At 71.8% G+C, this 55,881-nt stretch carries 52 protein-coding genes and 1 pseudogene (2 of these 53 cut by a window edge); 21 read left to right on the forward strand and 32 right to left on the reverse strand.

Annotated features, from left to right (window positions below; genetic code table 11):
• From ACSHV8_RS07895 to ACSHV8_RS07915, 5 genes are all read left to right on the forward strand, one after another.
• Positions 1–1,046 carry the 3' portion of an ABC transporter substrate-binding protein gene (locus ACSHV8_RS07895; RefSeq protein ID WP_436530873.1) on the forward strand. 217 nt of this gene lie to the left of the window's left edge, so the window shows 1,046 of its 1,263 coding nt (coding positions 218–1,263); its start codon lies beyond the left edge, outside the window; its stop codon occupies positions 1,044–1,046.
• Complete coding sequence (locus ACSHV8_RS07900; protein ID WP_436530875.1) at positions 1,043–2,134, forward strand: Gfo/Idh/MocA family protein; 1,092 nt, start codon at positions 1,043–1,045, stop codon at positions 2,132–2,134. The genes ACSHV8_RS07895 and ACSHV8_RS07900 overlap by 4 nt, the downstream gene beginning before the upstream one ends.
• The gene (locus ACSHV8_RS07905) at positions 2,092–2,985 is read left to right on the forward strand and encodes a PmoA family protein (protein WP_436530877.1); all 894 of its coding nucleotides are present in this window, start codon (positions 2,092–2,094) and stop codon (positions 2,983–2,985) included. Before ACSHV8_RS07900 ends, ACSHV8_RS07905 begins: the two co-directional genes overlap by 43 nt.
• Complete coding sequence (locus ACSHV8_RS07910) at positions 2,982–3,671, forward strand: cupin domain-containing protein (RefSeq protein WP_436530879.1); 690 nt, start codon at positions 2,982–2,984, stop codon at positions 3,669–3,671. Before ACSHV8_RS07905 ends, ACSHV8_RS07910 begins: the two co-directional genes overlap by 4 nt.
• A 95-nt stretch (positions 3,672–3,766) precedes the next feature.
• Positions 3,767–4,267, forward strand: coding sequence for a hypothetical protein (locus ACSHV8_RS07915; RefSeq protein ID WP_436530880.1), 501 nt, complete (start codon positions 3,767–3,769; stop codon positions 4,265–4,267).
• Here the strand turns inward: ACSHV8_RS07915 and ACSHV8_RS07920 are convergent.
• The gene (locus ACSHV8_RS07920) at positions 4,264–5,424 is read right to left on the reverse strand and encodes an MFS transporter (RefSeq protein WP_436530882.1); all 1,161 of its coding nucleotides are present in this window, start codon (positions 5,422–5,424) and stop codon (positions 4,264–4,266) included. The two genes, ACSHV8_RS07915 and ACSHV8_RS07920, sit on opposite strands and share 4 nt — an antisense overlap.
• A gap of 73 nt (positions 5,425–5,497) precedes the next feature.
• On the opposite strand from ACSHV8_RS07920, the gene ACSHV8_RS07925 reads away from it, so the two are divergent.
• Complete coding sequence (locus ACSHV8_RS07925; RefSeq protein WP_436530884.1) at positions 5,498–6,382, forward strand: LysR family transcriptional regulator; 885 nt, start codon at positions 5,498–5,500, stop codon at positions 6,380–6,382.
• Positions 6,383–6,420: 38 nt separating this feature from the next.
• Here the strand turns inward: ACSHV8_RS07925 and ACSHV8_RS07930 are convergent, their stop codons facing one another.
• Together ACSHV8_RS07930 and ACSHV8_RS07935 are read right to left on the reverse strand one after the other, a co-directional pair.
• On the reverse strand, positions 6,421–7,032 hold the full coding sequence (locus ACSHV8_RS07930; RefSeq protein WP_436530886.1) for a hypothetical protein: 612 nt from the start codon (positions 7,030–7,032) through the stop codon (positions 6,421–6,423).
• 60 nt (positions 7,033–7,092) lie between these two features.
• Positions 7,093–7,782 (reverse strand): hypothetical protein, encoded by a 690-nt coding sequence (locus ACSHV8_RS07935; protein ID WP_436530888.1) that lies wholly within the window; start codon positions 7,780–7,782, stop codon positions 7,093–7,095.
• Between the two features lie 170 nt (positions 7,783–7,952).
• On the opposite strand from ACSHV8_RS07935, the gene ACSHV8_RS07940 reads away from it, so the two are divergent.
• Together ACSHV8_RS07940 and ACSHV8_RS07945 are read left to right on the forward strand one after the other, a co-directional pair.
• On the forward strand, positions 7,953–8,135 hold the full coding sequence (locus ACSHV8_RS07940) for an antitoxin (RefSeq protein WP_436530890.1): 183 nt from the start codon (positions 7,953–7,955) through the stop codon (positions 8,133–8,135).
• Positions 8,136–8,319: 184 nt separating this feature from the next.
• Positions 8,320–8,775 carry an SRPBCC family protein gene (locus ACSHV8_RS07945; protein WP_436530892.1) on the forward strand — a complete coding sequence of 152 codons (456 nt, stop codon included), beginning with the start codon at positions 8,320–8,322 and terminating at the stop codon, positions 8,773–8,775.
• Here the strand turns inward: ACSHV8_RS07945 and ACSHV8_RS07950 are convergent.
• From ACSHV8_RS07950 to ACSHV8_RS07965, 4 genes are all read right to left on the reverse strand, one after another.
• Entirely contained in the window at positions 8,772–9,545 is a 774-nt protein-coding gene (locus ACSHV8_RS07950) for a hypothetical protein (protein ID WP_436530893.1), read from the reverse strand. The two genes, ACSHV8_RS07945 and ACSHV8_RS07950, sit on opposite strands and share 4 nt — an antisense overlap.
• Positions 9,546–9,795: 250 nt before the next feature.
• Complete coding sequence (locus ACSHV8_RS07955) at positions 9,796–10,095, reverse strand: STAS domain-containing protein (protein WP_436530895.1); 300 nt, start codon at positions 10,093–10,095, stop codon at positions 9,796–9,798.
• Positions 10,092–14,108 (reverse strand): SpoIIE family protein phosphatase, encoded by a 4,017-nt coding sequence (locus tag ACSHV8_RS07960; RefSeq protein ID WP_436530897.1) that lies wholly within the window; start codon positions 14,106–14,108, stop codon positions 10,092–10,094. Before ACSHV8_RS07960 ends, ACSHV8_RS07955 begins: the two co-directional genes overlap by 4 nt.
• A gap of 74 nt (positions 14,109–14,182) precedes the next feature.
• Complete coding sequence (locus tag ACSHV8_RS07965; protein ID WP_436530899.1) at positions 14,183–15,169, reverse strand: LacI family DNA-binding transcriptional regulator; 987 nt, start codon at positions 15,167–15,169, stop codon at positions 14,183–14,185.
• Positions 15,170–15,242: 73 nt separating this feature from the next.
• Between ACSHV8_RS07965 and ACSHV8_RS07970 the strand changes: the two genes are divergently transcribed.
• The 4 genes from ACSHV8_RS07970 to ACSHV8_RS07985 all read left to right on the forward strand — a co-directional run bounded on the left by ACSHV8_RS07970 (position 15,243) and on the right by ACSHV8_RS07985 (position 19,473).
• On the forward strand, positions 15,243–16,481 hold the full coding sequence (locus ACSHV8_RS07970) for an MFS transporter (protein ID WP_436530901.1): 1,239 nt from the start codon (positions 15,243–15,245) through the stop codon (positions 16,479–16,481).
• 822 nt (positions 16,482–17,303) lie between these two features.
• On the forward strand, positions 17,304–17,957 hold the full coding sequence (locus tag ACSHV8_RS07975) for a response regulator transcription factor (RefSeq protein WP_436530903.1): 654 nt from the start codon (positions 17,304–17,306) through the stop codon (positions 17,955–17,957).
• 3 nt (positions 17,958–17,960) lie between these two features.
• Positions 17,961–18,926 carry a sensor histidine kinase gene (locus ACSHV8_RS07980; RefSeq protein ID WP_436530905.1) on the forward strand — a complete coding sequence of 322 codons (966 nt, stop codon included), beginning with the start codon at positions 17,961–17,963 and terminating at the stop codon, positions 18,924–18,926.
• A gap of 25 nt (positions 18,927–18,951) precedes the next feature.
• A complete protein-coding gene (locus ACSHV8_RS07985; protein ID WP_436530907.1) occupies positions 18,952–19,473 on the forward strand; it encodes a hypothetical protein in 522 nt (173 codons plus the stop codon).
• Positions 19,474–19,493: 20 nt separating this feature from the next.
• On the opposite strand, the gene ACSHV8_RS07990 is transcribed toward ACSHV8_RS07985, so the two are convergent.
• The 6 genes and pseudogenes from ACSHV8_RS07990 to ACSHV8_RS08015 form a co-directional block, all read right to left on the reverse strand.
• Positions 19,494–20,207 (reverse strand): hypothetical protein, encoded by a 714-nt coding sequence (locus ACSHV8_RS07990; protein WP_436530909.1) that lies wholly within the window; start codon positions 20,205–20,207, stop codon positions 19,494–19,496.
• A 36-nt stretch (positions 20,208–20,243) separates the two neighbouring features.
• Complete coding sequence (locus tag ACSHV8_RS07995; protein ID WP_436530911.1) at positions 20,244–20,882, reverse strand: class I SAM-dependent methyltransferase; 639 nt, start codon at positions 20,880–20,882, stop codon at positions 20,244–20,246.
• Positions 20,869–21,504 (reverse strand): phosphotransferase family protein, encoded by a 636-nt coding sequence (locus tag ACSHV8_RS08000; protein ID WP_436536713.1) that lies wholly within the window; start codon positions 21,502–21,504, stop codon positions 20,869–20,871. The genes ACSHV8_RS07995 and ACSHV8_RS08000 overlap by 14 nt, the downstream gene beginning before the upstream one ends.
• 102 nt (positions 21,505–21,606) lie before the next feature.
• A pseudogene (locus ACSHV8_RS08005) lies at positions 21,607–21,942 on the reverse strand (cyclic-phosphate processing receiver domain-containing protein); the annotation flags it as partial.
• A gap of 54 nt (positions 21,943–21,996) precedes the next feature.
• Positions 21,997–22,950 carry a hypothetical protein gene (locus ACSHV8_RS08010; RefSeq protein WP_436530913.1) on the reverse strand — a complete coding sequence of 318 codons (954 nt, stop codon included), beginning with the start codon at positions 22,948–22,950 and terminating at the stop codon, positions 21,997–21,999.
• A 20-nt stretch (positions 22,951–22,970) separates the two neighbouring features.
• Positions 22,971–23,303, reverse strand: a complete 333-nt coding sequence (locus ACSHV8_RS08015) for a nuclear transport factor 2 family protein (RefSeq protein WP_436530915.1) — start codon at positions 23,301–23,303, stop codon at positions 22,971–22,973.
• Between the two features lie 103 nt (positions 23,304–23,406).
• On the opposite strand from ACSHV8_RS08015, the gene ACSHV8_RS08020 reads away from it, so the two are divergent.
• Both ACSHV8_RS08020 and ACSHV8_RS08025 read left to right on the forward strand, forming a co-directional pair.
• The gene (locus tag ACSHV8_RS08020) at positions 23,407–23,838 is read left to right on the forward strand and encodes a PPOX class F420-dependent oxidoreductase (RefSeq protein WP_436530917.1); all 432 of its coding nucleotides are present in this window, start codon (positions 23,407–23,409) and stop codon (positions 23,836–23,838) included.
• 43 nt (positions 23,839–23,881) lie between these two features.
• Entirely contained in the window at positions 23,882–24,769 is an 888-nt protein-coding gene (locus ACSHV8_RS08025) for a MerR family transcriptional regulator (RefSeq protein WP_436530919.1), read from the forward strand.
• On the opposite strand, the gene ACSHV8_RS08030 is transcribed toward ACSHV8_RS08025, so the two are convergent.
• Positions 24,759–25,796, reverse strand: a complete 1,038-nt coding sequence (locus ACSHV8_RS08030) for an MFS transporter (protein WP_436530921.1) — start codon at positions 25,794–25,796, stop codon at positions 24,759–24,761. The genes ACSHV8_RS08025 and ACSHV8_RS08030 overlap by 11 nt on opposite strands.
• Before the next feature lie 242 nt (positions 25,797–26,038).
• Between ACSHV8_RS08030 and ACSHV8_RS08035 the strand changes: the two genes are divergently transcribed.
• A complete protein-coding gene (locus ACSHV8_RS08035; protein WP_436530922.1) occupies positions 26,039–27,028 on the forward strand; it encodes a DUF5937 family protein in 990 nt (329 codons plus the stop codon).
• 44 nt (positions 27,029–27,072) lie between these two features.
• On the opposite strand, the gene ACSHV8_RS08040 is transcribed toward ACSHV8_RS08035, so the two are convergent.
• The 12 genes from ACSHV8_RS08040 to ACSHV8_RS08095 form a co-directional block, all read right to left on the reverse strand.
• Positions 27,073–27,765 carry an HAD family hydrolase gene (locus ACSHV8_RS08040; RefSeq protein WP_436530924.1) on the reverse strand — a complete coding sequence of 231 codons (693 nt, stop codon included), beginning with the start codon at positions 27,763–27,765 and terminating at the stop codon, positions 27,073–27,075.
• A gap of 83 nt (positions 27,766–27,848) precedes the next feature.
• On the reverse strand, positions 27,849–28,994 hold the full coding sequence (wecB, locus tag ACSHV8_RS08045) for a non-hydrolyzing UDP-N-acetylglucosamine 2-epimerase (protein WP_436530927.1): 1,146 nt from the start codon (positions 28,992–28,994) through the stop codon (positions 27,849–27,851).
• Positions 28,991–31,018, reverse strand: a complete 2,028-nt coding sequence (locus tag ACSHV8_RS08050) for an ATP-grasp domain-containing protein (protein ID WP_436530929.1) — start codon at positions 31,016–31,018, stop codon at positions 28,991–28,993. Before ACSHV8_RS08050 ends, wecB begins: the two co-directional genes overlap by 4 nt.
• Positions 31,015–32,343 (reverse strand): glycosyltransferase family 2 protein, encoded by a 1,329-nt coding sequence (locus ACSHV8_RS08055; protein WP_436530931.1) that lies wholly within the window; start codon positions 32,341–32,343, stop codon positions 31,015–31,017. The genes ACSHV8_RS08050 and ACSHV8_RS08055 overlap by 4 nt, the downstream gene beginning before the upstream one ends.
• Positions 32,340–33,029 carry a PIG-L deacetylase family protein gene (locus ACSHV8_RS08060; protein WP_436536715.1) on the reverse strand — a complete coding sequence of 230 codons (690 nt, stop codon included), beginning with the start codon at positions 33,027–33,029 and terminating at the stop codon, positions 32,340–32,342. Before ACSHV8_RS08060 ends, ACSHV8_RS08055 begins: the two co-directional genes overlap by 4 nt.
• Positions 33,030–33,038: 9 nt before the next feature.
• Positions 33,039–33,578, reverse strand: coding sequence for a hypothetical protein (locus tag ACSHV8_RS08065; protein ID WP_436530932.1), 540 nt, complete (start codon positions 33,576–33,578; stop codon positions 33,039–33,041).
• A 105-nt stretch (positions 33,579–33,683) separates the two neighbouring features.
• On the reverse strand, positions 33,684–35,561 hold the full coding sequence (locus ACSHV8_RS08070) for a M3 family metallopeptidase (protein ID WP_436530934.1): 1,878 nt from the start codon (positions 35,559–35,561) through the stop codon (positions 33,684–33,686).
• Positions 35,562–35,576: 15 nt separating this feature from the next.
• Positions 35,577–36,623 (reverse strand): acyltransferase family protein, encoded by a 1,047-nt coding sequence (locus ACSHV8_RS08075; protein ID WP_436530936.1) that lies wholly within the window; start codon positions 36,621–36,623, stop codon positions 35,577–35,579.
• Positions 36,620–37,135 carry a SigE family RNA polymerase sigma factor gene (locus ACSHV8_RS08080; protein ID WP_436530938.1) on the reverse strand — a complete coding sequence of 172 codons (516 nt, stop codon included), beginning with the start codon at positions 37,133–37,135 and terminating at the stop codon, positions 36,620–36,622. The genes ACSHV8_RS08075 and ACSHV8_RS08080 overlap by 4 nt, the downstream gene beginning before the upstream one ends.
• On the reverse strand, positions 37,132–38,199 hold the full coding sequence (locus tag ACSHV8_RS08085; protein ID WP_436530940.1) for a hypothetical protein: 1,068 nt from the start codon (positions 38,197–38,199) through the stop codon (positions 37,132–37,134). The genes ACSHV8_RS08080 and ACSHV8_RS08085 overlap by 4 nt, the downstream gene beginning before the upstream one ends.
• Before the next feature lie 130 nt (positions 38,200–38,329).
• On the reverse strand, positions 38,330–39,163 hold the full coding sequence (locus tag ACSHV8_RS08090; protein ID WP_436530942.1) for an alpha/beta fold hydrolase: 834 nt from the start codon (positions 39,161–39,163) through the stop codon (positions 38,330–38,332).
• A 94-nt stretch (positions 39,164–39,257) separates the two neighbouring features.
• Positions 39,258–40,139 (reverse strand): DUF2199 domain-containing protein, encoded by an 882-nt coding sequence (locus tag ACSHV8_RS08095; protein ID WP_436530944.1) that lies wholly within the window; start codon positions 40,137–40,139, stop codon positions 39,258–39,260.
• Between the two features lie 42 nt (positions 40,140–40,181).
• On the opposite strand from ACSHV8_RS08095, the gene ACSHV8_RS08100 reads away from it, so the two are divergent.
• Complete coding sequence (locus ACSHV8_RS08100; protein WP_436530946.1) at positions 40,182–40,370, forward strand: hypothetical protein; 189 nt, start codon at positions 40,182–40,184, stop codon at positions 40,368–40,370.
• Here ACSHV8_RS08100 and ACSHV8_RS08105 read toward each other — a convergent pair.
• The 3 genes from ACSHV8_RS08105 to ACSHV8_RS08115 form a co-directional block, all read right to left on the reverse strand.
• On the reverse strand, positions 40,367–41,386 hold the full coding sequence (locus ACSHV8_RS08105) for a 5'-3' exonuclease (protein ID WP_436530948.1): 1,020 nt from the start codon (positions 41,384–41,386) through the stop codon (positions 40,367–40,369). The two genes, ACSHV8_RS08100 and ACSHV8_RS08105, sit on opposite strands and share 4 nt — an antisense overlap.
• Positions 41,387–41,395: 9 nt before the next feature.
• Positions 41,396–42,193 carry an SDR family oxidoreductase gene (locus tag ACSHV8_RS08110; protein WP_436530950.1) on the reverse strand — a complete coding sequence of 266 codons (798 nt, stop codon included), beginning with the start codon at positions 42,191–42,193 and terminating at the stop codon, positions 41,396–41,398.
• Between the two features lie 104 nt (positions 42,194–42,297).
• Positions 42,298–44,100, reverse strand: a complete 1,803-nt coding sequence (locus ACSHV8_RS08115; RefSeq protein WP_436530952.1) for a right-handed parallel beta-helix repeat-containing protein — start codon at positions 44,098–44,100, stop codon at positions 42,298–42,300.
• A gap of 373 nt (positions 44,101–44,473) precedes the next feature.
• Between ACSHV8_RS08115 and ACSHV8_RS08120 the strand changes: the two genes are divergently transcribed.
• Positions 44,474–46,417, forward strand: a complete 1,944-nt coding sequence (locus ACSHV8_RS08120; RefSeq protein WP_436530954.1) for a LysM peptidoglycan-binding domain-containing protein — start codon at positions 44,474–44,476, stop codon at positions 46,415–46,417.
• Here ACSHV8_RS08120 and ACSHV8_RS08125 read toward each other — a convergent pair.
• Positions 46,380–50,537 carry a PAS domain S-box protein gene (locus ACSHV8_RS08125; RefSeq protein WP_436530956.1) on the reverse strand — a complete coding sequence of 1,386 codons (4,158 nt, stop codon included), beginning with the start codon at positions 50,535–50,537 and terminating at the stop codon, positions 46,380–46,382. The two genes, ACSHV8_RS08120 and ACSHV8_RS08125, sit on opposite strands and share 38 nt — an antisense overlap.
• Positions 50,538–50,555: 18 nt before the next feature.
• Positions 50,556–51,170 carry a PH domain-containing protein gene (locus ACSHV8_RS08130; RefSeq protein WP_436530958.1) on the reverse strand — a complete coding sequence of 205 codons (615 nt, stop codon included), beginning with the start codon at positions 51,168–51,170 and terminating at the stop codon, positions 50,556–50,558.
• A 64-nt stretch (positions 51,171–51,234) separates the two neighbouring features.
• On the opposite strand from ACSHV8_RS08130, the gene ACSHV8_RS08135 reads away from it, so the two are divergent.
• The 4 genes from ACSHV8_RS08135 (at position 51,235) to ACSHV8_RS08150 (ending at position 55,665) form a co-directional block, all read left to right on the forward strand.
• Positions 51,235–52,461, forward strand: a complete 1,227-nt coding sequence (locus ACSHV8_RS08135) for an aminotransferase class I/II-fold pyridoxal phosphate-dependent enzyme (RefSeq protein ID WP_436530960.1) — start codon at positions 51,235–51,237, stop codon at positions 52,459–52,461.
• A gap of 10 nt (positions 52,462–52,471) precedes the next feature.
• Complete coding sequence (locus ACSHV8_RS08140; protein ID WP_436530962.1) at positions 52,472–53,326, forward strand: dihydrodipicolinate synthase family protein; 855 nt, start codon at positions 52,472–52,474, stop codon at positions 53,324–53,326.
• Between the two features lie 180 nt (positions 53,327–53,506).
• On the forward strand, positions 53,507–54,736 hold the full coding sequence (locus ACSHV8_RS08145; protein WP_436530964.1) for an MFS transporter: 1,230 nt from the start codon (positions 53,507–53,509) through the stop codon (positions 54,734–54,736).
• Positions 54,737–54,834: 98 nt separating this feature from the next.
• Positions 54,835–55,665, forward strand: a complete 831-nt coding sequence (locus ACSHV8_RS08150; RefSeq protein ID WP_436530966.1) for an SMP-30/gluconolactonase/LRE family protein — start codon at positions 54,835–54,837, stop codon at positions 55,663–55,665.
• Positions 55,666–55,703: 38 nt separating this feature from the next.
• Here ACSHV8_RS08150 and ACSHV8_RS08155 read toward each other — a convergent pair whose 3' ends face one another.
• Positions 55,704–55,881: the 3' portion of a hypothetical protein gene (locus tag ACSHV8_RS08155; protein ID WP_436530968.1), read on the reverse strand. Its footprint extends 158 nt past the window's final position; only the last 178 of its 336 coding nucleotides appear in the window; its start codon lies off the right edge, out of view; its stop codon occupies positions 55,704–55,706.

Genomic DNA, 55,881 nt, shown 5'->3' on the forward strand with positions numbered 1-55,881 from the left:
CGCTGGCCACCACGGTCGCCGCCAACGACGCCCCGGACATCATCCAGATGGACGAGATGTACCTCGCCTCCTACGCCGAACGCGGCGCCCTGCTCGACCTGAAGACCGCCGACAAGCACCTCACGACCGCCGACTTCGACGCGAAAGCGCTGGCCACCGGCGCGATCGACGGCAAACAGTACGGCGTGCCGACCGGGCTCACCGCGTACTCGTTCGTGGCCAACACCGACCTGCTCGACAAGTACAAGGTCGCCCGGCCCGACGACGCGACCTGGACCTGGGACGACCTGAAGACGATCGCCGCCCGGATCTCCCAGGCCTCCGGCGGCAAGGTCACCGGGACGCAGTCGATGGGCTTCGACATCGGCGGCGTCAACATCTGGGCCCGTCAGCACGGCGCCGCGCTCTACTCGCCCGAGGGTAAGGTCGCCATCCCGCCGGACGTGCTCGCCTCCTTCTGGCAGTACCAGGTCGACCTGGCCAAGGACGGTGCCGCCCCGCCCGCCTCGGTCACCGTCGAACGCGCCACCGCCGCCCTCGATCAATCCGGCACCGCGACCAACTCGTCGGCGTTCGGCACCTGGTGGAACACCCAGCTGACCTCCCTGGCCGCGGCCAGCGGGCAGAAGCTGACGCTGCTCAAGCTGCCCGGCGAGTCGGCCACGCCGGGCTCGTACTACAAACCGTCGATGTTCTGGTCGATCTCGTCGCGCTCGAAGCAGCCGGCCGAGGCCGCGCTGTTCGTGGACTTCCTGGCCAACAGCCAGGAGGCGGCCGACATCATGCTCACCGATCGGGGCGTGCCGGCCAACACCAGGATCCGGGCCGGGGTGCTGCCCAAGTTGACCGAAACCGACAAGACGGCGGCCGCGTACCTGGACTCGATCAAGGTGGGGGAGGCGCCGCGCGTCACGCCCAACGGGGCCAGCGACGTGGAGGCCATTCTCAAGCGGTACACCGAGGACGTGCTGTTCGCGCGGAAGACTCCGGCGGACGCGGCGGCCGGGTTCATCAAGGAGTTGCAGGCCGCCATCGATGCCGCATGAGGTATCGGGCCGCCATCGTGGGGACCGGGGCCATCGCCGCCGCTCATGCCTCGGCCCTGCGGAAACACGCATCGCGGGTCGACCTGGTGGCCGTTGCGGATCTGGTTCCCGAGCGGGCTGCGGCTTTCGCCGAGACGTGGGGCCCGTTGGCAACATATCGAGATCTGTCGGAATTGCTGCGAGTGCCGCTCGACCTTGTACATCTGTGCACGCCACCGGCGACTCATGCGACGTTGATTGCGGAATGCCTCCGGGCCGGGGTGGGCGTGCTGGTCGAGAAGCCACCGGTGCTGTCGTTGCAGGAAATAGACGCGATATCCGATAGATCGGGCCGAGTGGGCACGATTTTTCAACACCGATTCGGTACGGGCGCAGCCCGCCTCCGTGAGTTGATCAAACGCGGCGACCTCGGCCGCCCGCTGCTCGCCACCTGCCACACCCTCTGGTACCGCGACGACGAGTACTACGAGGTCCCGTGGCGCGGCCGGTGGGCGACCGAGGGCGGCGGCCCGACCATGGGCCACGGCATCCACCAGTTCGACCTGCTGCTCTCCGTCCTCGGCCCGTGGCAGCGGATCTCCGCCGTCGCCGCCCGCCGCTCCCGCCCCATCGAGACCGAAGACGTCTCGATGGCCCTCGTCGAATTCGCCGACGGAACGATCGCCTCGGTGGTCAATTCGGTCGTCTCCCCGCGCCAGACGTCCACGCTGCGTTTCGATTTCGAGCACGCCACCGTCGAACTCGAACACCTTTACGGATACAGCGACCTCGATTGGAAGATAACCCCGGCTCCGGGGTACGGCGATCTGACCGGCCTGTTTCCCGGCACCGGCACCGAGAAGAGCAGTCACGCCGATCAGCTGGCCGCCGTGCTCGACGCGCTCGACGCCGGTGAACCCTTGCCCGTCACGCTTCCCGAAACCCGGCTGACCATGGAGTTCATCGCCGCGCTGTACGCCTCGGCGGCCACCGGGAAACCGGTCGGCCGGGGCGAGATCGGCCCGGATCATCCTTTCGCCGCCCGCATGAACGGAACCGGATTCGCATGGCAGAACTACGCGTCGACCACACCCTCGAACGGTCGGTGACGGTCTCCACCCCCGGGACAAGGCTTTTCACGTACGTCTATCGGCCGGACACCGTCCAGCTGGAATCGCCCAAGCCCTATCTGCACCCGATCCGGACGCTCGCCGGGGACCTCGTCTCCCTCTTCCGGCCGCACGACCACGTGTGGCACAAAGGAATCGCCTGGTCCCTCCCGCACGTCGGCGAGCACAATTTCTGGGGCGGCCCGACCTACGTCCACGGCCGGTTCTACGTGCAGCAACCGAACAACGGCAGCGCCGTCCACCGACACGTCCTCGACGTGGGCCGCGACCGTTTCGTCCACGAACTGGACTGGTTCTCCCAGGCCGGGGCGCCGGTCCTCTCCGAACGGCGGGCGCTCACGTTCGCGCTGGTCGACGACGTGAGCTGGGTGCTGACGTTCGCCACGGCGATGACCAACGTTTCCGGCGCGACCCTGGCGTTCGGTTCTCCGACCACCAAAGGGCGCGACAACGCCGGATACGGCGGCCTGTTCTGGCGCGGCCCGCGCTCGTTCACCGGCGGCGCCGTCCAATCGCCGTCGGCGAGCGGCGGTGACGAACTGCGCGGCGAACGCGCCGCATGGTTCGCGTTCCGCGGCGTCCACGACGGCAGCGGCCGGAACTCGACCGTACTGATCGTCGACGACACCGAGAATCCGCGGCACCCGCCGCAATGGTTCGCCCGCAGCGAACAGTTCGCCTGCCTCAACCCGGCCCCGTTCTTCAGCACCGAACTGGACCTGCCGGACCGGGAGACCATCAATTTCCGGTACGCCGTCGTCATCGCCACCGGCGACGGCGACGCCGAGAAACTGGCCGGCCACGGACGCGCCGCCCTGGCCACGTCATGACCACCTTCCCCGGCGGCACGTCACTGACCAGGGTCTCCGTGTACGACGGCGGCGGCACCCCGCACCTGCACACCACCTCCACCGAGGCGTACGTGGTGATCGGCGGCACCGGCGCGGTCCAGACCCTCGACCCGACCGGCTTCCGCGAGACACCCCTGGAACCGGGCAGCACGGTCTGGTTCACGCCCGGCGTGATCCACCGCGCGATCAACCACGGCGGCCTCGAACTGATCGTGATCATGTCCAACGCCGGCCTGCCCGAATCCGGCGACGCCGTGATGACCTTCCCGCCCGCGGTGGTCGGCGACCCCGACCGTTATCGGTCGGCGGCGACGCTGACCTCGCTCTCCGAGGAGTCGGTCCGGGCCCGCCGGGAACTGGCCGTGGCCGGGTTCGAACGGCTGCGCAAGGGCGGGCTGGAGGATTTCTACGACCTGGCGGCGGCCCTCGTGCGGCCCCGGGTCGAGCAGTGGCGGGAGATCGTGCGGGCCCAGCCGCCGCGCGCCGATGCCCGACTCGACGCGCTGGCCGCCGGGGACGCCCGCCACCTGCGGGAAGCCGCCGTGTTCAGCGCCCCGGAGAGCGACCCCCGCGGATGGGGGATGTGCGGGCGGCTGGGAACCCACGACGTAAGTGTCCTCACCGGCGTCGCCGCCGACCGCTCGACCCGGACGGCACGACCCTGATCGGACCGGACCTCGGGTGACGGCCGGGCCGCCCGGACGGCGGCGGGCATCTATGATCACGGCTTTGCCGAACGTCGTGACGGGGGAGAGCCGCAGTGGGTGTGCCCAGGTGGATACGGGTCGGGGCCGGGCCGGCGCTGGTGAGCGCCCTGATCCTGGGCGGCCTGCTCGGCGCGCGGTATCTGCCGGAGAAGAAGCCCTCCGGGCCGGAGGCGATCGGGGAGTGCCGGATCAAGCCGGACAGCGTCCGGGACATCCGGGCCGAGAAGGTCCTGCTGGAGGCGCCGCGGCCGGACCGGTTCGGCGACGTGGACGACAGCGCGCTGCAGTGTGCCGGGGAGGTGGCGATGGCCGCGGTCAGCCGGCCGCTGACCGGGTCGGTGGCCGAGCAGGACGTGCGGGAGTTCTACGCCAAGCTGGCCGAGGGGTCGGGCTGGCACGCGCGGGACGACAAGAACGGGATCTACGCGGCGACCAAGGACGTGGACGGCGGCTGCCCGTGGTTGTTCACCGTGATCCCCGCGCAGTACGGCTACCAGCTGCAGGTCGTCTACCTGCCGAGCGGTGTCGACGACGGCAAGTGTTCCTGGGACTAGCCGGCCGGGGCGAGGATCGGCACGCGGCGCAGGGCGCCGGCCAGGATGCCGCTGACGGCGACGAAGACGGCGGCCAGGGTGACCACTCCCGGCCAGGCGGCCGCGGTCCAGGCCGTACCGGAAATGCTTCCGAAGATTGACGACCCGGCGTAGTAGGCGAAGAGATAGAGGGATGCCGCCTGGGCGGCCGGGACGCCGCCCGCGTGGGCCCGGACCGGGACCCAGCCGCTGGCCAGGCCGTGGACGCAGAAGAAACCGGCGGTGAGCACGGCCAGGCCGGTGATCAGCAGCGGCAGGTTGTCGGGCAGGGTGAGCAGCAGGCCGAGGATCATCAGCAGGCAGCCGAACGGCATGACCGCGCGCCGTCCGAAACGGTCGGCCAGGCGGCCGGCCAGGGTGGAGCTGAGGGTGCCGACCGGGTAGACGAGGAAGACCGCGCCGGCCGCCGCCGCGCCGAGGCCGAACGGGGCGCCGGTCAGGCGGAAGCCGATCGTGTTGTAGACGGCCACGAACGCGCCCATCGCGCACGCGCCGACCGCGTACAGGCTGATCAGGGCCGGGTCGGTGAGGGCCCGCCAGGTCATCGCCGCGGTCGGGCGGCGCACGAAGTTGCGGGACGGCGGCAGCGTCAGCCGGACCAGGACGGCGCAGATCAGGCCGAGGACGGCGACCGCGGCCAGCGCCCACCGCCAGCCGTAGGCCTGCGCGACCGTGCCGGTGACCAGGCGTCCGGCCATGCCGCCGAGCGCGGTGCCGCCGATGTAGAGGCCGGCAACGCGCGCCTGGACCTGGGCCGGCAGTTCCTCGCGCAGGTAGGCGGTGGCGACCGCGGGCAGCCCGGCCAGGGTGACGCCCTGCAGCAGTCGCAGCCCGAGCAGCACGTGCCAGCCGGGCGCGACCGCGCACCCGATGCCGACCAGCGCGGACAGGAACAGTGACAGGTGGATCAGCGGGGTGCGGCCGACTTTCTCGGACAGCGGTCCGGTGATCAGCAGCGCCACCCCGAGCCCGATGGTGGCCATGGACAGGGACCATGCGCTCTGGGCCGGGGTCACGCCGTACGCGCCGGCCAGCTCGGGCAGGACGGCCTGGGTGCTGTAGAGCAGGGCGAACGTCGCGACTCCGGCGGCGAACAGGGCGAACGAGGTGCGTCTCACCAGGCCAGTCTCAAGAGCCGGAAAGCATACGTCCAATGCATGGAAATCATAGAAGTCATGCCTGAGACGTATTATGAGCGTCGTGCAGATCGAGGATCTCCGCGGACTCCTGGCCCTGGGTGAGCATCGCCACGTCACCGAGGCCGCGGCCGCGCTCGGCACCAGCCAGCCGACCCTGTCGCGGCTGCTCTCCCGGGTCGAGGCCGAGCTCGGCGCCCGCTTGTTCGAACGGGACGCCAAGGGCGTCCATCCCAACCCGCTCGGTGACCTCACGCTGCTCGCGGCCAAAGAACTGGTCGAGAGGTACGACCGTCTGCGGCGGGACCTGGCCGGAACGCTCGACCCGGATTCGGGCACGGTCCGGCTCGCGTTCCTGGACTCGATGGCCACGTCGCTGGTGCCGCGGATCCTGCACGACGTCCGGGAACGCTTCCCGCGGCTGCGGGTTGAGCTGCGTCAGGAGCCCGGTCACGAGATGATGGCCGACCTGGACGCGGGCGTCGCCGAGCTCGCGTTGAACTGGGGGCCGCAGCGGCCGCCGTACGGCTGGATCGCTCTTCAGACGCAGGCCCTGGCGCTGATCGTGCCGCCGGGGCACCGTCTGGCCGGTCGGCCGCGGGCCCGCCTGGCCGACGTGGCCGGGGAGGATTTCGTGACCATCCCGCGCGGCTACGGTTTCCGCACCCTGGTCGACGACCTGTTCGCCGCGGCCGGGGTCACCCCGCGGGTCACCCTGGAGATCGGCGACCTGGCCACCGTGGAGAGCCTGGTCGGGGCCGGTCTGGGCGTGGGGCTGGTGCCGGAGCGGTTCGTCGGCGCGTCCGGCACGGTCGGGTTGCCGCTGAACGCGCCCGGCGCCGAGCGGGTCGTCGGCCTGACCTGGCGGGCCGACCGGCGGCTGACCCCGGCCGCCGACCGTTTCCGCGAGTTCGTCGCCGGGGCGGCGCCCTACCGCTAGGCGGCGAGGCCCGATGACCGAGCCTCGCCGGAACTACCTCAGGCGGCGGCGTTCAACATGGGTGCCGGCGCGAGCCGGGCCCATTCGAGCGTCGCCCGGTGCGCGAAGCGGTACACGTCCGCGTCGGTGACCGGTTTGCCGAACGCGTGCTCGTGCGCGTGCACCTCCGCGGTCATCACCAGCCTGATCAGGTCGGCCACCGATCCGGGGTGCTCCCGGCACAGCCGTGCGGCCACGGCGAGCTGCCGGTCGCTGACCTTGGCCAGGAATTCCGGCATGCCGGCCCGCCAGGCCGCCGCGTACACCAGGTAGCCGGCCGGCAGGTTGCCCGGTCCGCCGAGCACGTCGAGGATCCGGATCGGGTCGACCTGCGGCGCCGGGGCGTTGAACCCGGCGTACAGCAGACCGCCGGCGGCCATCAGGACCACCACGACCATCGCGAGCATCGGGTTGCCGGTGCCGATCGACAGGATCACGCCGAGCAGCATCAGGACGATGCCGCCGCCGAAGAACGCGGTCATGGTGCCGGTCTCGGCGTTCTTGCGCTGGGACTGCTCGATGCTCTTGTGGATCAGGTTGTTGAGAATCGGGTCGTCGGGTCGCCAGCCGTCGGCGCGAGCCGGCACACGACGTGGGGCGTCCTGCTCCATGTCTCCTCCATCCGTGGACTGCCGCGCCAATCGGTACGCGGCGGCACGGGTTGAGGAAAGTCAGGCGAGAAGGCACTCCCGCATCTGCTTGCCCGGGTTCCACTGCCCGACGATCCGGCTCACCGCCGGGTCCAGCACGTTCACGCTCTTGTTGCTGCGCATCTGGGTGCGGGCGGGCAGCGGCAGCGGCGGCGGGTCGGACATCTCGCCGCGCAGCGCGGTCGCCGCGGTGATCAGGTTGACGGCCAGGGTGGCGCCGTCGACGTCGACCAGGACGCGCCCGTACTCCCACCCGGCCAGGGTCAGGTCGAGGATCTCGAACATGTGCGAGAGCAGCGGCAGCGGGTCGACGATCCGCACGGTCGCGGGGGCCTGAGCGCCGATCACGGTGACCGCGGCGGCGACGTGCACGTACGGGTGCAGGCCGCGCGGCCGGGCGAACAGCGGCGACTTCAGGCGCTTGCCCGCGCTCTCCCACAGCTCGCGGTAGTTGCGCCGGTCGGCGGTCATGCCCAGGGCCGCGCTCTGGGTCGCGAAATCGGCGAACGCCGCGTCGGCGAACTCGCGCAGGATGCTCGCCGCGACCGCGACCCCGTCGATCCCTTCGAGCACGGCCGAGGCACGGACGGCCTGATCGCCGAGCTTGCCGTTGCCGTGTGGCCCGAACTGTCGTAGTTCGCGCAGGAGTTCCTGCTGCCGGGCCGGATCCAGCTGAATCCGTCGTTTACCGAGCCCTCGCAGCCAGCGCATGTCCCGCCTCGTCTCCAACCCGCGTGCCGAACCGTGGCAAATGCTAGAGGGCGGCGGCACGGCCCTTTCTGTCACCCTTCTTATTGCGTACGCCATCAACGGCGTGTCCGCTGGCCGCCACGCGGCGTAGGTTTTCGAGAGCAAACGGATCTTCGAGAGGGTGGTGAGCGATGAGCTTCCTGGACAAGGCCAAGGATTTCATCGACAAGCACGACGAGCAGGTCGACCAGGCGCTGGAGAAGGTGGGTGAGCAGATCGACGACCGGACCGGCGGAAAGTACACGTCACACATCGACAAGGCGGTCGACGAGGCCCAGCGCCGCACCGGCGACGGCGACACCCACACCCCATAAGATCAACCCCATTCGCGCGTACGTCGGGTGAGGGCCGCCCCGCGCAGCCCCCGCCCGCGACGCCCGGGGCGGGCCAGGGACCGGCCCGGGGGAGACCAGGGTCCGGCACGGGCTCGACGGGGCGGGCTCACCGGGCAATCTCTGTGGTGTCAGCGAGAGCACGACACCAACCAGGGAGCCGGCCATGTCCACGATTCACTTCACCGAGATCAGCACCGCCACCCCCGAGCAGCTTCTGGCCGGCATCACCGACTTCGGCCCGGGCCGCCAGGAGCTGTTCGCGAACAGCTCGGACGCCGGCCTGCAGGTGCACGCGACCGGCCCGGACTGGGCCGACGTCACCGAGGGCGGAGGCGGCGTCTGGGAGCGGCTGCGCTACGACTGGTCGAACCCGCGCCGGATCGTCATGACCACCACCGACTCGAACCTGTGGGGCGGCGCGTCGGGCCACACCTACACGCTCACCCCGCAGCCCGACGGCACGACCCGCCTGGACGCGGTCGTGGTCCGCGAAGGCAAGAACGCCAAGGGCCGGTTCACCGGTTTCCTGCTGGGCTCGGTGGCCAAGGGCGCGCTGGGCAAGGCCCTGCACAACACCGTGAAGGCGATCGAGACCCGGCACGCCGTGAAGAGCAGCTAGGGCAGCGGCGGTGTGGTGCCGATGCACTGGCGGGTGAGCACGCGCGTCCGGGTCCGGTGGATCGGGCCGCGGCGGGTGTGCTCACCGGGGCAGACGTGACCGCGGGGGGCCGGGTCGGCGCCGGCCAGGGCGTCGCGGCCCAGCGCGGCCAGGGCCGGCGCGCGGCGGGCATCGCGGGTCGCCGGGGCGATGATCACGGCGTACCGGAAGGAAATGGTCTGATCGTCGGCCAGAAGATGCGTGCCGGCGCCGAAGGGCGCCGGGCTGAGACCGGCCGGCCAGGGCGGGGGATGGGCCAGGTTGGCCGAGTCGTCGACGACGACGAGCGTGAAGTCCCGATGGTGGGCCGCCTGCCACTCCGAGCGGGCGGCGGACGGTGCCGCGATCGCTCGGAGGGACAGCGACGGGCCGGCCAGCGGCAGAGCGCGGCCCGAAACGTTGGTGACCGTGTTCTCGAAGAGCAGCAGCCAGGTGTCGTCGCCGCTCGCCGACGCGGTCAGGGAGCGCCACTCGTCGACCGCGGCCCAGCGCAGCCGGTGGGCGATCGTCGCGGTGGACGCGGTGGCCGAGAGTTCGGTGAGCGTCCGGTGGACGGCGTCGCCCGGATCGGCGTGCGGCGGGGTCCAGGCGAGGACGCCGGGCAGGGCGGCGCCGGCGCGGGTGCGCAGCGCGGCGACGTGCGGCCGGGGGCCGCCGAACACGTACCGGAAAAGGGTCGTGTCGCCGCAGGTGACCGTGACCGAACGGCCTTCCGTGAGGCCCGCGCGCATCCGGGTCATGCGGCCGGGTGCCGTCGGGAGATCGGGGACCGCACGCGTCTCCTCCTCGCAGGTTCGACTCGGTGTCGAGCGCACAAATTCCGACGCTTTCGCTCACGAACAAGCAGAGTCAACCCTGGGTTCCGGGGCACGTCAAGGCCGCATCCGTTAACGGGTGGGTAACGGGCGCGTGGGGGAGTGCGATCAAAACGTCACCGAAGGTGACTGTTCGTCATCCGAACACGAACGAACAAACGCTAGGTCAGAGCGTCCGTACCCGGGTGATGTCGGTGAGACCGGAAACGGTCAGAAGGGGCGTCAGCAGCGGCCCGGTGACGACCTCGATCCGATCCGCGTGGTGGAACAGCGCGGCCAGCCCGGCACTGTCCAGGTACTCCACCGCGGTCAGGTCGACCACCAGCGGGCGACCGACCGGCGGCACCGCCTCGCCCAGCGCCGCCGCGAACGTCTCCGCGTTGCTCATGTCGATCTCCCCGGCCGCGGTGAGAACCGGAGCGCCGTCGGGGTCCTGGCCGGTGGTCAGCGTGAGCGCGGTGGTCATGACGCGATCCTCGTCTGCATCTCGATGATGGTCCCGGTGGTGCTGGTGGTGATGGTGACCTCGCCCATGAAAGCCCGCATCAGCATGATGCCGCGCCCGCGATGTGGGTTGTCGCCCGGCCGGGGGATCCGCCAGCGGCCGGTGTCGGACACGATGAGCCGCAGCGCGTCCGCGGTCGCCGCCGCCCGCAGCCGGATCGACCCGCCGGACCGGTCACGGTGACCGTGCTCGATCGCGTTGGCGCACGCCTCCCCGGCCGCGACCAGCACGTTCTGCGCAATGACGGGGTCCACGCCGCAGCGTTCCAGCCAGCCGCGCAGTGCGCTGCGGATCGGCGCCAGACGGGACGACTCGGCCGGGAACTCGATCTCCAGCGGGCCGGGCTGGCGGTAGAGCAGCAGCGCCACGTCGTCGTCGTAGCCACCGGCCGGCGCCAGGTTGTCCATCACCTCGGTGGCCAGGTCCTCGATCGGGGTCCGCCGGCCCAGCTGCACGGCGGCCGCGGCCTGGTCGATGCCCTGGGTCAGCGGCTGCCGGCGGCGCTCGACGAGCCCGTCGGTGTAGAGCAGCAGCGTGGTCCGCGGCGGCAGGTCGTACGTCGCCTCGTGCCGCTCCTCCTCCGGCCGCACCGCGATCGGCCGCGACCGCCCCTGGTCGAGCAGAACCGTCGTGCCGTCGGCCAGCGCCACGATCGGCGGCGGGTGACCGGCCGCCGAGTAGCGCAGGTGCCCGCTCGCCGGATCGAGCACCCCGCAGAACACGGTCGCGCAGCTCGCGCCCGGCAGCAGCGCCGCGAACCGGTCGAGCGCCCGCAGGGCCCGGGCCGGGTGGGAGTCCTGCAGCAGCAGCGCGCGGCAGGCCGAGCGGAGCTGACCCATCACGGTCGCCGCCTGCAGACCGTGGCCGACGCAGTCGCCGACCACGATGCCGATCCGGCCGTCCGAGAGCGGGATCGTGTCGTACCAGTCGCCGCCGACCTTCAGCGGGCGGGTGGCCGGCTCGTAGCGGACCGCGAAACCGACCGGCAGCTGCGCCGGGCCGAGGATCGCCCGCTGCAGGGCCAGGGCGGTCTCGCGCTGCTGGTCGATCTGGTGCACCCGGCGCAAACCCTGACCGAGGTGCCCGGCCAGCAGCGCCAGCAACGTCTGGTCCTGCTCGGTGAACGGCCGCCGCGGGCCCGGCTCGACCCACAGGACCAGCGTGCCCTGCGGGTGTTCGAGGGTGATCCCGGCGCCCGCGCCGCGCTCGGCGATCGGGGTCAGCAGCGGGCGGTCGCGCAGCGCGAGGAGCCGCCCCTGCGGCACGGTGTCCCACGTCAAGGCCGGATCGGTGCTGGTCACGGCCGGTGGCGCATCGCCGTCGAAGACCGCGGCCAGCACGTACGACGCCTGCCACAGCCCGCGCAGCTCGTCCAGCGCCCCGCCGAGCGCGTCCCCGAGATCGTCCGCGTCGGACAGGCGCATGCTCAGCGAGGCGAGCGCGGTCTCCCGCTGGATCGCGTAGTGCTCGTCGGTCACGTCCCGGAACGTCCCCACGATCACCCGGCGCCCGCTCTCCGGGTCCCGCACGTGGTTGAACGCGGCCGCGACCCACAGCTGGTGGCCGTCCCGGTGCCGCACCGGGATCGTGTAGTCGCCCTGCCGCCGCTCGATGAGCATGTCGAACGCGGCCTGCACCTGCGCGCGCCCCTCGCCGTCGGAGGCGGGATCCGGCCACCAGGGGTGGACCGGCACGTACGGGAGACCTTCGGGTCCGAATCCGATCATGTCGGTGAACGCCGTGTTGATCTCGATGACGGCGCCGTCCTCGTCGCAGACGAAGAACGCCTCCTGCAGCGAGTCGACCAGTGCCGTCCGCCACCGGGCGTGATGGTTGCGCAGCCGGGCCAGCTCCACGTTGGCCCGGACCCGGGCCAGCAGCTCGGCCGCCGAGAACGGCTTGAACAGGTAGTCGTCGGCGCCCGCCTCCAGGCCCTCGATCGACGCCTCCTCGCCGGCCCGGGCCGAGAGCAGCAGCACCGGCACCCCGGCCGTACGGGTGTCCCCGCGCAGCGCCGCGACCAGCTCCAGCCCGGTCATCCGGGGCATCATCACGTCACTGACCACCAGGTCGGGCGCCTCGGCCCGGACCGCGTCGAGCGCCTCCCGCCCGTCGGCGGCCGTGGTCACCCGGTGCCCGGCCGAACGCAGCAGCCGGGTCAGGTAGTCGCGCATGTCGGCGTTGTCGTCGGCGACCACGATGTCGGCCGCGTTCCCGACCAGCTGGGTCGGCGCCTCCGGCTCGGGCGGCGCGGCCCCGGGCAGCCAGCGGGCGGCCTCCTGCAGGAACGGCTCGGCGGTGGCGGTGACCGAGGTGACCTCGCCCGGGGCCACGACCGCGTCGGCCGGCAGGTGCGCGGCGCCGAACGGCAGCCGGATCGTGAACGTGGTGCCCTTGTCCGGTGTGCTGTCCGCGGTGACCGTGCCCCGGTGCAGCCCGACCAGCTCCTTCACCATGGCCAGGCCGATGCCGCTGCCCTCGTTGGACCGGGAGCGCGCGTTGTCGATCCGGTGGAAACGCTCGAACAGCCGGGGCATCTCGTCGGCGGCCACCCCGATCCCGGTGTCGGCGACGGTCACCACCGCCTCGCCGCCCCCGGCCCGCACGGCGACCCGGATCGAGCCGTCGAAGGTGAACTTCAGCGCGTTGCTGAGCAGGTTGAGGACGACCTTCTCCCACATGCTCCGGTCCACCAGCACCGGCTCCGGCAGCGCCGGGCAGTCCACCTCGAAGACCAGGCCGGCCCGCTCGACCGCGGACCGGAACACGCTGGCCAGCTCGGTCGTGGTCGCCGACAGGTCGACCGGCTCGTAGCGCGCCTGCATCCGGCCGGCCTCCAGCCGGGAGAAGTCCAGCAGCGCGTTGACCAGCTTGCCCAGCCGCAGCCCGTTGCGCCGCATGACCTCCAGCTCGTCCCGGATGCCCGGGTCGGCGTCGCCGAGCCGGGTCCGCAGCTCGTCCAGCGGGCCCATGATCAGGGTCAGCGGGGTCCGGAACTCGTGGCTGATGTTGGAGAAGAACGTGGTCTTGGCCCGGTCCAGCTCGGCCAGCTCCTCGGCCCGCCGCTGCTGGGCCTGGTAGCTGCGGGCACCGGCGATCCCGGCCGACACGTGGCCGGCGGCCAGCTCGACGAAGCCCCGGTAGGCGTCGTTCAGCGGACGGTAGCGATTCAGCGCGGCGACCAAGAAGCCGTCCGAGGCCAGCGGCACCACCAGCGCCTGACGCGGGGGATCGGGCCACTCGCCGGTGGGCAGCCCCGGCCCGTCCAGCTCGACCAGCCCCTCCCGGCCGTCGAACGTGTCGACCAGGGGATGGTCGGCGGCGATACCGGTCGACGAGCGCAGCCGCGGCCGCCCGTCCTCGTCGTACTGAAAGGTCAGGGTGAACGGCAGGTCGCGCCGGTTCTTCTCCAGCTGCCGGGCGGCGAACGCCAGGGTCTCCCCCTCGGTCCGGATCACGCTCGGGTCCGAACCCAGGTCGCGCAGCGTCGCCATCCGCCGCTCGGCGATCACCCGGTCGGTCTCCTCGCTGACCACGCAGAGGAACCCGACCAGCACACCGTCGTCGTCGCGCAGCGGACTGTACGAGAACGTGTGGTAGCTCTCCTCCGGGTAACCGGACCGCTCCAGGAACAGCAGCAGGCTCTCGTCCCAGGTGGCGTTCCCGGTGTCGAGCACGTTCTGGATCCGCGGGCCGATGTCCTCCCAGATCTCGGCCCACACCTCGCGCGCCGGGCGGCCCAGCGCCCACGGGTACTTACCGCCCAGCGTGTCCCGGCGGTAGGAGGCGTTGCAGAAGAACGTCAGCTCCGGGCCCCAGGCCATCCACATCGAGAACCGCGAGGACAGCAGGATGCTCACCGCGGTCCGCAGGCTCTGCGGCCACTGTTCGGGCGGGCCGAGCGGGGTGTTCTCCCAGTCGACCGCGGCCAGATCGCGGCCGACCTCGGCGTCCGCGGCGAAGACGTCGTTCACGGTACGAATATCTCCTCACCGGCACAGAGCGCTCATAAAAATACGCGCACGACTCACTCGGACGGCACGCGGTCCTACCCGGGAGCGGCGGTCGTCTCCCGTACGACCAGGCGCGGAGCGACCACGATCTCCCGCTCACCACCTGGTTTGCCCTCGGCCCGTTCCACCGCGCGGGTGACGGCGTGGGTGGCCATCGCGGTCACGTCCTGCGCGATCGTGGTGAGGGCGATGTGCCCGAGACGACTGAACGAGCTGTCGTCGTAGCCCACCACACTGAGATCACCCGGCACCCTCCGCCCGTTCCCGCGGACCACGTCGAGCAGACCGGTCGCGCTCAGGTCGTTGAACACGGTCACCGCCGTCGTCGCATCGTCCAGGAGCTCCGCCGCGGCCCGCGCGCCGTCTTCTTCCCCAGACCCACCAGGAATTATGCGTACGTGGTGAGCAAGGCCATGCCGGCCCATGGCCTCCTCGTAGCCCCGCCGTCGCTCGGCCGCCTCGTGCAGCTCGCCGCCGTCCACGTGCGCGATGCGCCGGTGACCGAGACCGACCAGGTGGTCCACGGCCTGATGGGACCCGAGCATCTCGTCGGTGCGCACCACGTCCACCCCGCGCCGCCGCACCGACCGCATCATCGCCACCACCGGGCGCTGCTCGGCCAGGACGGCCAGCGCGGTCGCCGGCATCCGGGGCGTGAGCAGCACGAACGCCTCACACCGGTCCTCCAGCAGCTCGGCCACGGCGGTCCGCTCGTCCCGCCGCGGCGTCACCGCGCTCAGCGTCAGCTGATAGCCGGCCCGCCCGGCCGCGTCGTACAGCCCGGTCAGCACGTCCACGTGGAACGGGTGCCGCACGTCGAACGTCACCCCGAGCAGCTGACTGCGGCCGCTGCGCAGCAGCCGGGCCCGGGTGTCGGGCCGGTAGTCCAGCCGCTTCGCTACCTCCAGGACCCGTTCACGGGTGGCCGCGCCGGCCCCGGGAGCCCCGCGCATGACGATCGAGACGAGGGCGACCGAGACACCGGCCTCGGCGGCCACGTCGGCCAGGGTGACCCTGCTCATGAGCCGATCCTAGCGATGTGACTCTTAGAACGTTCTATCGCGGCATTTACTAGAACGTTCTAGAGTCCGGGGTGTGGAATCGCTGACCTCCGGCCGCCGCTGGGCGGCCCTGCTCGCCCTCTCGCTGGGCGGCTTCGGACTCGGGCTGACCGAGTTCGTGGCCATGGGACTGTTGCCGGAGATCGCCCGCGATCTCCTCCCGTCGGAGTACGCGCACTCCGCGCCCGACGCGGTGGCGCACGCCGGATGGATGATCACGACGTACGCGCTCGGTGTCGTGGCCGGGGCGCCCACCATCGCCGCACTGACCGCCCGCGTGCCGCGCCGGCGCCTGGTCCTCGGGCTGCTCGGGCTGATGGTCGCCGGGACGACGGCGTCGGCGCTGGCGCCGACGTTCGAACTGGTGCTGGCCGGGCGGTTCATCGCCGCGCTGGCCCACGGCGCCTACTTCGGGGCGGCCGGGATCCTCGCCGCCTCCATCCTCGGCCCCGGAAACCAGGGCAAAGGCGTCGCACTGGTCATCGGTGGGCTGACCGCGGCCAACATCTTCGGAGTCCCGCTGATCACCGGGCTCGGCCAGTCCCAGGGCTGGCGGGCGGCCTACCTGGCGGTGGCCGCGGTCTTCGCGCTCACCCTGGTCGCCGCGGCGCTGGTCGTGCCCGCGGTCGCGGCGGCCCCGGGCGGATCGCCCCGGGCCGAACTGGCCGCGTTCCGCTCACCCCGGGTGTGGCTCGCGGCGGCCGTCGTGGCCGTCGGACCGGCCGGGTTCTTCGCGGTCAACAGCTACGTCGCGCCGGTCACCACACACGTCACCGGCCTGTCGGCGTCCACGGTCCCGTGGGTGCTGGCGGTGATGGGGCTGGGGATGTCGGCCGGGATCGCGGCCGGCGGGTGGGCCGCCGACCGGGACCTGCGCCGCACCGTGTTCTGGGGTCTCGCCGGACTGCTCGCGTCGGTGGTGCTCTTCGGCCTGACCGCCGCCCACCCGGCCGGCCTGTTCGTCAGCGCGTTCCTGGTCGGCGCAGCCAGCCTGTTCATCGTGCCCGCCCTGCAAGGCCAGCTGATGGTGGCGGCGCCGGGGACACAGCTGATGGGGGCCGCGGTGAACCAGTCGGCCATCAACCTGTCCAACAGCCTGGGGGCCGCCATCGGTGGTGCGGCCATCGCCGCCGGATGGGGGTACCTGTCGTCGGCCTGGCTGGGCGTGGCCCTGGCCGCGGCGGGACTGCTGCTGGCCGTGCTCTACTTCCGCTTCGACCGCGCCCCGGTGGCCGCCGCCGAACCCGCCCGGGAGCCGGTCCCCGCCCTCTAACCCACCCCCACCCACCTCACCCCACCTCACCTCACCTGCGCCACCCGCCCCGAGTCGCCCGGTCCCGTCCCGAGTCGCCCGGTCCCGCGCCACCTAACACCGCCCGCGCCTCCTCGCCTCGCCCGTTTTGTCCCACCCGCGTCGCCTGCCCTGTTCATGTCCGTGTCCGTGTCGCTCCGTTCGCGTCGCCCGGGCTCGCCCCGTCGCCTCAGGCAAATGTCCGCGCCGGTCATCGTTACTGCGGCCGCGCCGGCCCCGCGGGTGGTCCGGGTCGGGTTGCCAGGCCCCGTTCGCCTTTGGTCCCGGTTGCTGCCGCCGGGCCTGGTCCACGGGTGGTCCCGGTCGGATTGCCAGGCACCGCCCGCTCCGGTCACCGTGGCTGCCGCCGCGTCCGGTCCGTGGGTGGTCCCGGTTTCCGCACCCGCAGCCTGCTCAGCTGGCGCTGACGGTTGTCCCAACCCCCTGCTGGCAGCCGCTGTCGCCAGCTCGGCGTGCTCGGCTGGCGCTGACGGTTGTCTCGCTGCCCATCGGCAGCTGTGGGCGCCAGCTCGCTGTCCTCGGCTGGTGCTGAGGGTCGTTCTGGCGCCGGGAGGCAACCATCAGTGCCAGCTGAAGGCGGCCGGCTGGTGCTGATGGTCGTTTTCGCTGCCCGGAGACAGCCACCAGCGCCAGCTCGGCGTTGCCAGCTGGCGCTGGTGGTCGTTTCGGGGGTCGGAAAGCAGCCGTGAGTGCCAGCTGAGGGTTGTCGGCTGGTGCTGGGGGCTGTCGGGGGTGGGGCGGTGTTGACGGCTGGTTGACGGGGGTGTTCGTAGGCTGCGCGGCATGAGGGTCCTGGTGGTGGAGGATCATGTGCGGCTCGCCGGGTCGGTGGCGCGGGTGTTGCGGCGCGAAGGGATGGCCGTCGACGTCGCGCATGACGGGGTGGGTGCGTTGGAGCGGGCCGCCGAGGTCGACTACGACGTGGTCGTGCTGGATCGTGACCTGCCCGGGGTGCACGGTGACGACGTGTGTGGCGAGCTGATGCGGGAGCCGGCCCGGACCCGGGTGTTGATGTTGACCGCGGCCGGGGCGCTGGCCGATCGGGTGCGGGGGCTGACCATCGGCGCCGACGACTATCTGGCCAAGCCGTTCGCTTTTCCCGAGTTGGTGGCCCGGGTCCGGGCGCTCGGCCGCCGGACTCAGACGGCCTTGCCGCCGACGTTGACCAGCGGGGATGTCGCGCTGGATCCGGCGCGGCGGGCGGCTACGCGGCACGGTTCGCGGCTGGCGCTGAATCCGAAGGAATTGGCGGTTCTCGAATATCTTATGTCGGCGCGCGGGCGGGTGGTCTCGGCCGAGGAATTGCTGGACCGGGTGTGGGATTCCGCGACGGATCCGTTCACGACGACGGTCAAGGCGACCGTGAATCGGCTGCGGGCGAAGCTCGGTGAACCGCCCGTCATCGAGACGGTGCCCCGCTCGGGATATCGGATCTAGGGTATGGCGGTCCGGTTGCGGCTGACCATTCTGTACGGCGTTCTGTTCCTCCTTTCCGGCATCGTCCTGCTCGCGGTCACCTTTGTGCTGGTCGCGCACGGCGGCACGAACGCCGTGGCCGGTGACCGGGAAGGATCACCGACCGGGGATGTCGTGACCACCGTCGTGACGATCAGTGCGCTGCGCGGCCAGGTTCTGCACGAGTTGTTCGTGAAGTCCGGGCTGGTGCTGGCGGTCATGCTGGGCGTCTCGATGGGGCTGGGCTGGGTGGTGGCCGGCCGGGTGCTGCGACCGCTGCATGTGATGACGGGCCGGTTGCGGGCCGCGCTGGACTCGCACAAACGGTTCGTGGCGAATGCCGCGCACGAGCTTCGCACGCCGTTGACCTGGGAACATGCGTTGCTGGAGGAGACCCTGACGGATCCGGGGGCGACCGTGGAGACGTACCGGGCGCAGTTCGCCGAGCTGATGGCGGTCAGCGAGCAGCGGGCCCGGCTCCTGGAGTCGTTGCTGGTGCTGGCGACCAGCGAGCGCGGGCTGGACCGGCGGGAGCACGTGGATCTTTCCGCGCTGGCCGCGGACGTTCTGCGGGCCGGGCCGGCCGATCTCGTGGTGGAGACCGACCTTCGCCCGGCGGCCACGAACGGCGATCCGGCCCTGGTCGAGCGCCTGATCGCCAATCTGGTCGACAACGCGTTCAGTCACAATGTGCCGGGTGGCCGGGTGGAGGTGCGCACCGAGGGTTCGGCGGTGGCGGTGTCGAACACCGGGCCCGTCATTTCCCCGGCCCTGGTGGAGCGTCTTTTCCAACCATTTCAAAGGCTTGCGCGTACGGCCGACGACCGTCACCACGGATTGGGCCTGTCCATTGTCCGGTCGATAGCGATCGCGCACGCGGCCGACCTGTCCGTCCACGCCCGCCCCGAGGGCGGCCTGTCGATCCGGGTCGATTTTGTGCCCGTGGTGTGACCGGCCGAGGCGTACAACGATGGTCATGTCTCGAAAAATTGTGATACCGCTGCTTTTTCTGATCGCGATCGCGGGCTGCACCGGCAAGACCGAGGATCCGAATGTGGCGACCGCCAACCCTGGCGTGATCCGGTCCAGCGGGGCCGCGGCGAAAGCGGACCGGTCGCCGCTCGCCTATTCGCAATGCATGCGGGCGCAGGGCCTGACCTGGTTCCCGGACCCGGATGCGCAGGGCCGACTGAAGGTGAGCACGCCCGACGACGCCGATCCGAAAAAGGTCGAGGCGGCGGAACAGGCGTGCCGGAAATACGCGCCCTGGGAGGGGCCGGGCGACCCGATTCCGGCCGACGAGCTCGCGAAACTGCGGCAGGTGGCCCAGTGCATGCGGGATCACGGATTCACGAACTGGCCCGACCCGAACGCCGACGGGAGCACCCGGGTCGACTCCAGGAAGCTCGGTGTGGAGGCCGACGATCCGAAAGTGCGCGAGGCTCAGGAGGATTGCCAGAAGTACGCGCCCACGCCGAGGGGCAGAACCGGTTCCTGACCCCGTACGGGAAAATCGGTTCAGGTGGTGATTTTGATCTGGGCATTGGTGAGCGTGATGTACCAGTCGGAATTGGTGAAATCCTCGCTGGTCTCCGGGCCGATGTAGGCGTCGATGTGGTGCGAACCGCCCAGGCCGGGCGTGAATTCGTCGGTGATCTGCCAGGTGCCGTCCCGCAGCGCGGCGCAGACCGCCTCCTGCGGGGAGGAGCCGTCGTCCTGGATTCCGCAACCGCTGATCGTGAAGCGGGTGCCCTGCGGCAGCACGTCCGGGTCGGCGGCGGCCGAGACGAACGGGGTCAGGCGGTCGCCGTCGCTGCTGCGGGGCTCGGTGTCGAGCCAGAAACCGACGTCGTAGGACCAGTTCAGGTACTGGCCGGAGGAGGTGCGGCCGGTGCCCTCGTCCTTGACCGCGTCCACGAAGTCGGCCGGGTAGGCGCCGAGGTCGTCGGTGCCGTTCTTGCAGTCCAGCTTCGCGCAGCCGGTGACCTCGGTGTCGGCGCCGTTGTGGAAGTCCTCGACGGCGGTGTAATAGACGGTGATCTCCCAGCCGGTGCTCGGGCTGCCGGTGGGGGTCGCCGTGGCCGTCGCGGTCGTTGCAGCCGCGGTACTTCCGACGCTTTTGCCGACCGAAGCCTGGATTGTCGGGCTCGGGGGCGGCGAGGGCTCGTCGTCCGTGCCGCAGCCGGCCGTCGCCGAGACGATCATGGCGGCGAGCACGAGACCGGGGCGCATCTCGTGAGCATGCCAAGCTTCCGGGCCCCTACTCGATTACTTTCGGTAATAGGAATGAACCGCGGGCTGCCCGGTGTAGTTGGCTCCGGCGCGATCGTCGGCGCCGAGATATCCGTACGGAAAAATGATCTCTTTCGGTCCGGCGCAGCTGATCCGCCGTCGCCGCGGGTCGTAGTCGATCCCGGCCTTCCGCAGCGCCGCGGTCAGCGGCCGCCCGGCCGGGCTCCCGTCCTCGAGCCGCACGCTGCTCAGGTCGAGGTCGGCCACGAACCGCCCGCCCGGGGCCAGCCACCGCACGATCCGGCTGATCAGGCCCAGCTTGTCGCCGATGTAGTGCAGACCGTGCACGCACGTGATCAGGTCGAACCGCCGGTCCGGGCTCCAGCTCTCGATCGGGGCCGCGACCAGGCTGACCGTGTCCGGCGGGGCGGGCGCGAACGCGTCCACGAGATCGACGCCGATCAGCGTCGCGGAGCCGTTCAGCCGCTCGGCCGCCTGGATGAGGGCCCGCCCGCTGCCGCAGCACAGATCGAGCCAGGCGCCGGTCAGCCCGTCGGCCGGGTCGAAGCCGAGCACCCGCGCGTAACTGTTCACCCCGGTGAGCTGCCGCTGCCGGTTCATCGCGTTGTTGGCCACCACCGACGAGGCGTGCAACGACCGGTCATCGAGGAGCATCGTGCCATTCTGCCTGCTCGCACCAGCGTTTGTCGGCCCGCGCGCTGTCGTGGAAGCCACGTTCCCGGAACGTGCGCCAGACGCCGTCACGGGTGGCGACCCGATGGGCGAATTCGGACTGGGCGCGGTCCACCATCCCGTTCAACTCGTGCGGGGTCACCCCGGTGCCGGCCGCGAACGCCGCCCGCCGCGCCCGCCGGTCCGGTGGCTGCGGAAAGCCCCGCGCGTGGGCCTTCTCGTCGTCCATGAACGGGACGGTGAACCAGGCCAGGAAACCGGTGTCGTACCAGGGGTCGCCCGGCTCGGCGAGATCCCAGTCCAGGACCCCGGTGATCGCCCCGGCGTCGTCCCACAGCAGGTTCCACGGCCCGAGGTCGCCGTGCTGCATCGACGCGCCGGGCCCGGCCGGCGGACAGCCGGCCAGCGCCGCCCGCAACTCCCGCGCCAGCCGCCCGAGATCGTGCGCGCCGGCGTCGGTGAGAATACGCGGCCGCATCGGCCAGCCGGCGTCGTGACCGGGGAGGAAACCGAGCACCTCCCGCCCCCGCTCGTCGAACCCGCGCGGCTCCGGCACCCGGTCGAACCCGTGTTCCCGCAGGTGACCGAGCAGCCGCAGCACCATCGCACTCTGCCGGCCGCCCGGCCGCCGCACGGTGTCCCCGGCCCGCACCAGCCCACGATCGTCGAGCCCGGCCCCGCGCAGGGGAGTCTCCGCGACCGGGGTGAGGTAGCCGAGGGCCGGGGAACCGCCGGCGAGCCGGACCGGATAGTGCCAGCGGCGCAGGGCCTGCGCCATCCTGGCCGCGCCGGACGGATTGGCCGAGTGGATCAGGACGACACCGATGTCGAACGGGTGGCCCTCGAAAGCCGCGCGCTCCAGCACCGCCACGACCGGCCAGATCGTGTCGCTGCCACCCAGGTCGTGATCCAGCCACAGCTCGTCGACGCGCCGGCCGCGGTGCCGTTCGAGAAGCGCGACGCCCTCGGCGCTGGTCCGCGCGATCACGGCGGCCCGGCCGTCCACGAACGAGCGCAGATCGTCGATGAGCAGGGTCGCCATCCGCTGATTATGGGACCGTGACGACCACGGTGCCGGTCTTGTGACCCGGAGCCCTCAGCCGGTCCCGTCGAGCGGATCCCAGCCGGACGCGTAACGCAGCAGTGACGCGGCCAGATCGGGGTACGCCGCGGCCCACACGTCGTCGAACAGGAACCACTGCTGGAACCCGAACTCGGTGCTGCAGTGCATGGCCATCTGCGCCAGGTGTCGTCCGACCAGGATCAGGCTGGCCTCGGGTTTACGGCCCTCGGCGATCGGCGCGGTCAGCACCAGGTCGACCGCGTGCTCCAGCTCGCCGTCGCGCAGCGACTCGTCCGCGTCCAAGCCGAAACCCGGCCACCGGGTGGCCCGCCGCAGCGCCACCGCCAGGGCCTCGGCGTCCGGCCCGGGCTCGCCCTGCGCGATCAGCGCGGCGAGGATGCGCAGCTCGGCCGGCCACCGCTCGTCGTCCCCGCGCCTCAGGCTCGTGGCCAGCCCGTCCAGCCCGGTCCCGGGAATGGTCACGGGTGGCTCGACCTCCAGACTCGCCCCGTCGTAGAAGGTCAGGAACACGGCGTGCGTCGTGGGCCCGGCCGCCGGTTCGCCGCCAGCCTCGTCCGGCAGAGGCCACGATTCGTGTACGAGATAGGCCAGCCGATCCGGATACCGGGCGATCACCTCGTCGTCGAGGAAGAAGTAGGCGAGCTCGACCTCGTCGTCATCGGTCCGCACCCGCACGCTGTGCTCGTCGACCCGGATGTAATCGGTGTCGCCCTCGACGTACAGATGCTCGTGCAACAGCGCCCGCAACTGACCGGTGTCCGCGGGCGGCGGGAGGCGATGCTCGCGCGCGGCCTCGAAGATCGTGCTCAGGCCGTAGACGTTGGCGCCGAGCTCGTCCTGGATCCAGTTCCACGGGTCTGGGCGCTCCCAGTTGCGCCGGAACCAGTCGAGGACGGTCGCGTCCGGCAGGCGACGGACCAGTTTGCTCAGCGGTCCCTCGTAGTGCGACCGGTAGACGAAGTGCACCGCCCGATGTTAGCGGCCGGTCAGCGGATCTCCATGCCGGCGACCAGGCCGTCGGTCAGGTGGAAGACGTGGGTGACGGTGACGTCGGCGAGGATCTTGCCGTCGAGGTCGCGGACGACCTGGGCGACGGTGACCGCGACCCGGTCGTCCGGTTCCGGGGTGAAGGCGACCGGGGTGACGTTCGGGTCGATCTCGGTCCACTGCCGCTGCCAGTAGGCGGCGACCTCGTCGCGGCCCCGGACGGTGCCGCCCTCGAACGCCTTCGGCCAGGTCACGTCCGGGGTCATCATGGTCAGCGCGGCCGGGATGTCGCGCCGGTTGAAGGCCGCGTAAAGATCTTCGAGAAGCTGCATGAGGCCAGTTCAGCATGCGGGCACCGGCCCGGCGGAACGGCTCTGCGGAAGGCAGAAATCCGGGGCCGGAATACCGGCCGGGGGACGGGACTTGGCGACTGGTATGACGTCTTTCGATCCGCACGCGCTGATCGCGGAGAGCCGCCTCGGCATCCTCGCCACGATCCGGAAGGACGGGCGGCCGCAGCTGTCGCCGATCCTGCCGTTCTACGACCGCGACGCCGGCACGATCTACGTGTCGGTGACCGAGGGCCGCGCCAAGACGACCAATCTGCGCCGGGACCCGCGGGCCGCCATCGAGGTGACCAGCGCGGACGGCCGGGCCTGGGCGACCGCCGACGGCGACGTGACCCTGATCGGGCCGGGCGAGGACCCGCACGGGCCGGAGGTGGAGGCGCTGGTGGACTACTACCGGCGGGCCGCCGGGGAGCACCCGAACTGGGACGAGTACCGGGCGACGATGGTCGCCGACCGCCGGGTGCTGCTCGCGCTGCGGGTCACTCACGTCTACGGCCAGAACCTCAACGTCGACTGAGATCCTTGACCCGGACCCTGGGGTACGGGTTTAGGGTTCCGCCATGCGGGTGGGTGAGCTGGCGCGCCGGACCGGGACGACGGTGCGCGCGTTGCGGTACTACGAGTCGGTCGGCCTGGTCGTGCCGCGCCGTCTCGGCAACGGCTACCGGGAGTACGAGCCGATCGCGGAGCGCCAGGTCGCCCAGATCCGTGAGCTGATGGCGCTCGGCCTGGCGGTCGAGGAGACCCGCCCGTTCGTCGAGTCGATCGCCGACGGTGACGAGGACGTCTGCGCTGCCGCGATCGCGACTTTCCGCAGTACGGTGACCGGGCTGCAGACGCGCATCGGCGAGCTGACCGCCCAGCGGGACGCGCTCGACGCCCGCATCGACGAGGCCGCCCGCCGGGTCGTCACCGGTGCGCCGACGTCCGAGAATGATCCGGCCGGCCTGGTCGGGGCGCGTCTGCCGCCGCTGCACTTCTACGCCAGTGACGGCCGGCCGGTGGACCTCGGTGATCTCGGCCCGGGGCGGACGGTGATCTTCGTGTATCCGCTGACCGGCCGGCCCGGCGTGGATCTGCCGCGCGGTCTGCTGGAGGTGCACGGCGCTCGGGGCAGCACCGATCAGGCCATCTGGCTGCGCGATCACCATGCCGAGCTGCTCGCCGCCGGGGCCTCGCGGGTGTACGGGCTTTCCGCGCAGTCGACCGGATATCAGCGGGAGCTCGCCCATCGGCTGCGGTTGCCGTACCCGCTGATTCCCGACCCGAAGCTGACGCTGGCCGCGGCGGCCGGGCTTCCGACCCGTACGTCAGGGGATCTTGCTCTTTATGATCGTCTGACTTTGATCATTGCCGACGATGTGGTCGAGCACGTGTTCCACCCGATCCCGGACCCGGCGTCGCACGCGCTCGATGTCATGTCGTGGCTGACCAAGCTCAGGCCGTGACCCTCGCGCGGGCCAGCCGGTGGGTGCCGGCGCCGGCGGCCAGGAACATGGCGGCGAGGACGAGCCAGCCGGGCGTGCCGTGGGCGATCGCGGTGCCGGTGACGACCGCCGGCGCCAGCATGGTCCCGGCCGCCAAACCGGTCTGGCTGACGCCCTGGTAGGCGCCGGCGTTCCGCGCGTCGGCCAGCTCGAACGCCAGCGACCAGGCGCCGGCCTCGGACAACACCTCGGCTGCGCTGGCCGCCAGCAACGCCAGCACCAGCACGGCGACGGCCAACCCGGCCGGCAGAGGCCCCGCCGCGGCATAAAAAACGCAGGTCAGGACCAAAAACCCGGAAGACACGATTACGGTACGGCCGGCCGCGCGCACGTCCGTGACCAGCCGCGCCGCCGGCACCTGGAAGACGGCGACGAGCACCGTGTTGAGCACGAGCAGCAGCCCGACGGTGGTGGCGGGCGCGTGCGTGTGCAGCGTCACCCAGAGGGGCATGCCGACCGTGAGCAGCCCGAACTGGATGGTCAGGATGCCGTAGAGCGCCGAGATCCCGAGATACCGGAAGTCCCGCAGCGGCGACCGCGCCACCCCGCCCGCCGGGCCGCCGGACGCAGGCGTGTCGAGGGTCGCCGGCTCCGGTGACGGCAGGCCGCGCAACGGGACGACCGAGGCCAGGACCAGCACGGACGCGGCCAGCATGGCGATCACGTAGCCGGTCGCGGTGCCGGCGGCCAGGGCCGTGGTCGCCGCCGCGGATCCCGCACCCACGAAGACGTTGGTCACCACCCGCAGGCGGGCCCGGACGGCCACCCGGCCCGGGCCGGTGAAGTGCAGCGCGAGCAGCGTCGCCTGCGCGGTGCGCTGGCCGCCCTGTGCGCCGACCGCGACGCAGGCGACCAGGGTGAACGTCAACGCCGAGGAGGCGGAACAGTACGTGGCCAGCGCCGCGCCCTGGACGATCGTGCACACCACCAGGAGCCGGTGCGCGCCGAACCGATCCGCGAGGTAACCGGTGCTGAACGCGGCGGTCATCCCGGCCGCCCCGGCGACCGGTCAGGCCCACACCCACGGTCGCCGGGGACAGGCCGATGACCGTGGTGAAGAACAGCGCGCTGACGCCGAACAGCACGCCCTTGGCCAGGGAAGAAGCGGCGATGGACAGGGTCAGGGCACGCTCGACCGGACCGTGTCCGATGAACCGGGTGGCTAGGAGAGTCACGGGTCAGTTCTGTCAGGCCGCGGGCCCGGCCACGAACGATGTAGCGTTTCGCTTCATGGTCGTGCGTTATCAGCTCGTCGGGCAGGACCTGGGCGGGGTGCGGTTCGCGATCTCGCCGCTCAACGAACTGGTGCTGTCGCTGCACGCGTGGCGGGACCCGGGCCGGTATCCGTGGCAGCTGCCGTGGATCCGCGAGATGCGGCGCGCGCAGGACCGGCTGGCCGTGGACCTGCTCGACGAACTGGTCAACGACGCTCTCTGGACTCCGGACTTCCTCACGCCACGACCGTGGTCGCCGCTCACACGACTCGAGGAGGAACTGGCGGCCGTCCGCCGTACGCCGAAGGAGGTTGTTGATCGTGATCTTCGCATCGTGTCCGGAGCCGGGCGGCTGCCGGCGGTGCTCCGGGGCGACGACGTGCTGGACCGCATCCTGGACGCGCTGACCGGATACTGGGAGGTCAGCTTCGCGCCGCACTGGGCCCGGATGCGGGCGCTGCTGGAGGGCGACGTCACCTTCCGCGGGCGGGAGATCGCCCAGCACGGGCTGGCCCGGATGTTCGCCGGGCTGGCCGGGCGGGTGCGGCTGACCGGGGACACGGTCGAGGCGTTCGTGCGATCCGGGGTGCACTACACGCGGCCGGCCACCGGCGGGCTGACGCTCGTGCCGTCGATGTGGACGAGCGGCGCCGGAGTGCCGATCCGGCCCGACGAACCACCGATGATCATCTATCGGGCGCGGGGGCTGGGAACCCTGTGGGAAGCGCAGCCGCTGCCGGCGGCGGGTGCGCTGGCCGGGCTGCTCGGTGCGCCTCGGGCCGGGTTGCTGGTGCGGCTGGCCACGCCGGCGTCGTCGACCGAACTCGCCGTGCGGCTCGGGGTGACCACGACGGCGGTCAATCAGCATCTGCGGGCTCTGCGGGCGGCCGGGCTGCTGGTGAGTGCGCGTCATGGGCGCTCGGTCCTGTACCGGCGCTCCGATCTGGCCGATCGCCTCGTCGAGTCCGCCGTCCCGCCGGCCGCGGTGGATTCCCCGCCGGCTTGACGGTGTCCGGGGCCGAGCCTGTGGCGGGCTCGGCCGGAGTTCGGTCAGGCGAGGAGGGCGGCGGCGGCCAGCAGGTCGGCCACTACCGCGGTGGCGGCGGGCTCGTCCGGGGTGTGGGCGTACTCGCCGGTCCGGACCCGGATGGAGCGGGCGCCCAGGGCGGTGGCCACCGCTACGTCCTTGCCGGGGCGGTCGCCGATCATGACCAGGTCGGACGGGTCCACGCCGAGGGTGTCGGCGGCCTGCTGGAGGCCGCTCGGGTGCGGCTTGCGGTGGGCCCGGCCGCCCAGTTCGTCGGTGATGACGACGGTGGTGAACGCGTCGGACAGGCCGGTCGCGGCCAGCTTGGCCCGCTGGATCGTCGGGTTGCCGTCGGTCAGGCAGGCCAGGGGGTAGCGGGAACGGAGTTCGGCCAGGGCCTCCTCGGCCCCGAGGTAGCAGGGGAGACGCCGCGGGCGATACGCGGTGAAGGCGGCCACCAGGGTGGGGATCACCTCGGCGGCCCGGTCGGCCGGGACGCCGTAGGTGGTCAGGGCCCGGTCGATGGTGCCGCCGCGGTCCGAACCGGCCACGAGTTCGCGGCGGACGGCCCGGCCCAGGCGGATCGGGTCCAGGCCGACGGTGACGCCGGCGCGGCCGACCGCGCGGGCCGCGCCGTAGAGGTATGACGCCTGCGGATACAACGTGTCGTCCAGGTCGAGGACGACCGCGGCCGGAGCCGGATCGAATGCGGTCATGCGGACCTCCAGGGCCGAGCGAAGCAGGTCAGAGCGGCCCACGGCCGAGTGCGAGCCGGAGCGGTCGGGCGTCGAGGGGCGGGTCAGGCGGCCCAGGGCAGGTGGCCGTCGGTGTAGTCGGGTTCGTCCAGGGCCAGCAGCGCGGTCGTCGCCGGGTCGGACAGAAGCCGGGCGATCCGCGGGCCGGTCCGCCCGTCACCGTAGGGGCACGGGAGGGCCGCTATCCGGGCCAGCTCCGGCGGGGAGCCGAGCCGGTGGGCCGCGGCCACGGCCCGGGCCGCCAGTGCGTCCGAGGAGATGCCGGTCAGGACGGCCGAACCGGCCTCGACCCCCTCCCACCGGGGTGTCGAGCGGCGCAGGACCACCACCGGCACGCCCAGGTAGGCGGCCTCCTCCTGCAGGCCGCCCGAGTCGGTGACGACGACGCGGCTTCCGGCCAGGGCGTGCAGCAGTTCGTCGTACGAGAGCGGCTCTTCGCAGGTCAGGCCGGGCCGGGCGGTGAGGTGGGGCAGGAGGCCGTGGCGGGTCAGGCGGTCGCGGGTGCGCGGATGGATCGGGAAGCGCACCGGACCGATCTCGGTCAGCTGCCCGATCACCTCGACGAGGCGGGTCAGGCGCTCCGGGTCGTCGACGTTGGACGCCCGGTGGGCGGTCACCAGGACGCCGCGGCGTTCTTCGGGCGGCACCGGGCGGATGCCGTGGGCGCGCAGGGCGTCGATGACCGGGTTGCCGACCACGAAGATCCGCTCGGCCGGTACGCCCTCGCCGGCCAGGAAGGCGGCGGCCCGATCGGTGGGTGCGAAGTGGATCTGGGCGGTCGCGGCGGCCACCCGGCGGTTGACTTCTTCCAGGCTGCGGGGGTTGAAGCTGCGCAGGCCGGCTTCGAGGTGGGCGAACGGGAGGCCGGCGCCGCGGGCGGCCAGCGCGTACGCCGGGACGGTGTGGGTGTCGCCCAGCGCCAGCACGAGGTCGGCCGGGTGGGCCTCCAGGGTTTCCGCGGCACCGGCGACCAGGGCGGCCAGGCGGCTCGGGCCGTCCGGGGGTGTGAGCCGCACGTCGGGTACGAGACCCAGCGCGCGCTGCACGTCGCCGCTCATCGCCGCGTCCCGGTGCTGACCGGTGTCGATCGTGGTGACCCGGTGGCCTTCGGCGCGCAGGGCGTGAACGACCGGGGCCAGTTTGATCACCTCGGGCCGGGTCCCGAAGGGGACGATGATGTGCCGCCTCATCGGACCGGCACCAGGCCGGGCGCGGCGGGCGCGCGGTGGACCTCGGCGGCCGGCGTGACGGGCGCGGCGGGCGCGTCGTAGAAGACCTCGGCGAAGTGCCGGGCCATCCGCAGGTTCTCGCGGAAACCGAGCGACGGCAGAACCGCCTCCGGATTCAGGATCCCTTGCACGTACGTGTTCACGACATCCGCCCCGGCCGCGAGCGTCAACGGCAGCCCGCCGGAGAAGCGCGGGTTTACCTCGACGATCGTCACCTCGCCGTGCTCGGAGACGAACCCCTGCACGTTGGCCGGCCCGCTGTGTGCGACCGCCCGCAGCGTCGCCGCGACGACCTCGGTCACGGCCAGGGACGCGAACGTGGTGCCCTGCACCGAGATGCCGCCCCGGGTCTCGTCGCGCCAGCGGGGCACGCACGCGACCATCCGCCCGTCCCGGTCGATCAGGGCGTCGGCGGTGAACTCGCGCCCGGTCAGCCGGGTCTGGACGATCGCGCCGGGCACCGAGGCGAAGGCGTGGGCCAGGTCGCGCGGGTCGTCGACCAGGACCACGTCGCGGCTGCCGCGGCCGCGGGCCGGCTTGACCACCCACGGGCCGGGGACCTGGTACATGGTCTCGGCGGTCCACGCGGTGACCGGGTGGGGCACGCCCGCGTGGTGCAGCGTCGCCGCGAACGCGATCTTGTCGAGGCAGAGGTCGGCGTGCTGCGGCAGCCAGGTCCGGGTGCCGAGCTCGGCCAGGTGCGGGGTGAGCGGGTTGAGGGCCGCGTACTCCTCGGCGACCGTGCCGACCAGGGCGGCCGGGCGGTGCTCGGCGATCAGCGCGAGCAGGGCGGCGGCATATCCGGGCTGGTCGGCGCGGGGGAGGACGGCGGCGCGGGCGGTGAGGCGCAGGCCGACGGCGTCCGGGTTGGCGTCGAGCGCCAGGACGTCGTGCCCGGCGTCCTGAAGCGCGCGGATCACCGCGACCCCGGCCGGGCCGCCGGCACCGGTCACGGCGATGAGCCGCCCGGTCGACGCCACCGGGGCCGACGGGGACTCGGCGCGCATCAGCCAGGCCCGCGCCCACAACCGCAGCGCGATCACGTCGCCCGAGTGCACCGGCTCCCACTGCCGCTCGGCGACCGCCCCGGCGAGGGCGTCGAGCACCAGCGGATCGGTCTCGTAGGACGCCACCGCCAGCAGGGTGGCCGTGTGCACGCCGAGTCCCTTCCCGGCCAGCTCCCGGATGATCTCGGCCCGCCGGGCCGGGTTCTCGTGCCCGACCCGGTAGTCGATGCGCCGCTGCTCACGCCGCTTGGCCAGCCGCCGTGACAGCGCCTTGGGCAGCACCCGCCGGTGCACGAAAGCGGCCACCTGGACGCGCGGTTCCCGGGGCTCGTTCTCGACCGGAACCCGGTGACCCAGTCCCGGCTTGGCCCACGCGGCCGGACGGTCCGCGGTGTGCCGTCCCGAGCGGTCCTGCTCGGCGCGCTGTGCGTCGTACATGGTCAGTCCGATCATGATGAGCAATCCGAAAAGGGTGTACGCGAAGTTGATGACCGCGCCGATCCAGTCGTGGAAGAAGATCAGCGCGTCGACGGCCAGGAAACGGCCGGCCAGCAGGGACAGCACCAGGCGCAGCTGGTTGGCGGCGAGCACGAACAGGCCGGCCGCCACGAAACCGGGCAGCACCTGCGGGCGTTGCCGCAGCGCGACCCCGGCCAGCGCGGCCAGGGCCAGCACGCTGCTCAGGATCGTGCAGGACCCGGTCATCTCGGCGACGACCGGTTCCATGCCCGGCCCGAAGACCACGAACGAGTCGCCGAGCACACCGGAGATCCGGTCGACCCCGATCAGCTCGATGATCCGGGCGGCCAGGGCGACCTCGAAGTGCCGGGCGTGGTCGACCAGCAGGACGTATCCGCCGATGCAGAGGGCGACGGCGGCGAGCATCTCGGCCATGACGAGCTGCCGGCGGCGAGCCGTGGCGGTGGGGCGCCGGCTGCGGGTGGCCGCGGCCAGGCGGCGGTCGAAGCGGTCGCTCACGTCGCCCCCGACCGCGCGGTCTTCACCCAGGCGTAGGTCGTGCCCCACATGCCCTCGAAGTACGCTTTCGTCGCGGTCAGGATCGACATGCCGAACGCCGGGATGAACCCGACGAGCATCCACACCGCCCGTCGTTCCACCCGCCCGAGGACCAGCCCGACCGCCAGTTCGCAGAACGGTCCGGCGAACAGCAGCGCCGACAGCGACACCATCTGGATGGCCGACGAGTCACCGATGCCGAACGCGTGCAGCGCGATCAGCAGAAGCCCGAGCCCGCACAGCACGGGGACGTGATAGACCCAGAGGAAGAGAATGGTCTCCAGCTTCTCCATGGGCGACAGATGAGGCGTACGGAGAATGGGTCGCCAATAGTCGCGAAGACATTTCTGATGCCCGCGCGCCCACCGGTAGCGCTGCTTCCAGAAACGCTGCGACGACAGCACGGCCTCCTCGAAGTCGACCGCCGACGGGTCGTACCGCACGCGGTACCCGTCGAGCAGCAACCGCAGCGTGAGGTCGGTGTCCTCGGTGACCGTGTCCGGGTTCCAGCCGCCCAGCGCGCGGATCAGTGACGTGCGGACAGCGCAGTTCGCTCCGCCGTACGCGGGAAGTTCGAACAATGCCTGTCGCCCGTACTCGTTGACCAGATATCCGGACAGGTAGTCGATGAAAATGGTCGACGCCAGCGACGATTCCACGCCGTTGCGCACGACGCAGCGGCCCATCACCGCGCCCACCTTCTCGTCCCGGAAATGGCGCACCAGGCGGCGCAGCACGTCCGGTTCGGGCTGGTGGTCGGCGTCGAAGATGACCGCGATCTCGGAGTCGGTGAGCGCGAGCGCGTCGTTGAGCGCGCCCGACTTGCCGCCCCCGGCGCCCGGCCGGCGGTGCAGCACGCGCAGGCGCGGGTCGGCCGCGGCCCGGGCGTCCAGTTTGGCGCCGGTCCCGTCGGTCGACGCGTCGTCGACGACCACCACGGTCAGCTTGTCGGCCGGGTAGTCCAGCGAGAGCAGGGCCGTGACCATGCCGTCGACCACCAGCTCCTCGTCCTTGCAGGCGACCAGCACGGCGACCGTCGGCGTGAACGACTCGACGCCGACCAGCGGCGCGACCAGGTCCCGTTCGGCCCAGCGGGCGGCCGACACGGCGAAACCGAGGTGCCGGAAGAAGAAGATCAGGAAGACGACGTTGAGGACGGTCGCGATCCAGCCCAGCGTGCGGTCGACGCCGAACAGCGCCAGGGCCCCGGCGAACACGACGAGGTGCGCCGCCAGCGCGATCCGGAAGTGGGTGCGCGGAGGCCGGTGGCGTCCGCCGACGGTCATGCGACTCTCTGCTCGTCGGTGGGGAGGGCCTGGTACGTGGGCACCTCGGCCAGGGCCAGGCCCAGCTGCGGCGGCGGGGCCAGGTCCCAGACGAACCGGGACGGCACGAACGCCTCGGCGAACCGGACCCGCGCCTGCGCGCCGAAGTGCCGGGCCGACGCGGCCACGACCTCCGGGTCGACCATCGCGGAGCTCTCCACCTGGCTGCGGTGACAGGCCAGGGCGGCCAGTTTCCGGTCCAGGTGGGCGGAGATGTCGACGTACAGGGAAGGCTCGAATTTGATCGTGGACGGGCTGCGATAGTGCAGCACCCGGCGGTTGTGGCGGGCCGCGGAGAGCGTGGCGGCGGCGACCGCGCGATGATCCTGGTGCGAGTCGTCCGGCGCGTGCACGTAGATCACGTCGGCCTCGGTCGCCCGGATCGCGCCCTCGATCACCGCGATGGTGTCCGCGTCGGCCGCTACCGCGCAGTCCCGCGACCGGCCCCACAGCAGCAGGCAGTCCAGGCTGCGGGCGGCCGCCTCGGCCTCGGCCCGCCGCTCGGCGACCTCGCCCGGACCGTTCTGGCCGCCGGTGACCACCAGCATGGTCACCGGATCGCCGGCCGCCCGGTGCGCCGCGAGGGTGCCGCCGCAGCCGAGTTCGATGTCGTCGGGGTGCGCCCCGATCGCCAGCACGTTGCGCATCATTATCGGTCAGGCCGCCTTGCGGCGCTTGCGCCAGAAGACGAACGCGGCGATCACACCGGCCATGATCAGCGCGATCAGCGGGCCGGTGCCGTTGCCGCCGGCGGGCAGGCTGACGTCGCTGCCGCAGGTCGGTTTGCTCCAGTTGGCGGTGACCGTCTTGCCGCCGACGGTCCAGGTCGCCGACGTGTCCTTGCTGAGCCAGCCGGTGGCGAACGTGGCCTTGTGCGTGCCCGGCTCGAAGCGCGTGGTCACGTCCGCGACCGTGCTCCTGGTGCTGCCGCTGAGCAGGACCTGGTTGTTGTCGCCGGCCGCGATGGTGCCGGCCGAACCGGCCGTGCTGGTGTAGCCGAAGACCGCCCGGTACGTGCCGGACTTACTGTTCTGCAGCACGCAGTCGCAGGTCGGGGTGCCCGCCAGGGTCTTCCAGGTCGCCGCCGCCGAGCCGGTGTTCAGCATCAGCGCGGCGGCGATCGCGACCACCAGGGCGGCGGCGCCGGTGGCGACCAGAGCCCCGCGACGGCGGAGCGACGATCGTACGGAACGCATGGTGTTACCTCCGCGGTCGGTGGCGCTGCGATCCTTCCGATCGGTCACCACCGTCCGCGTCTGAGGCCGCTCAGGTTGCTTCGCGGTAGACGCCGCCCCTGATCGTTACCGGACTCCGTCCCGTTCGAGCAGGGCGTCGACGGACAGGTCGTGGCCGAGGAAGTCACGGACCATGCCGGCCGGGTCGCGTTCGGCGCCGGGGGCGAGCACCGTCCGCGCGTAGTCGCGGCCGGTCGCCGGGTTCAGCAGGCCTTCGGCCTCGAACCGGCCGAACAGGGCGGCGTCCAGCACCCCGGCCCACTGGTAGGTGTACAGACGGGCGCCGTAGCTCCCGGCGAAGGTGTGCAGGATCTGGGCCGGGGACTCGTCGGCCGGGTCGACCGGGACGGGCAGCAGGCGCTGCTTGGCCGCGAGCGGATCCTCGCCGCGGTGCAGGGCCAGGTCCTGGAACGAGTGGGTCATCCGGATGATGCGCCGGCTGGCCAGCCGGAACCGTTCCTCGGCCCGGGCCGCCGTCGCCGCTTCCTCGCCGACCCCCATCCGGCGCAGGATCTCCGGGTCCATCGGCCAGTTCTCCATGATCCGCGACGGGCCCTCGATGAAGTCGCGCGGCATCTCGGTGGGGGTGCGCAGCCGGTAGCGGGTGCGGACGAACGCGTAGTGCATGGCGTGCCCGAACTCGTGCCACATGATCCGCATGTGCAGCAGGTCGGCGCCCTCGGGCGGGACGAAGCCGATCACGCCCAGGTGGTGCGGGCCGCCGTCGGTGGACAGCCACGGCGCCGCCATCCACGCGCCCGGCTGCTTGCCGTCGCGCAGGTGCCAGTCGCACCAGATCCGGGCCAGGTGCGTACCCGAGTCGTCGCGCAGGTCGAACGCGCGCACGTCGGGATGCCAGCCGGGCGCCTCGACCGGCGTGAACGTCACCGAGTACAGCTCGGCGAGCGCGTCGAACATCACCCGCTGGACCGTCTCGACCGGCACCCGGACCCCGCCGGCGGCGGCCAGCCCCCGCGATTCGCGCAGGCGGGTGACGTAGAAGCCGTCCATCGGGTCGTCGACGTCAGCGGCGGTCAATTCAAGATCAGGATCATTCGTGTACGACCGGGCGAACGCCAGCAGTTCGGCGTGCTCCCGGTCGGCCGCCGGCCGGTACGCGGCGGCCAGCTCGTCGAGGAACCCCTGGGCGTCGCCGACCATCTGCCCGACGGCCTGCATCGCGACGAAGTCCGGGAAGCCGAGCAGCTCGGCCAGCTCCTGCCGGCCGGCCAGCATCTCGGTCACCACCGGTCCGTTCGAGGCCGCGGCCCGGTTGATCGTCAGCCGGTACATGTCGGCCCGCAGCCCGGCGTTCGTCGCCTCGCGGCGGACCGTGCTCGCCGTCTCGTCCGAGTACGCCAGCCAGTAGCCGGACCGGCCGCGGGCGGCGGCGGCCTTCCGGGCCTCGGCCACCATCGCCTCGGGCAGGCCGGCCGGGTCGTCGGTGGCCACCCCGGCCTCGGCGTCGGCGGCCTGGAGGTTGGTCATGTAGTCGACGGACAGCGCGGCCAGCCGCGCGGTGATCGTCGCGAGCCGCTCCCGGCCGGCCGCGTCGAGCCCGGCGCCGTGCCGTTCGAACCGCCACAGCAGGTCGGCGCGCAGCCGTTCCTCGACCGGGCCGGCCGGTGTCACCGCGCGGATCGCCTCGTACAGGTCGGCGCGCTGGTGGACGGCGGCGGAGAAGCGGGCGCTGCGCTCGGCCGCCACCCGCGACGCCTCCGTCCAGGCCCCGCCGAGGGTGGCGCCGAGCTCGTCGGCCATGTTCACCACGAAGTGGTACCGCGCGGTCGCCTCGCCCAGCGCGACCAGCGGCTCCGCGCTCGCCGCGACCGCGTCGAGCAGCGCGTTCGCCTCGGCCTCGGCCCGGTCGAGCGCGGCCGGCACGTCCTCGGGGCGGTAGGTGTCGAACCGGACCTCGCCGAGCGGATGATCGAAGGAGTTCACCCGCCCACGATCCCATCAGCCGACGGCGCCGGCGATCCGGGTCGTCGCGCCGCCGCTCGTCCGGCCCGGCGCGGTCGACCGGTTCTCGAACAGCGCCGCGAAGACCGTCGCGGTCAGCACCGCCGCCGGCACCGCGACCGCCATGGTGATCAGGACCGATCCGGTGCCGAGGACGTGGCTGACCAGGGCGACCACCGGCACGTGCATCAGATACAGGCTGTACGAGCACCGACCGAGCACCTCCATCGGCCGCGTCGTCAACAGCCGGATCAGGACGGCCGCGCTCCCGGTGGAGACGGCGACCAGCAGCGCCGCGATCGCCGGCCCGGCCGCGAGATCGATCCACCGGTAGTGATGGGCCGTCCACACCGGCCCGCGCCACACGATCACGGCCAGCACCGGCGCGGCGGTCAGGACGGCCAGCCACCCCCAGGGCCGGCGGCGGTGGATCCCGGCGGCGACCATCCCCAGGGTGAACAGCGGCGCCATCTCCCACGTGTAGCCGATCGGCCCGGCCGGCCCGGCGGCGATCATCGGGACGCCGGCCACGACCAGCGCGGCCACCGCGCCGAAGCGGGCCCGGATCAGCAGCAGCAGCGGGAAGGCGACGTACAGGGCGGCCTCGACCGCGATCGACCAGAACGCGCCGTTCGGCGCGGGCACCGTTACGAAGTCCTGGAGCATCAAGCCGTAGACCAGGACCGACCGCAGCGACGCCGGGTGCGACATGGCGAGCGGCCCGGCCACGGCGGTCAGGACCACGCTGACCAGCAGCGCCGCCCAGTACGCGGGCAGGATCCGCCGGGCCCGCCGCCGCGCGAACCGCAGGCCGCCGCCGAGCCGCCACCCGTTCCGGGCCGGGGCGATGGCCAGGGAGAACCCGGACAGCGTGATGAACGCGACGACGGCCAGCCGCCCGTGGATCAGCCAGCCGCCCCAGGCCGGGCCGGTGTTCGCCGGGTAACCGGGAAAGCACACCAGCCAGCAGTGATGCACCACCACGTACAGCGCCAGGAGGCCGCGCAGCCCGTCCAGGCCGGCGACCCGGTTGCCCGGCGTCACCGCTGTCGGTCCTCGGCCAGCGTGAACGCGTCGGCCAGGGGCCCGTCGGCGCGGCGCAGGGCGGTGATCGCCCGGCTGGCCCGGCTCTTGACCGTCCCGATCGAACAGCCCAGCTGCGTGGCGATCTCCTGCTCGGAGAGCCCGGCCCAGTAGCGCAGCACCAGCACCACGCGCTGCGCGGCCGGCAGGGCCCGCAGCGCCGCCAGCACGACGTCGGCCGTGCTCTGCCGTTCGGAGAAGTCGCCGTCGTCGGGCCGGTCGGGCAGCACCGCGGCCGGGATCTCGAACCGCCACATCCGGCGACCCGCGCGCCACGCGGCCCGGGTCATGACCTGCCGGGTGTACGCCTCCGGATCGCCGTCCGGGTGCAGCCGCCGCCACGCCTTGTACGTCTTGACCAGCGCGTCCTGCGCCAGATCCTCGCCGTGCCCGCGGTCGCCGGTGAGCAGCGCGCCGTAGCGGACGAGCGCGGCGTAGCGGGCGGCGACGAACTCGCCGAACGGATCGCTCATCGGACGAGCCCGAGCAGGTTCTTCAGCTGGAACACGGTCGCGTTGGTCAGCCGGACCCGCCCGCCGGTCGAGGAGACCGCCTCCTGACAGCCGTCACCGACCGCGATGATCACCGTGGTGGCGTTGGAGGTCCCGGTGTCCCACGGCGACAGGGACGCTCCGGGGGAGGGTGCGACCGGATCGGGTGGGTCCACGGTGAGCCGGATGCTCTCCTGCCCGGGGCTCGCACACGCGTCCGCGTCGCGCACGACGTCGTTCTGCCGGCGCAGGATGCGAAGCACCTCGTCGACCCGGGTCCGGTCCGAGGCGGTGGCCTGGTCGGGCGGCAACGTCATCTTCACCGACTCGACCTTGGCGGGCAGCGTGAGCGGTCCGCTGCGGCGCGGGCTGCTCCGGATCGAGTCGATGATCGGGCGTTCGGCGGTGCCGTCCATCCGCAGCTGGATCAACACCTGCGACCAGGGCAGGAGCAGCTCGTTGTCGTAATTCTCGGCCGGGAAACGGCCGGTCTTCATGTCGTCGGAGTCCAGGCCGGACCGCAACCAGCCCGGCTCCCCGCCGGCCAGGGTGATCGACACCGGTGAGGTGATGATGCCCGCGTCGAGGTCGCCGTTCTCCGGGGGGATCAGGAACCCGCCGGGGTTGCGGCTGTTGGACCGGGACACCTCGACCACCGCGTTCTGGCAGCCACGGTTGCCGGAACCGATCAGCAGGATGGTCCGTTTCAGCATCTCGCACTTGTTGGCCGGGCTCGCGGTGACCACCCTCCAGCCCGCCGGGATCGGGAGCTGCATCGCGCCGGCCACCACCATGCCGTTCACGACCCGAGGCGTCGCCGACTGGTCGATGCCGCCGGCCGCGGTCGGCAGCGGCGCGGACGGCAGCAACCGCTGGCCGGCGACCAGACCGCCGGCCAGCAGCACGGTCGCCACGATCCCGGCCAGCGCCGCCGTCCGCCGCCGGGCCGCCCGCCCGCGCCGGACCACGGCCGTGACCGGGTCACGGTGCTCCGGTTCGAGGTCGGCCACCGCCTCGTCCAAGAGTTGCCTGATGCGTTCGGTCACCGGTTGCTCCACGCTCTGTCAGCTGCTCGTCCCTCGTCCCCCTTCGAAAGACGTCAGCCCGCGCAAAGGTTCCCCATCGTCGCCGATCAACTTCAGAATCAACAGCCTCTTCCCGTACGGCGTGAAGCAGTCACGTGGTGGCGACGAACTCGCGGACGTGGGCGGCGACCGGGCCGGGGCGATCCTCGGGCATCAGCGTGTAACTGTCGTGGACCTCGATCAGCCGCCCCTGCGGGAGCGCGGCGGCCAGGCGGGCGCCGTTGGCGGGACGCATCATGGTCGACTCGGGCGCCCACAGCACCAGGGCCGGGCGGTCGAAACCGGTCAGGCGGGCGGCCGCCTCGACGTATTCGCCCGCTCTCGTCGTACGCAAATATTTGAGAAGGTCTCGCCGGATCGGCGGTGAGGTGAGAGACGGCCGCAACCAGCCATCGAGAATGTCGTGGGGTATCGGTCGTTTCGACATGAGGCCGAAATTGATCGGGGAACGGCGCAGCCCGCGGATCCGCAGCGTCTGCAGGGCGAGAAAGGTCGCGCCGGGCACCTTCGACGACAGATACAGCGAGCGGCCGGGCAGCCCCGGCGGAAAGTTCTCGAACGACTCCTGCGGCAGCAGGACGAGCCGCGCCAGCCGCCGGCCGAGCCCGTGCGCGGCGACCAGTTGCGCGCCGCCCCAGTCACAGCCGATCAGGGTGACGTCCCGCAGGTCGAGCACGTCGAGGAACTCGGCGACCAGCCGGGCCAGGCCGGGCGAGCTGAGGTCGGCGTCCGGGTCCATCGGCACCCGATGACCGCCGAGCGGCACTTCGAGCACGACACAGCGGTGGTCGGGCGCGAGGTCGGCGACGACGTGCCGCCACAGCGTCGTGTTCACGAAGATGCCGGTCAGGAACACCAGCACCGGCCCGCCGCCACCGCTGTCGTCGTACTCGACGGTCCCGGCGCTCAGAGCAACGCTGCGCATGGTGCGAACCCCCGTTCGTCGGCTTCCGACGCTATCCCGCCCATCGGCCGGATGTGATGCGTCGAAAGCCCCGCCCAGCGGGTATTCGGACAGCTCAGACGTCGTGGTGACGCAGCGACCGCCACACCGTGTGGGCCCAGCCCAGGTCGTCCGGGTCGTCGAACATGCACAGGGCCAGGATCAGGTCGCCGCCGGGCGCGGCGGCCAGGCCGTACACCTCGTGGTGCGACACCGGCGGGGTCCGGTACGTGTGCCGGACGACGTCACCGTCCTGCTCGGTCAGCACCTCGTCCCGGTCGGCCGGCGCGTCCTCGGTGAACAGGGCGATGCACTCGGCCGGGCTCGCCCCGGCCGGCATCGTGAACGTGTTCAGCAGCACCGTGCGACCCGGGCCGGCGAAGACCAGGCCGTCCTTCCGGTTGAACACGCGCAGCCCGGCGGTCCGATCCAGCGACCAGGCCGCGGTGACCCGGTTGTGCACGGTGGTGGGCAGCGCGTGCGCGATCCGGCTGAGCACCTCGTCGCGGTCCCACTCCTCGTTCAGCACCCGCCACAGCAGCGTGCCCTCGGACGCGACCAGGTACGGCAGGCTGTCGGCGTCCTGCACCTCGGCCGTGGCCGGCTCGCCGTAGATCGGCGCCCACGGCTTGATCGCGTTCGCGACCGTGCCGGTGAACGCGAGGTCCGCGTACGCCGGGGCCTGCCACACCTCGCGGGCGTGCCGCAAAGCCTCCGGGTCGATCTCCAGCCACACCGAGTAGGTGACCCGGCTGCCGCCGGTCAGCCGTACCGGCATCAGGCAGCGCACGAACGCGCCGACCCCCTCGGCCAGGCGCAGGCTCCGGCCGCCCTGGACCGCCGCGCGCTCCTCGTCGGACAGGGCCAGGATCGGGTCGGGATCGGTCGACCGGATGTCGAAGTCGGCCGGGTCGAGGGCGGCCCGGCAGCAGTCACAGCCCGGCTGGTGGTCAGACATCCGCGGGACTCTACCGGCCCCGCCGGGCGGTAGCGTAGGGCCATGACCCGGCGTCGATACGTGGCCCGCGGCGTGCCCGGCGGCTACCGGGTCTGGGACAACCACGGCCGCCGCTGGTGGGGTGACCACTACGAGATCTGTCCGGACGACCTGCTCACCGAACTCAACGGCGCCGCCGACCCGGACCGGATCACCCAGCTGCTCCGCCGTTACCGCGCGGCGAAGCGCTAGAACAGGGCGGTCTGGCCGGGGATGGGGTCGCGGCGGCCGGACATCGAACCGTGCAGGACCCGGGGTTTGAGGGTGTGGGCCCAGGCCGGCAGCGGCTCGGGCGGGGCCTCCGGGAGGACCTCGGCCGGGGCGTCGCCGCCGGTCAGGGACCACAGGGACGGGCCCAGGTTGATGCCGTGCTCGCGCAGGGCGCGGCGGATCGTGAGGTAGTCCAGGGGGAGCCGGGCCGTGTCCGGGGCGGGGATCGGCAGGTCGCGGCGCATCCCCATGAGACGGCGGTTGAGGGCGACGATCTCACGGGACTCGGGGGCGCGGAAACTCGTGGCGGCCTGCTCGCCAACGGAGTCACGCAGGGTAGCCGGATCGGCCGCCCAGGCGCGGTCGACCGAGCCGAAGGCCTCCAGGAGACGGGCCGCGGTGCGCGCGCCGAAACGGCGTACGCCGGGAAGGTTGTCGGACGGGTCGCCCCGCAACGCGGCGAAATCCGTGTACTGCCACGGGTGGACGCCGTAGAGCTCGGGCAGGGACGCGGCGTCGACCAGGACCGAACGGTCGAAGCCGCCGTTGCGGATGCGCAGCACCGACGTGGTGTCGTCGATCAGGGCGAACGCGTCCCGGTCGCTGGTCATCAGGACCGAGCTCCAGCCCAGCGCCCTGGCCGTCGCGGCCGAGCTGGCCAGGACGTCGTCGGCCTCGTAGGCGGGCGGGACCACGGTGCCGACACCGCAGGCGCGCAGCAGCTCGGGGGCGATCTCCAGCTGGCGGGTCAGCTCGGCCGGCTTGGGCGGGCGGTGCGCCTTGTAACCCGGATGGTCGACCCGGCGGGCCGAGTCGCGCGGGCAGTCGAAGCCGACGAGCACCGCGTCCGGCCGCAGCTGGGCGGCGGCCCGCGCGAGGTAGCCGATCAGGCCGCGCAGGGCGGGCGCGGGTTCGGGTGATCCGTCGCTGGCGTGGAACGCCCGGTGCACGAGGCTGTTCCCGTCCAGGACCAGCAGCAAACCACCCGTGTCCGGCACCCGACGAGCTTACCGGCTCAGATCGTGCTTACGGTGAGTGATCTTTTCCACCAGCCCCGCGGGGGCGACCCGCCGTAGCGCGAAGACGAGCGGGGCGTTGCTGCCCACCGCGTATCTCTGCTTGGGTTTCCTGGCCTCGATGGCGGTGAGGATCGTCGCCGCCACCCGCTCGGCCGACGTGCCGGCCTTCTCGTTGCGGTCCAGGGCGGTCAGCATCCGCTCGAACTCGGCGCGGTGCGGCGAGTCGGCGGCGATGTACTTGGTGCGGCGCTCGCTGATCCCGGTGTTGATCGAGCCGGGTTCGACGGTGGTCAGCCAGACGTCGTACGGCGAGTACTCGTGCCGGGCGCCGGTGGCGAACCCCTTGATCGCCGCTTTCGAGGCGACGTACGACGACCGGTAGGCCAGCGGGAACGACGCCAGCATCGACCCGATCATGATGACCCGGCCGTAGCGGCGCTCACGCATCCCGGGCAGCGCGAGCTGCGCCAGCCGCACCGGCCCGAGCACGTTGACCTGGAACAACCGCCGCAGCGCGTCCATCGGCAGCTCTTCCAGGGGGCCGGACTGGCTCTCCCCGGCGTTGTTGACGAGCACGTCCACGCCCTGCAGCGTCCCGGCCAGCGCGGCGATCGACTCGTCCGAGGCCAGGTCCAGCGCGACGTAGTCGACCCCGGCCACCTTTGTCGTGATCGAGGCCGGGTCGCGGCTGGTGCCGATCACCCGGAAACCCTTTTTCACCAGCGCGGACGCGGTCGCGAGTCCGATGCCCGACGATGCCCCGGTGACCAGGGCGGTGCGCTCCATCGCAGCAACATAACCGGTTCCGGAGGCCTGCGGAAACGGGCGCGCGCCGAGATCGGGTGCCCGGTCCGGTGCGAGCGGTCGCATCGGCCCGGGCACCTGTCGGATCAGAGGGTGACGGTCTTGCCGCCGATGGTGACGACCAGGGTTCCGGTGGAGGAGAAGGACCAGGCCAGGGCGCCGCTGTAGGTCGCGCAGCGGGAGCCGTTGGTGCCCGACCAGAACTGGTTGGAGCTGTCCGAGTCGCCGATGATCCGGTCGTTGGTGCCGCTGCTGAAGCGGCACGACGTGTTGGTGCGGAACACCGACGTACCGCCGTCGAAGTTGAAGTTGCGTTCGCCGTTGTCGATGCTCAGGTTGTTCGAGACGGTCAGCGAGCCCGGGTTGCTGTTGTAGGTGAAGCCGTGCTTGCCGTTGCGGTAGGCGATGCTGCGCCGTACGACGTGGTTGACCGCGATGTCCTCGCCGCCCAGCTTGTAGCCGTTGCGGTCGCCCGCGCCGGCCTGCGAGCCGTCGGTGAGCGTGCCGTTGTCGTAGGAGAGCGAGTCCTCGATCGTCACCGGCCCGATCGGCCCGGTGTCGGTCTTGGTGTAGAGGTCCCAGCCGTCGTCGATGTTGTTGTGCGACACCGCGTACCGGAAGACGTTGCCGGTGCCGACGGTCAGTTTGGCCGCGAAGCCGTCCGCGTCCTCGCCGTCGGAGTCCGCGTTGTCGTGCGACTCGGAGCTCAGGACCAGGTTGTTCGACGGCCACTGCGAGGTCGGGGTGTCCGACGCGATCCGGGAGATCTGCAGGCCGCTGTCCCGGTTGAACCTGGTCACGGTCCGTTCGATGGTGTTGTTGCTGCCCCCGACGAAGATCCCGTTGTCACCGGCGTGTTCGACGACCAGGCCGTACAGATGCCAGTAGTTGCCGTTCAGGGCCAGGCCGCGGTTGGCCGAGTCCTCGGTCTGGGCCGAGAAGTTCAAGACCGGAATTTCCCCGGGGTACGCGGTGAGAGTCTTGAGCGCGCCCGCCGCACCGTTGTTCCCGGCCGCGATGGTCACCGTCTGCGCGTAGTTGTAGGTCCCGCCGCGCAGGTAGATCGTCCCGCCGGCCGCGATCCGGGTGAGTGCCGAGGTCAACGTGGTCGGCGCCGACTGGGTTCCGGCCGCGCCGTCGGTGCCGCTCGGCGACACGTAGACGGCACCCGTGGTCGGCGGGGTCGAGGTCGACGGCGTCGGGGAGGGTGAGGACGACGACGGCACCGAGGTCGGCGAACTGGTCGCGGTGCCACCCGGGTTGTCGTCGACCACGATGTCGTCGAAACGGCCGGCCGCGTACTCGGTGAGCAGCCCGATCCGTCCGCTGGAGATCGACGAATCGGTGGCGCTGCCGACGCTGGTGCCGTTGACCGAGCCGCTGATCGTGGTCCCGTTGACGGTCAGCCTCAGCGTGTAGAACGTGCTGGTCGAGACGGTCTGACTCAGACTCGCCAGGACGGTGATCGCGCTGCCGTTCATGGCTTCCAGCTGCACCTTGTCGGCGCCGGTGAGCGACAGCCGGTACATCTTGGTCGCCCCGGCCGCCCGCGCGGTCAGCGCGACCACGCCGCCGGTCGAGCCGAACGCGGTGGCCTTGACCCGGGCCTGGACGGCGTAGTTGGTCCAGGACGAGGTGCCGCCGAACTCGCGGGCCCGTTCGCTGGTCGTGTCCGACTGCTGCAGAACCTTGGTGCCGTCGGTGACGACCGACCAGGTGCCGCCCGATTTCGACCAGGCGCTGGTCGATCCGGATTCGAAGTCGGCGCTGAACACGGTAGCGGCCTGGGCGGTCGCCACGGTGACGGCGAGTCCCGCGGTCACCAGTGCGGCCAGTGCTCCCGCACCGGCCGCCCGGCGCAGGCGACGAGGGTGTACGGATGGTGCCATGCGATTTTTCTCCCTGTCGGAAAAAGATCCCGCCGGCATTTCTCAGGCGCTGCGATTATGTGCAGTCTTCTACCTCGCGGCGCAGCTCTGACCTGCACCGCGGCCTGATTCATGGGGATGTGGGGCCGACGGAATGGGGGGAACGGAAGTGGTGCCGTGACCGAATCTCCCACCATCGGAAGAGGAGAGTCAACGATTCTCATTTGCAGGTTTGTTGCAGCCTTACCGATGCTGTGGATCTATGTCTTGAATGTCTGACCATTGCCAATTGTCTATTTCGCGACTCAATGTATCCGACTTTCGGGCCTATGGTGTGCGGCGTTGCACCACTAGATGCATCGGTCACGCACCTCCAAGGGGGAAGGGGGCGGCCATGCCGCGTCTCCTGCACGGAAGAATCGTCACCGAGGAAGAACTGGCCCGGGCTTCCGGCGAACTCGCCGACTTCAGTGCCCGGTCGCCGGCGCTCTTCGCGGTGACCAAACCGGTCGACTCACACCATTTCGACTTCCTGTTCCCGGCGTTGCAGGAGGACGAGGCCAACCTTCTGCCCGAAGCCGCCAATACTCCGGAGCTGCTCAAGCGGCTCGGCGCGACGATGGTCGACGCCGACGTGGCCGGACAGGACAGCCCGATCCCGGCCGCCTACACGTACTTCGGACAGTTCGTCGACCACGACATCACCCTGGAGTCCGGAACCTCGGCGACCATGGCCCAGCTGCTCGACCCGGGCATGACCCCGCTGTCGCTCACCGACATCCGCAACGCGTTGCGCAACCTGCGCACCGGCGAGCTGGACCTGGACAGCGTGTACGGCGCGCCCGCGCCGCGGAACCCGGCCAACGTGGCGAAGATGCTGCTCGGCACCGTCGCCCCGCTGAACAACCCGAATCCGCCGTTCAAGCGCCCGCCCGGCAAGAGCGACGACAACGACCTGCCCCGCGAACCGGCCGGGCCGGACATCGAGCACGACCGCGCGGCGCTGACCGGCGACCCGCGCAACGACGAGAACCTGATCATCGCCCAGCTGCACGTGGCCTTCCTCAAGGCCCACAACAAGCTGATCGACCAGGGGTTCTCGTTCGGCGAGGCGGGCCGGATCCTGCGCCAGCACTACCAGCACGTCGTGGTGCACGACTTCCTGAAGCGGATCGCCGAGCCGGCCGTCGTGGACGACATCGTCGACCACGGCAACCGCTGGTTCGACCCGGCCGCCGAACCGTTGCGGATGCCGCTCGAATTCTCGGTCGCCGCATACCGGCTCGGCCACACGATGGTGCGCGCCGGATACGACTTCAACGTCAACTTCAACACCAGGCCCGGAGGCGTACGGGCGAGTCTGGAGCTGCTCTTCACGTTCACCGCGCTCAGCGGTGAGGTCGGCAACTTCCCGACGCTGCCCGAGAACTGGATCATCGAGTGGGAGAACATCATCGGCGGCGCCGACGTGATGAAGGCCCGCAAGCTCGACACCAACGTCGCCACCACCGGTGACCGGGCGCTGTTCGCCCTGCGCAAGGTGGACGGCACGCCGGAGACCCCGCCCGACGCGGGCCGCCTGGCCGTGCGCAACCTGCTGCGCGGCTACCGGCTGCGGCTGCCGACCGGGCAGGCCGTGGCACAGTTGCTCGGACTGCCGGTGATGACCAAGGACGAGGTGCTGGCCGCGGCGGGCAGCCCGCAGCAGGTGGCCGCGTTGACCGCCGGGGGCTTCGAGTCCCGTACGCCCCTGTGGTTCTACGTCCTGGCCGAGGCCAACCACGCCCACGCCGGTCAGCGGCTCGGCCCGCTCGGCAGCACGCTCGTCGCCGAGGTGCTGATCGGACTGGTCCGGCGCAGCCAGGACTCGTTCCTGCGGCAGCCGGGCTGGAAACCGTCGCTGGCGTCGGCCAAGGCCGGCACGTTCGAGCTGGCCGACCTGCTGCGCTTCGCCGGGGTGCTCTCCGGGGGCACGCAGCAGCCGCCGCCGGCTCCGACGACGTACACGGTGAAGAAGGGCGACACCCTCACCGGCATCGCGAAATCACAGCTGGGCGACGGGAACCGGTGGCCGCAGATCTTCGTGCTGAACCGGGCCGTCATCAAGAACCCGAACGTCATCTTCCCCGGTCAGGTGCTGCACCTGCCGCCGAGGACACCGGTCGGGACGATCCCGCGGCTCTACACGGTCAAGAAGGGCGACACGCTCAGCGGCATCGCCAAGGCCCTGCTGGGCAACGCGAACCGCTTCCCGGAGATCTTCAATCTGAACCGGGCGATCCTGTCCAACCCGGACCGGATCATTCCCGGTCAGGTGCTGGTGATTCCAGCGAAATGACGAACCGCGAGCCGCCCGACGGGTTCGGCTCGTACCGGATGTCGCCGTGGTTGGCCTGGGCCAGCCCACGGACGATGTAGAGGCCCAGGCCGGTGCCCTTGACCGAGGTCGCGTCGCGGTCGGCCCGGGCCAGGCGTTCGAAGAGACGGTTCCGGAACTCCTCCGGGACTCCGGGACCGTCGTCCTCGACCGCCACCTCGACCAGCGACGACGTGACCGACACCCGGACGGCGGTGGCGCCGCCGCCGTACTTGCGGGCGTTGGACAGCAGGTTGACCAGGATCTGCTGCAGATGCCCGGGGTGGAAGAGGGCCCGCGCGTCCGGCCCGGAGACCGGCACCGCCGCCGCGTCGGCCGCCCACAGCGCCCGGTCGATCTCCTCCCGCAGGTCCAGCCGCCGCCGGTCGGCCCGGATCTTGCCCGACTCGATGGTGACCATCGCCAGGACCTCCTGGACGATCTCGTCCAGCGTGCCGGCCTGCCGGGCGATCGCGTCGATGGCCCGGCCCCGGCGCTCGTCGCTCAGCGCCGCCCAGTCGTCGGTGAGGATCTCCGCGTTGCCCCGGATCGAGGTCAGCGGGTTGCCGATCTCGTGGCCGAGCATCCCGATGATGTCGAGTTTCAGCTGGTTGGCCGCCTCCAGCTCGGTGTTGCGCTCCTCCAGGGCGGCCGTCGCGGCGTCGCGGGCCTGCTCGGCGGCGCGGCGGCTGGTGATGTCGGTGATCACGCCGACCAGCAGTTTCGGGTTACCGTCGGCGTCGCGGACCATGGACACGGTCGCCTCGACCGGCACCCAGTGCCCGTCGGCGTGCCGCAACCGGGACTCGGTGGTGTAGGAGTCGCCGTCGCCGGCGAACAGCCCGGCGATCCGCTGCTGCCCGGCCACCCGGTCGTCCGGGTGGGTCAGCTCCCGGGTCGACATCCCGGCCAGCTCCTCGACGGGACGGCCGAGCATCGCGCCGTAGGCCGGGTTCGCGCTGATCATGGTGCCGTCCAGGGCACTGATGACCTGCGCGACCGCCGTGTTGGAGAACTGGGCGCGCAGCCGTTCGGCGCTCTCGGCCAGGGCCACCTCGGCCGCCCGGGCCGCGGTCTGGTCCGCGTTCACCTCCAGGACCTGCGCGTTGTCCGGGTCGAGAGAATGCAGAACCTGACGGCTCAGAACATTGACGGTACGGCCGTCGGCCGTGATGTGGTCGAGCTGCCCGTTCCAGTGGCCGTCGTCCTGCAGCGCCCGCTCCTGCTCGGCCCGGCTGCCGCCCTGCGGGAACGTGGTGTGCAGCAACCGGTGCGAGGACTTGCCGCGGGCCGCGGACAGGGGCCAGCCGTAGAGCTGCGTCGCCCCGTCGTTCCACCAGCGGATGTTCCCGTCCAGGTCACGCACGATCACGGCGGCCGGGATCAGCTCGAAGAGCCGCGCGGTCCGGCGCAGCTGCGCGTCGGCCTCGCGGGCCGCGGTCACGTCCTCGACCTGGTTGACCACGTAGCGGGCCCGGTTGCGCTCGTCGGTGACCACGGCGACCCGCACCGACACCCAGATGGTGTGCCCGTCCTTGTGCCGGTACCGGCGCTCGGTGGTCAGCGTGTCGATCTCCCGGTCGATCAGCCGCCGGGCGAACTCGCGGGTGCTCGCCACCTCGTCCGGGTGGGTCAGGTCGGCGAACCGCATCGCGGTCAGTTCCTCCTGCGACCAGCCGGTGATCGCCGTCATCGCCGGGTTGGCCTGCAGATACCGGCCGAAGTCCTCGTCCCGCAGGCTGCACAGGGTCAGGCCCAGCGGCGAGTTGTCGAAGGTCAGCCGGAAGCGCTGCTCGCTGATCTCCAGCTCGCGCAGCGCCGCCGCGTTGCGGGTGGCGTCGTCGGCGTGCCGCAGCGCGGCGCTCAGGCTGTCGGCCAGCAGGGCCAGCTGCTGCTCGTCGGTGTCGTCGAATGCGTACGCCGACGCGGCCGACACCTTCAGGACGCCGATCACCTTCTTGTCCGCGTGCAGCGGTGCCACGAGCATCGAGCCGATCCCCAGCTCCTCGCACTTGGCCCGGTTGACCCGCTCGTCGGTCGCGGTGTCGGCGCAGTGCGCGGGGGAGTCGGTGGCCAGCGCGATCCCGCTGAGCGAACCCGAGCGCGGAAGCCGGGTGCCGTTGAACGGGGTGAGCGTGCCGGCCGTGGCGACGTAGACCAGCTGATCGTCCTCGACCAGCTCGACCGCGGCGCCGTCGGCGGCCGGGAACAGGTCGACGGCCCGGGCGGCGACGACCCGTACCGTGGCCGCGCGGTCGGTCGCCGCCTCGGTGACCTCCCGCTGCACGGCCAGGGTGCCGCGCAGCCGGCGCACCTCACGCTCGGTCGCCTCCTCGGCGGCCCGCTCGGCGGTGATGTCCCGCAGCTGCACCACGGCGGTGGCCGGACCGTGCTCGTCGAAGATCACCGACGTGTGGGCCGCGACCGTCAACGGGGTGCCGTCCTGGCGCCGCAGCATGATCTCCCGCTGGCCGCGGGTCCGCTCGCCGTTGGCCATGATGGTCAGGTTGCGCTCCAGCTCCTCGCTCGGGCCGTCCCCGATCAGCGTCTCGAAGTGCATGCCGACGGCCTCGGCGTCGCGGTAGCCGAAGAGCCGGCAGAACGCCGGGTTGGACAGGACGATCCGGCCGCGGTCGTCGTCCCGCAGGCCGAGCACGATCCGGGCGATCGGGCTGTTGTCGGCCACCTCGGCGAACTGGCGTTCGCTGCGTTCGAGGCGGGCCATCGCGGCCAGCGTCGCCGCCTGCTCCCGTTCCAGGGCCTCGACCGCCGCGGTCGTACGGCTCAGCAGGTCCTGCCGGATCGCCGCGTCCTCGGCGTGCCGCAGCGCGTTGCCGACCGCGTCGGCCAGCAGGGTGAGCTGCTGCTCGTCCCCGTCGTCGAACGCGCCGGCCCGTCCGCTGCCGACCATCAGTACGCCGAACGTGCCGCTGCCGGGCGCCCGCAACGGCGCGATGATCAGCGAACCCATCCCGGTGGCCCGCGCGATGGCCGGGTTCACCCGCGGATCACCGGTCGTGTCGTCGCAGCGCACCGTGCCGCCGCTGGTGACCGCCACCCCGGCCAGCGAATCGGTGACCGGCACGTCAGGCAGGTCCATCCCGACCGCGGCGGCCGGGCGCAGCAGGCCGGCCGCGACGTCCAGCAGGTGCACCGACGCGGCCGTGCCGGACGGCAGGACCTGCAGCGCGCGGTCGGCGATCAGCGCGACCAGGGCGTCCCGGTCGGCGACCATCGCGCCGATCTCGCGCTGCACAGCGATCGTGGTGCGCAGCCGCTCGGCCTCGCGGGCCGTGGTCTGCTCGGCGACGACCAGCCGCTCCTGGTTGCGGCGTTCGGTGGAGACGTCGGCCAGCTGGGCCAGCAGCTGCAGGGGTGCGCCGGACTCGGACGCGAGCGGGGACACGGTCAGCCGGCACCAGAAGGGGTGACCGTTCTTGCCCACGTACCGGAAATCGCCCTGGAAAGAGGGGGTGACGCCGTTCGCCATGTCGTGCAGCATCGCGACGCACGCATCCCGGTCGTCCGGGTGCGTCACGTCACGCAGGGTGAGCGCGGCCAGCTCGGTGCCGGTGTAGCCGAGCATCGCCGAGACCGCCGGATTGGCCCGCACCCAGGCGCCGTCGGTGCCGAGCACGGCCATCCCGATCGGCGACGAGTCGACGAGGGTGCGGAACCGGGCCTCGCTGTCGGCCAGCGCCGGCCGGCCGCTGCTCTCCACGATCTCGGCGAACAGGAACTGATGTCCGTCACGGTCGGTGACCATGAGGTTCTGGCTGACGATCCACACCCGGGAGCCGTCCCGGCGGATCAGGATCCGCTCCATCGCCATCACGTCGCACTCGCCGCGGGTCATGGCCTCGAACAGCGCCGCCACCGGCTCGACCCGGTCCTCGTCGAGCAGCATCATGGCCGACTTGCCGATCAGCTGCTCGGCGGGGTAACCGACCAGCTCGCAGAATGCGGCGTTGACCGCGGTGAACGTGCCGTAGTCGTCCGGGGCCAGGCTGAGCACCAGCTTCGGCACCGGACTGCGGTCGAAAGCGTGCGCCAACAGCTCCAGCGGCTGGCCTTCCAGCCGCGCCCGGAACCCGACACTCATACCACCCTGATCGGCCGATCAGGGCAACGAATGAGCCGGTCGGGCCGGGACCGGGACCTCGGCGACGAGTTCGGCCCGGTGCTCCGGGTGTGCGCGGTAGAAGGCCAGGGAGCGGGCGAGGAAGCCCGGGTCGATGTGCAGCTTGGCGACGGGGAGGCGGATCGGCTCGTCCCAGCCGGCCCGCCGGCTCCCGAACCAGCCCCGGACCGTGATCCCGGCCGGCCCGATCGTCACCGTGGGCCGCTCGTTCAACGCCACCACGACCGCCGTGACCAGGGTCAGCAGGCCGAACACGAGCATGAACACGTCCAGCCCGGTGCCGCCGGTGTCGCCGACCTGGACGAGGGCGAAGCCGGCGTTCCAGCCCAGGACGACCGCGAGGATGCCGCGCGTCTGCGGATTCGGGCCGGCCGAGAAGTCCGGCCCCCAGGCGGCCGGTCGCTTCCGGACCGGGCGGGTGACCAGCACGTACGCCACGGTCGGGAGGACCAGGCTGATCAGGTGGACGACCAGGAACGTGAGGAAGGTCGAGCGGAAGGAGCCCGGGTGGGCCCACGCCTGCCCGGCGACGCGCAGCACACACGCGAGCAGGGCGAACGGGAGGGCGAGCAGGCGTGCGGTGCGTATGGCCACGGCGAAAGGGTAGAACAGCCCCTCCAGAATTTATGTCCTAGGACATAACTGGTAGCGTGCCGGTGTGATCGAAGGGAACACGGCGGCGGAGATCGCGCGGTCGGTGCGGGGACTCGTGCACGCGGGCGAGCTGCCGGCCGGTGCCGCGCTGCCCGCCATCCGCGAACTGGCCGTCCGGCTCGGCGTCAACCGCAACACCGTCGCGGCGGCCTATGCGCAGCTCGCGACCGCGGGCGTGGTCGAGGCCCGGCGACGCGGCGGGACGATCGTGCTCGGCCTGCCCGAGGTCGAGGGCGAAGGCCACACGCCCGGCGGCGACCTGGTCAACCTGGCCGACGGCAACCCCGACCCGGCGCTGCTGCCGGCCCTGGCCGAGGCCGTCGCCGGATACGAGCCGGTGCTCTACGGAGCGCCGCCGGTCGACGAACGCCTGCACCGGCTCGCCGGCGACCTGCCCGACCCGCACCGGCTCGTCCTCGCCAACGGCGCCGCCGACGCGATGGAACGGCTGCTCACCACCCACCTCACCCGCGGCGACCAGGTCGCCGTCGAGGAGCCGTGCTACCTGGCGGCGATCGGGACCCTGCGGGTGAACGGATTCCGGGCCGTGCCGGTGCCGGTCGACGCCGACGGGATGTCGCCGTCCGCCCTGGCCGCGGCGCTCGCGGGCGGGGCCCGGGCCGTGATCTGCACACCCCGGGCGCACAACCCGACCGGGGCCGCGCTCACGGCGGAACGGGCCGAGGCGCTGAGGGCGGTGCTCACGCCGTACGGCGAAATCCTGATGATCGAAGATGATCACTTCTCGATGATCTCGGCGCGGGAATATCACCGCGTCACGCCGGCCGGGCATCCGCGCTGGGCGTTGGTGCGATCGGTGTCGAAATTCCTCGGCCCCGACCTGCGGCTGGCGTTCGTGCTGGCCGACCCGGCGACGGCGGCGCGACTGGAGACCGGCGCGACCTGGGTCAGCCACCTGCTGCAACACGTCGTGGCCTCGGCCTGGGACGTCGAACGGTTCGCGCGGGCCCGCGACGCGTACGCGGCCCGCTCCGGCCTGCTCATCACCGAGCTCGGCCATGTGGGCATCGCGCTGCCCCGGCCGGACGGTCTCAACGTGTGGATCCCCGTCCCGGAGTACGGATTCGCCGATGCCCTGGCCGCCCGCGGCTGGGCCGTGCGCGACGGCCGGGACTTCGCCGCGCGCCGCCCCGCCATCCGGGTCACCACCTCGACCATCACCGCAGCTCAGGCCACGGCATTCGCCGCCGACCTGGCCGCGCTCCTCTGAAGGGACCCCCATGTTCACCGGGCTCAGCGCCTTCCCCCTCACCCCGCTCGCCGACGACCGGCTCGACGAGACCGCGTACGCCGGACTGATCTCCCGGCTCGCCGTGGCCGGCGCCGACTCGATCACCGCACTCGGATCGACCGGCTCCTACGCCTACCTCGACGCCGCCGAACGCGCCCGCGCCGTCCGGATCGCCGTCGCCGAAGCCGGACCGACACCGGTCTTCGCCGGGATCGGGGCGCTGCGCACCTCCCACGTCCTCGCCCACGCGGCCCAGGCCCAGGCCGCGGGCGCGTCCGCGGTGCTGCTGGCGCCCATGACGTATCAGCCGCTCACACCCGACGAGGTCTACGGGCTGTACCAGGACGTGAGCTCGGAACTGTCCGTGCCGCTGATCGTCTACGACAACCCGGGGACGACCCACGTGACCTTCACCGACGACCTCTACGCGGCGATCGCCCGGCTGCCCCACGTGGCATCGCTCAAGATCCCCGGGCCGGTCTCCGAAGAACGAGTCGCCGACCTGCGGAAACTGCTGCCCCCGGAGGTGGCCATCGGAATCTCCGGGGACGTGCACGCGGCCGACGGGCTCGCGCACGGATGCGACGTCTGGTACTCCGTCGTCGGAGGGACGCTGCCTGCGGCAGCGACAGCAATCGTCCGCTCGGTGCCGGGTGCGCCGGAACGCCTCGCTCCGCTGTTCGCATTATTTGCGGCGTACGGGAGTCTGCGCGTGATCGCGGCGGTCGCCGAACAGGTGGGGCTGGTCGCCGGGGCGTGTCTGCCGCGGCCGGTGCGCGGTTTGGACGAAGAGGGCCGGGCCCGGGTGGCGAAGGTCGTCGCCGAGCTGGACCTGGCGTCATGATCGCGGCCGGGCCGGCTGTGGGCCGGGCCGCCGGACCGGGCCCCACGCCATGATCGCCGTCCCGCGGTCGACGCAGTCCCCGCCCACCTCAGGGGGCTTACCGCCACCGAGCATTATCTCCGGTTTCGCCAAGATCATGCGGCCGGCCTGTGGACAAACCGCCAGTGTGGACAACCCTCGATGATCGATACGACGGGCGTACGCTCGGCCCGGTCCTCCGGCCTGGCTCGGTACGTGGCCGCCGCGACCATGGCTCGATCCGCGGACGGTGGCGCGGTCGTGGCGGTCGTCCTGATGGTGACCGTCAGCGGCGCGCCGGGCTGGCTCGCGGGGCTGCTCGGCGCGTGCATCACGGCGCCCCACCTGCTGGGGCCGTTCGTGGCGCGCCGGCTGGACACCGCGCGCGACGGGCGCACGGTGATCGCCGCCGCCTGCGTCGTCCACGGTGGCACGCTGGCCGCGGCGGTGCTGCTGTACCCGCACGTGCCGGCCCCGGTCACCGGTCTGCTCCTGATCGCCTCCGGGCTGGTCGGGCCGCTGCTCACCGGCGGGATCAGCAGCCGGCTGCCGGCCATCGCCGGTCCGGACCGGGTGGCGCAGCGGCGGGCGCAGGGCTGGGACGTGGCGACCTACGGTCTCGGCGGGACGGTCGGGCCGACGATCGTGGCCGCGGTCTCGGCCTGGGCCGGTCCGACCGTCGCGGCGCTGCTGCTGGCGGCGGCGACCGCGCTGGCCGCGGTGCTGGTCCGGATGCTGCCCTACGCGCCGCCGTCCGGAACTCCGGCCGAGGTGCCGCGGCCCGCCCGGACGCTGCTGCTGATGGTGTCGTCGGGGCCGTTGCGGCGGACGCTGTACATGACCGTGACGGTGGCGTTCGCGCTGGCCGCGCTGCCGATCACGGCGGTGGCGGGTACGTCGGCGCTCGGGGTGACGGCGGCTGCGGCCGGGATCCTGACCGCGGCCTACGGCCTGGGGAACCTGGCCGGGTCCGCGGTCGTGATGATCCGCCCGCTGCGGGGTGACGCCGACCGGCTGATGACCCGCCTGGCGGTGGTGGTCGCGGTCGCGCTCGCGGTGACGGCGGCGGGGCCCGGGCTTGCGCCTACCGGGATGGCTGTGGTCGTGCTCATGGCCGCCGCATACTTCGTGACCGGTGTCCTCAACGCGCATTTCTTTGCCGCGACCCTGGCCGCGCGCAGCGAGTACGCCCCGGCGGCTGCTCGTGGCCAGGTCTTCGTCTGGATCGGGGCCGTCAAGATCACTGCGGGTTCGGGTGGGACGGCACTCGCCGGGGCCCTGGTCGGGTTCTCCCTCCACCTGCCGATGGCCCTCGCGGTCGCCCTGGTGGCCGTTGCCGCCGCAGCTTCAGCGCTGGAACGTCGGGGAACGCGCCGTCACCGGCCGGGGTGACCGGCGGAGGTTGTCGTGTGTGACGGTTCGAACAAAGCGTGGCGATTCTTGGAGGCCGATTCCGTCTTATGAGCAGGCGGAGGAGAGAGGATCGAACCATGAGCGAGCCGGAAGTCCTGCTGGACGGTGTGGTGTTCGGCGAGTCACCGCGGTGGCACGACGGGCGGGTGTGGTTCTCCGACTGGGGTGCGAATCAGGTGATCGCCCTGGACGAGAGCGGCCAGCCCGAGGTGATGGCGAGTGTGCCGTCGTTCCCGATGTGCATCGACTTCCTGCCGGACGGGCGGCTCCTCGTCGTCGACTCCGCGCGTCAGCGGCTGCTCCGGCAGGAGGGCGACGGGTCGCTGGTCACCCACGCCGAGCTGGGCGGCCTGTCGCGCAAGCCGTGGAACGACATCGTCGTCGACGATCGTGGGAACGCGTATGTCAACTCGATCGGGTTCGACTTTCCCGGCGGGGAGTATGCGCCGGGCCTGATCGCGCTGGTCAGGGCCGACGGCGAGGTGGTCCGGGTCGCGGACGATCTGGCGTTTCCGAACGGGATGGCGATCACCGCCGACGGGCGGACACTGATCGTGGCGGAGTCGTATGCGGAGCGGCTCACGGCGTACACGATCGGTCCTGACGGTTTTTTGAAAGATCGCCGCGAGTGGGCCTCGACGCCGGGCGATCACCCGGACGGGATCTGTGTCGACGCCGAGGGGGCGGTCTGGTTGGCCGACGTCGGCAACCAGCGCTGCCTGCGCGTTCGCGAGGGTGGGGAGGTGCTCGCGACCGTCGGTTTCGACCGGGGCGCGTTCGCCTGCGTGCTCAGCCGTGAGGAGAGTCCACGGCTGATCGTTGTCGGTCAGAAGTACGGGGGTTCGGAGGAGCGCACCGGCCGGGTCTGGTCGATCCCGGCGCCCGCGGCGGGCGCCGGGCATCCTTGAGCGGCTGCTGTTCGTCCTCGGCCGAGGACGGCGGGGTGCTATTCGTCGGTGGGGACGGCTGTGGGTGTCGGGCGGGAGCGGCTGGATCCGTCGATCACGCATCCGCGGGGCAGGGCCGAGCCCGGCCCGGCGGCGTCGAGGTGTTCGGCCGGATCGGTGCGGGCGGCGGCGGGCGACGGGCGGGCGGCGGCGATCACCATCCGGGTGGTCATCACC

The sequence above is a fragment of the Actinoplanes sp. HUAS TT8 genome (genome assembly GCF_051380535.1).
In the GTDB taxonomy this organism is placed as follows: Bacteria; Actinomycetota; Actinomycetes; order Mycobacteriales; family Micromonosporaceae; genus Actinoplanes.

Coding starts and splice junctions, on each gene's coding strand:
- ACSHV8_RS07990 (WP_436530909.1), bottom strand. CDS start 20,207: ATGCGCCCCGGTCTCGTGCTCGCCGCCATGATCGTCTCGGCGACGGCC.
- ACSHV8_RS08125 (WP_436530956.1), bottom strand. CDS start 50,537: ATGAGTGTCGGGTTCCGGGCGCGGCTGGAAGGCCAGCCGCTGGAGCTG.
- ACSHV8_RS08000 (WP_436536713.1), bottom strand. CDS start 21,504: ATGGTGCTGCGGCTGCTCGGTCACCTGCGGGAACACGGGTTCGACCGG.
- ACSHV8_RS07940 (WP_436530890.1), top strand. CDS start 7,953: ATGAGCTTCCTGGACAAGGCCAAGGATTTCATCGACAAGCACGACGAG.
- ACSHV8_RS08080 (WP_436530938.1), bottom strand. CDS start 37,135: ATGAGCGATCCGTTCGGCGAGTTCGTCGCCGCCCGCTACGCCGCGCTC.
- ACSHV8_RS08055 (WP_436530931.1), bottom strand. CDS start 32,343: ATGACCGTCGGCGGACGCCACCGGCCTCCGCGCACCCACTTCCGGATC.
- ACSHV8_RS08060 (WP_436536715.1), bottom strand. CDS start 33,029: ATGCGCAACGTGCTGGCGATCGGGGCGCACCCCGACGACATCGAACTC.
- ACSHV8_RS07900 (WP_436530875.1), top strand. CDS start 1,043: ATGAGGTATCGGGCCGCCATCGTGGGGACCGGGGCCATCGCCGCCGCT.
- wecB (WP_436530927.1), bottom strand. CDS start 28,994: ATGAGGCGGCACATCATCGTCCCCTTCGGGACCCGGCCCGAGGTGATC.
- ACSHV8_RS08025 (WP_436530919.1), top strand. CDS start 23,882: ATGCGGGTGGGTGAGCTGGCGCGCCGGACCGGGACGACGGTGCGCGCG.
- ACSHV8_RS08150 (WP_436530966.1), top strand. CDS start 54,835: ATGAGCGAGCCGGAAGTCCTGCTGGACGGTGTGGTGTTCGGCGAGTCA.
- ACSHV8_RS08100 (WP_436530946.1), top strand. CDS start 40,182: ATGACCCGGCGTCGATACGTGGCCCGCGGCGTGCCCGGCGGCTACCGG.
- ACSHV8_RS07985 (WP_436530907.1), top strand. CDS start 18,952: ATGTCTCGAAAAATTGTGATACCGCTGCTTTTTCTGATCGCGATCGCG.
- ACSHV8_RS07945 (WP_436530892.1), top strand. CDS start 8,320: ATGTCCACGATTCACTTCACCGAGATCAGCACCGCCACCCCCGAGCAG.
- ACSHV8_RS07965 (WP_436530899.1), bottom strand. CDS start 15,169: ATGAGCAGGGTCACCCTGGCCGACGTGGCCGCCGAGGCCGGTGTCTCG.
- ACSHV8_RS08020 (WP_436530917.1), top strand. CDS start 23,407: ATGACGTCTTTCGATCCGCACGCGCTGATCGCGGAGAGCCGCCTCGGC.
- ACSHV8_RS08065 (WP_436530932.1), bottom strand. CDS start 33,578: ATGCGTTCCGTACGATCGTCGCTCCGCCGTCGCGGGGCTCTGGTCGCC.
- ACSHV8_RS08030 (WP_436530921.1), bottom strand. CDS start 25,796: ATGACCGCCGCGTTCAGCACCGGTTACCTCGCGGATCGGTTCGGCGCG.
- ACSHV8_RS07975 (WP_436530903.1), top strand. CDS start 17,304: ATGAGGGTCCTGGTGGTGGAGGATCATGTGCGGCTCGCCGGGTCGGTG.
- ACSHV8_RS07935 (WP_436530888.1), bottom strand. CDS start 7,782: ATGCGCTGGCTGCGAGGGCTCGGTAAACGACGGATTCAGCTGGATCCG.
- ACSHV8_RS08115 (WP_436530952.1), bottom strand. CDS start 44,100: ATGGCACCATCCGTACACCCTCGTCGCCTGCGCCGGGCGGCCGGTGCG.
- ACSHV8_RS07995 (WP_436530911.1), bottom strand. CDS start 20,882: ATGCTCCTCGATGACCGGTCGTTGCACGCCTCGTCGGTGGTGGCCAAC.
- ACSHV8_RS07925 (WP_436530884.1), top strand. CDS start 5,498: ATGAGCGTCGTGCAGATCGAGGATCTCCGCGGACTCCTGGCCCTGGGT.
- ACSHV8_RS08145 (WP_436530964.1), top strand. CDS start 53,507: ATGATCGATACGACGGGCGTACGCTCGGCCCGGTCCTCCGGCCTGGCT.
- ACSHV8_RS08015 (WP_436530915.1), bottom strand. CDS start 23,303: ATGCAGCTTCTCGAAGATCTTTACGCGGCCTTCAACCGGCGCGACATC.
- ACSHV8_RS07910 (WP_436530879.1), top strand. CDS start 2,982: ATGACCACCTTCCCCGGCGGCACGTCACTGACCAGGGTCTCCGTGTAC.
- ACSHV8_RS07905 (WP_436530877.1), top strand. CDS start 2,092: ATGGCAGAACTACGCGTCGACCACACCCTCGAACGGTCGGTGACGGTC.
- ACSHV8_RS08120 (WP_436530954.1), top strand. CDS start 44,474: ATGCCGCGTCTCCTGCACGGAAGAATCGTCACCGAGGAAGAACTGGCC.
- ACSHV8_RS07955 (WP_436530895.1), bottom strand. CDS start 10,095: ATGACCACCGCGCTCACGCTGACCACCGGCCAGGACCCCGACGGCGCT.
- ACSHV8_RS07930 (WP_436530886.1), bottom strand. CDS start 7,032: ATGGAGCAGGACGCCCCACGTCGTGTGCCGGCTCGCGCCGACGGCTGG.
- ACSHV8_RS08140 (WP_436530962.1), top strand. CDS start 52,472: ATGTTCACCGGGCTCAGCGCCTTCCCCCTCACCCCGCTCGCCGACGAC.
- ACSHV8_RS07950 (WP_436530893.1), bottom strand. CDS start 9,545: ATGCGCGCGGGCCTCACGGAAGGCCGTTCGGTCACGGTCACCTGCGGC.
- ACSHV8_RS08090 (WP_436530942.1), bottom strand. CDS start 39,163: ATGCGCAGCGTTGCTCTGAGCGCCGGGACCGTCGAGTACGACGACAGC.
- ACSHV8_RS08040 (WP_436530924.1), bottom strand. CDS start 27,765: ATGACCGCATTCGATCCGGCTCCGGCCGCGGTCGTCCTCGACCTGGAC.
- ACSHV8_RS08110 (WP_436530950.1), bottom strand. CDS start 42,193: ATGGAGCGCACCGCCCTGGTCACCGGGGCATCGTCGGGCATCGGACTC.
- ACSHV8_RS08035 (WP_436530922.1), top strand. CDS start 26,039: ATGGTCGTGCGTTATCAGCTCGTCGGGCAGGACCTGGGCGGGGTGCGG.
- ACSHV8_RS08095 (WP_436530944.1), bottom strand. CDS start 40,139: ATGTCTGACCACCAGCCGGGCTGTGACTGCTGCCGGGCCGCCCTCGAC.
- ACSHV8_RS07980 (WP_436530905.1), top strand. CDS start 17,961: ATGGCGGTCCGGTTGCGGCTGACCATTCTGTACGGCGTTCTGTTCCTC.